A 56,888-nucleotide genomic window follows, 5' to 3' on the forward strand; every position below is an offset into this window, starting at 1 on the left:
GCCGCGCGAATACGCGGTGCTGGAGGCGCTGCTGGCGCGCGCCGGCCGCGTGGTGCCCAAGGACAAGCTGTTCGCCGAAGTCTTCACGCTGGACGACGAGGCCAGCCCGGACGCCATCGAGATCTATATCCACAGGCTGCGCAAGAAGCTCGACACCGTCGAGGAAGGACGGGTCGTCATCACCACGCTGCGCGGACTCGGCTACCTGCTGCAGGAACGGCAATGACGCCCGCGCCGCGGCGGCTGGGCAGCCTGCGCGGGCAGCTGCTGCGCTGGCTGCTCATTCCGCTGGCGGTGCTGGTGGCGATCAACGCGGTGTCCGTCTACCGCAATGCGCTGGACGCCGCCGACCTTGCTTACGACCGCTCGCTGCTGGCCTCGACCCGCGCGCTGGCCGAGCGGGTTTCCATCGTCAACGGCCGGGTCGTGGCCGACGTGCCCTATGTCGCGCTGGACAGCTTCGAGACCGACACGCTGGGCCGCCTGTACTACAAGGTCACCGGCATCAACGGCGAATTCGTGTCCGGCTACGACGACCTGCCGCCGGTGCCGGCGAAGGCGAAACGGTCCGACATCTACCCGGCGCTGGTGCGCTTCTACCATGCCAGCTACCGCGGCACGCCGGTGCGCATCGCCGCGCTGCTGCAGCCGGTCTACGACGATTCGATGCGCGGCATCGCGCTGATCCAGGTCGGCGAGTCGCTCGACGCCCGCTACGACCTGTCCCGCAAGATCCTGCTCGACACGCTGTGGCGGCAGGCGGCGCTGGTGCTGGCGGTGGCCTTCCTGTCCTGGTTCGCGGTGCGCTTCGTGCTGCGGCCGCTGATGCGGCTGACCGAGGATGTCGCCAGCCGCGCGCCGACCGACCTGGCGGGCTTCGACGCGGCGCTGGTGCACCGGGAGGTGCGGCCGCTGGTGCATGCGATGAATGGCTACATGGACAGGCTGCATGCGCTGATCGGCGGCCAGCGCCGCTTCATCGCCGACGCCTCGCACCAGCTGCGCACGCCGCTGACGGTGCTCAAGACCCAGGCCGAGCTGGCGCTGCGGGCCAGCGACCCGGCGGCGATGCGCGAGATCGTCGAAGGCATCGCCCGCACCACCGACGCCACCGTGCACCTGGCCAACCGGCTGCTGACCATGGCGCGCGCCGAGCATGGCGTCGCCGAGGGCCAGCTGGTCAGCGTGTCGCTGAGCGACACCGCGCGCCAGGTCGGCATGGCGCTGGCGATGGCCGCGGTTGGCAAGGACATCGACCTGTCGTTGGAGGCCGAGCAGGACGTGCTGGTGACCGGCAATGCGCTGCTGCTGCACGAGCTGCTGGCCAACCTGCTCGACAATGCGATCCGCTACACGCCGGCAGGCGGGCGGGTGGCGCTGCGGGTGCTGGCGGCCGGCGACGGCGCAGTGCTGGAAGTCGAGGACAGCGGCATCGGCATCGCCGCCGGCGAGCGCGAACGGGTGTTTGCGCCGTTCTACCGGGCGCCCGGCGCGCAGCAGGTCAACGGCACGGGCGCCGGGCTGGGCCTGACCATCGTGCGCGACATCGCCGCGCTGCATGGCGCGCGCATATTGCTTGACGACAACGAACATGGCGGCCTGACGGTTCGCGTATACTTCCCAGCCTGAACCCGGCATCTGGATTCGTGTCAAATTCCGCCAGTGTCCGCCTCACTCCCCTTTCATTTTTGTCCAAGGAACGCCATGGCTACCGCACAACGTATGAATGCCCGTCCCAGCGCATGGCTGGTTTCCCTGCTGACCGTGGCGCTGATTGCCGGATGCGGAGGCGGTGGCGGTGGCGGTAACGACAGCGGAACCGACAGCGCGACCAGCACCGCGCAGTCGGGCAATGGCGCAAGCGACACGACCGCCACGCCGGTCGCCGAGGCCGGCGCGCCGCAGGCCACCGGCAACATGGCGACCGACGGTTTCAACTGGTTCAATTTCCGGCGCCAGCAGATGGGTCTCTCCACCCTCAGCCGCAATGGACAGATCGACACGGCGGCCCTGAACCATTCGAATTACCAGGCGCTGAACAATACGATCACGCATGACGAAATCAATGGACGGCGCGGATTTACCGGCGCGAACGTGCTCGACCGGCTGCGCGCGGCGCAATACTCGGTACCGGAGAGCAATTACGCGTATGGCGAAGTGATCTCGTCCACGCCCGACACCAACGGCGTCAATGCGGCCGAGGACCTGATCGCCGCGATCTACCATCGCTTCGTGATCTTCGAGCCGAAATTCCTGGAAGTGGGCGCGGCCAGCACCACCGCCGGCAGCGGCTATACCTATTTCACGACCAATTTCGCCACCCGCACGCTCAACCGCAACGGCCTGGGGGACGGCAGGCTGGTGATCTATCCGTTCCGCGACCAGCAGAACCTGCCCACCGTGTTCTTTTCCGACCAGGAGCAGCCGGACCCGGTGCCCGACCGCAACGAGGTCGGCTATCCGGTGAGCGTGCATGCGGACATCACGTCCACCCTGACCGTGCAGTCCTTCACCATCAATCCGCGCGGCGGCGCGGCGCTGGCCACCAGGCTGCTGCGTAAGGAGACCGATGCCGAGATCGGCGAACCGTCGGTCGCCGCCATCATCCCGCTGGCCGTGCTGCGGCCGCGGACCGTCTACGACGTCCGTTTCGTCGGCACGGTGGACGACGTGCCGGTCAATCTTTCCTGGTCCTTTACGACCCGCTAGCCGCGGCGCTCATTTGCGCGACACATGGCTGTTGCCTTCGAGGTAGAAGCGCAGCGGCCGCGCCGCCCACTCGCCGGCGTAGTCGACGCCGATGCGCGGCCGATGCACGACCGGCGCCGCATAGCCGTCGGGCCGCGCCAGGATGTGCAGGTCGTCGCTGCAGAAGTCATGGCCGTTGAGCCGGCGGTCTATGCCCATTGCCTTGCATAACAGGCCGGGCCCGCTGGTCTTGCCGGGCAGGTTGCGCACCGGCTCCAGCGCCCGCAGCAGCACCGCGGTGCCCTCGCCCGGCGGCCCGGTGACGACATTGATGCAATGATGCATCCCGTAGATCAGGTAGACATACGCATAGCCGGCCGGCCCGAACATGATGCGGGTGCGCGGCGTGATGCCCTTGGACGAATGCGCGGCCAGGTCCTCGACGCCGAGATAGGCCTCGGTTTCCACGATGCGGCCAATGCGCTCGACGCCGTCGCTGCGGTGCACCAGCAGGCAGCCGAGAAGCTCGCGCGCCACCGTCTCGGTGTCGCGGTCGAAGAACGCATGCGTCAGCCGGGCCGCGTTCGCCAGGAAGGCTGGCTTGTCGTTCATGTCAGTCATGTCGTTCATTCAACGATGGTGCCACAGCGGCGGCGGGCGACGCTTGCCTGAACGCATAGCACGGCGCACCAGAATGTTGCAATTTCGGTATACGCATTAGAATGGCGAACCCCGGTTCAATCCACCACCAGACGATGCCATGATCCAGCGCACCACTTCCGTTTCCCTCGCATCGCTGCTGGTATGCGCAGGCGCCTTCAGCACAGCCGCCCAGGCGCAGCAGACCGAGCCCACGCTGGGCGAGGTGGTCGTCAGCGGCAACCGCAGCGAACAGCGCCGCTTCGACGTGCCGGGCGCCATCGACGCGGTCGAGGTCGACCAGATGCGCCTCGGTTCGCCGCTGGTGAACCTGTCGGAACTGATGTCGGCGGTGCCCGGCGTCCAGGTGCGCAACCGGGAAAACTATGCGCAGGACCTGCAGCTGTCGGTGCGCGGCTTCGGCACCCGCTCCACCTTCGGCGTGCGCGGCGTGCGCATCCTGATCGACGGCATCCCGGCCACCATGCCGGACGGCCAGGGCCAGGTGTCGTCGATCAGCCTGACCTCGGCCAAGCGCATCGAACTGCTGCGCGGCCCGCTGGCCCAGCTCTACGGCAATGCCGCCGGCGGCGTGCTGCAGGTGTTCACCAAGGACCCGCCGGTGTCGTCCACGCCGCAGTTCGGCGTTGCCGCCGGCGTCGGCTCGGACGGCCAGCGCCAGCTCGATCTGTCGGTCGGCGGCGGCAGCGAAACGCTGGGCGCGCTGCTCGACGTGTCCCGCTTCCGCACCGACGGCTACCGCGACCACAGCGCCGCCGAACGCACCCAGCTCAACGCCAAGGTGGTGGCGCGGCCGTCGTCGGCCACCACCATCACCGGCGTACTCAACACCTTCGACCAGCCGCTGTCGCAGGACCCGCTGGGCCTGAACCGCGCCGACTTCCGCAACAACCCGCGCCAGGCATTCGGCGGCGCCTATGCCTTCGACACCAGGAAGACCATCGAGCAGAAGCAGGCCGGCGTGGTCGTCGAGCATGACGTGTCCGCCAGCGACCGCATCAACGCCCGCGTCTACGGCGGCACCCGGCAGGTGTTCCAGACGCTGGCGCTGCAGGCCAACGGCGTGGTCGACCTCGACCGCAGCTTCGGCGGCGTCGGCCTCAACTGGACGCACAAGACCCGCGTCAACGACCTGCCGCTGCAATGGACGATCGGCGTCGAGGCCGACCAGCTGAAGGAAACCCGCAAGGGTTTTGTCAACAATAGCGGCACTCCCGGCGCGCTGGCGCGTAACGAGGACGACACCGCGAAGAACCTGGACTATTTCGGCCAGGTCGACTGGACCTTCGCGCCGCAGTGGCAGGCAACGGCCGGGCTGCGCGTGAGCCGCGTGCGCTTCAGCGTCGACGACAACTTCATCACCGCGACCAATCCCAACGACAGCGGCGGCGTGACCTACCGCAACACCAGCCCGGTGCTGGGCCTGGTGTGGCATGCGAACGACAACCTCAACGTCTACGGCAACCTGGGCACCGGTTTCGAGACGCCGACCCTGGCCGAGAGCGCCTATCGTCCCGCAAACACCGGCTCCGGCCCGAACTTCCTGCTCAAGGCGTCGAAGAGCACGCAGGCCGAACTGGGCATCAAGGCCCGGCAGGGCCGCCACAGCCTGGACCTGGCGCTGTTCCAGAGCCGCAGCCGCGACGAGATCGTGCCGCAGTCCACCCTGGGCGGCCGCACGGTCTTCCAGAATGCCGACCGCGTCGGCCGGCGCGGCATCGAGGCCGGCTGGAAAGCCGACTGGCAGCCTGTCAGCACCCGGCTTGCCTACACGCTGCTGGACGCGCGGTTCAAGTCGTCCTACCAGAGCGGCGCCAACACGGTCGCGGCGGGCAACCAGCTGCCCGGCGCGCCGCGCCACAGCCTGTACGCCGAGACCGAGGCGCGGATCGGCGAAGGCGCCACCGTCGGCCTGGAAATGCGGGCGGAGAGCAAGATTCAGGTCAACGACACCAACACCGACGCCGCGCCCGGCTATGCCGCATTCAACCTGCGCGCCGGCAAGGAGCTCCGCGCCGGGCCGGCCAGGGTGTTCCTGTTCGCCCGCATCGACAACCTGTTCGACCGCCAGTATGCCGGTTCCGTCATCGTCAATGACGGCAACGGCCGCTTCTTCGAGCCCGCGCCCGGACGGCGGCTGTTCGTCGGCGCACGCACCCAGTTCTGATGGCCTGGTTCGCAATCTATCTCGCATCGGGCGCGTTCGTCGGCATCCTGGCCGGACTGCTGGGCATAGGCGGCGGCATGACGCTGGTGCCGGTGCTGGCGGCGCTGTTTACGGCCCAGCATTTCGCGCCCGACCATATCGTCCACCTGGCGCTGGGCACCGCGATGGCGTCCATCGTCTTCACGTCCGCCTCCAGCGTGCGCGAGCACTGGCGGCTGGGCGGCGTCGACCTCGCCATCGTGCGGCGGATGGCGCCGGGCATGGTGACCGGCAGCCTGCTGTCGACGCTGGCGGCAGGCTGGATCGCGCAGCGCCACCTGGCGCTCGCCTTCGCCGTGATCGTCTATGCCGGCGCCACGCAGATGATCCTGAACCGCAAGCCGGCCGCCGCCCGTCCGCTGCCGGGCGCGGCGCCGCTGTTCGGCGCGGGCCTGGTCATCGGCACCATCTGCGGCCTGGTGTCGGCCGGCGGCGCCTTCCTGACCGTGCCCTTCATGCTCTGGTGCGGCGTGCCGCTGCGCACCGCGATCGGCACCGCCGCGCTGCTGGGCATCCCGGTGGCCGTGATCGGCACGGTCGGCTACCTGGTGTCGGGCTGGAGCATCCCGCAGCTGCCCGCATGGTCGGCCGGGTTCATCCTGCTGCCGGCGCTGCTGGGCCTGGTCAGCGGCAGCATCGTCACCGCGCCCTTCGGCGCGCGGCTGGCGCACCGGCTGCCGGTGCTGGCGCTCAAGCGCATCTTCGCGCTGCTGCTTTACCTGCTTGCGACCAAGATGCTGCTGACTTATTGGTAAACGAACTTCTGGCATGGAAACCCGACCGACATGATCCCTACCCTCGCTGAACTCCGCGCGTCCCTCGACGAAGGCCGCGCCACCTCGCTCAGGCTGACCGATGCAGCGCTGGCGCATATCGCCGATCCTGCCGGCGAAGGCGTGCGCGTCTTCACCAAGGTCTATTCCGGCCAGGCGCGCGCCGCCGCGCAGGCCTCGGACCTGCTGCGCGGCGCCGGCCTGGCGCGCTCCGCGATCGAAGGGCTGCCCATCTCGATCAAGGACCTGTTCGACGTCGCCGGCGACACCACGGCGGCCGGCTCGGTGGTGCTGGCCGGTGCGCCGCCGGCGACGCAGCATGCGGCGATCGTGCGGCGGCTGCTGGCGGCCGGCGCGGTCATCGTCGGCCGCACCAACATGACCGAGTTCGCCTACTCGGGCATCGGCATCAACCCGCACTACGGCACGCCGCGCAACCCGTGGGACCGCGAGACCGGGCGCATTCCCGGCGGTTCCTCGTCGGGCGCGGCGGTGTCCGTGTCCGACCACATGGCGGTGGCCGCCATCGGCACGGACACCGGCGGTTCGGTGCGCATCCCGGCGACGCTGTGCGGGCTGACCGGCTTCAAGCCGACCGCGCGCCGGGTGCCGCTGGACGGCGCGCTGCCGCTGGCCACGCGGCTAGACTCCATCGGCCCGATAGCGGCCAGCGTGCGCTGCTGCGCGCTGCTGGATGCGATCCTTTCCGGCGACGATGCGCCGCTGCCGTCCGCGGCCCGGCTGCGCGGCATGCGCCTGGCGCTGCCGGTCACGGTGGTGCAGGACGGCATGGACAGCCAGGTAGCGGCGGCTTTCCAGGGGGCATTGTCGCGGCTGTCCGCGGCCGGCGTGCTGATCGATGAAATCGAGGTGCCCGAGTTCGACGCGCTGGCCGCCATCAATGCGACCGGCGGCCTGAGCGGCGCCGAGTCCTGGGCCTGGCACCGCGCGCTGATCGAGCGGTCCGCCGACGCCTACGACCCGCGCGTGCTGTCGCGCATCCGGCGCGGGCAAAGCATGTCGGCGGCCGACCTGCTGGAGCTGCTGCAGGCGCGCATGCGCTGGATCGCGTCGGTGGAACAGCGCATCGCCGGTTATGACGCGATGATCATGCCCACCGTGCCCATCGTCGCGCCGACGCTGGCCGAGATGGCGGACGACGATGCGTATTACCGGAACAATGCGCTCATCCTGCGCAACCCGACCTTCATCAATTTCCTCGACGGCTGCGCATTGTCGGTGCCCTGCCACGTGCCCGGCTCGGCGCCGGCAGGGCTGATGCTGGCCGCCGCCGGCGGCCGCGACCGCGCTGTGCTGGCGCTCGGCATGGCGGTCGAAGCCTGCCTGCGGCGGGCATGAAAAAGCCGCTGCACGTCCAATGACGGCAGCGGCTTTTTAAATCAGGCGAAACGCCTTACTTCATTGCCTTGGCATCGGCCTTGGCTTTCTCATAGTCGGCCTTGGCCTGCTTCTTCGCGGTGTCCGCCGCAGCGTCCGCGTTCTTCTTGCAGGCGCTTTCGTCGGCGCCAGTCAGCTTCTTGCACGCTTCCTTGGCAGCCTTCTCGTCGCCTTCCGCCTTGGCCTTGGCAGCCTTGTAATCGCCTTCAGCCATTTCCTTGTGGGCCTTGGCATCCTGCTTGGCTGCATCGGCTGCGAAGGCAGGCGCCTGCATGGTTGCTGCAAACGCGCAGGCGGTCAGCATGGTCAGTAATTTGTTCATCGTATTCTCCTCGCTACGGATTGTCGGAGTAAGGAGCTTACGTCGCCCTGCTGCGCCGGTCGGTGCGCTATTTCACACACCGGCTGTACGCATGCCTGGAGTATCAGCCGCCGTGATAGATATTCAGGTTGCCGTTAGGATCGATGACCGGATTCTGGTTGACGCTCGGTCCCTTCGAGCCCATGCCGGAGCCCATGCTGGACATGCCGGAGCCGCCCGACGAATTCATACCCATGCTGGAACAGCCAGCCATTGCAACGACCATCAGGATTGCGGCGATCTTTTTCATCTTATTTCTCCAAGTGATGCGTCAAATAACGCGATACCAAATGGACAAAATGAAACGTGCGCGGTTCCGGTTTGCGCGCTGCACCATGCGCGCCATCAAACTAGGGCATGGTGTCTGTCAGACATCCTGTTACAGCTACTTGCCCAGATGCCTGCCCACTGCCTCGACCGACGTGCCCGCGGCCTGCACCGCCGTGCGCAACTGGTCTTCGGTGACGCCGAAATGTTTGCTCCAGTACTGAAGCTCCCACGGCTCGTTGACGTTGATGCGTGAACGGTCCTGCGGTCCGCGGTCCTCGAGATTGTCAGCCATGATTCCTCCTTGTCTGCGCTTGCGTTATTGGTGAACGGACGAGAAGGGTTGGATGCGGGGAAGCCCGCACAGTTCATTCAATGCGGGCCGGGGGAACACCGGCGCAGGCCGGCCTAGCGGAAGACGAACAGCTTCGAGCTGATGAAATTGACCGACATGCCGGCGATGGAGCCGATGGCCACGCCGATCAGCGGCACCATCGGGCCGGGCGGCAGCATCGCGACCGCAATCGCCGAGCACAGGTAGTTGATGATGCCGCCGCCCAGCATCGCCAGCAGGTAGCGCCACCATTCCTGCCACACGGACATCGAGCCCGATGGCTTGAACGCGTAGTTGCGGTTGATCTGCCATGTCGCAAAGACCGCGCACAGAAAGGAGATGCCGCGTCCCGCGTAGAAATTGGCGCCGGCGGCCATCGCCAGGTAGAGCACGGCGACGTCGACCAGGAAGCCGATGCCGCCGGATATGCCGAAACGCAGGAGTTGGGAAAGAGTGGATTTGGTCATTGTGATGAAGCTGTGGTGAAAGGTATATGCCTGCAATCCGCCGGCCTGAACGCGCGAGGCGCAAAGCCGACATTCTTGCATGACTCGTCGATCACGGTAGATGAAGCGCCATCGCCGATGGCGCAGGAACGTTCCTGCGCAACGTTCCTGCACTACTTCCCGATGCAGAAGCGGCTGAAGATCACGCCCAGCAGATCGTCCGACGTGAACGCGCCGGTGATGCTGTTGAGCCTGTCCTGCGCCAGCCGCAGTTCCTCGGCAAACAGGTCCAGCGCCTGGTCGTTCTGCGCTGCCAGCTCGGCTGCCATGTCCAGGTGTTCGCGCGCGGCCTTCAGCGCCACCAGGTGCCGCTCCCGCGCCAGGTACAGTGATTCGCCGGTCTGCTGCCAGCCGGCGATGCGCAGCAGTTCGGCGCGCAGCAGGTGCAGGCCGGTATGGTCGGTGGCGGACAGGTAGATGTGGGTCGCATCCGGCAGCTGCTCGATGTCGGCGCGGTGCCCGGACAGGTCGATCTTGTTCCACAGCCGGATCACCGGCACGTTCGGCGGAAAGCGCTCGACGATTTTGTCGTCTGCCCTGGTCGGGCCGCGGCTGGCGTCCAGCATGTGCAGGATCACGTCCGCATCGCGCACCGCGCCCCAGGTGCGTTCGATGCCGATGCGCTCGACTTCATCGCTGGCGTCGGCCGCTTCCCGGATGCCGGCCGTGTCGATGATGTTGATCGGTATCCCCTCGATCTGTATGGTCTCGGTGACCTTGTCGCGGGTGGTGCCGGCGATGGCGGTGACGATGGCCACGTCGGACCCGGCCAGCGCATTGAGCAGCGAGGACTTGCCGACATTGGGCTGCCCGGCCAGCACCACGTTGAGGCCGTCGCGCAGCAGCGCGCCCTGCGCCGCCTGCTCGAACACCTGCTGCAGCGATGCGCGGATGCGCGCGAGCTGGCCGCGGGCGTCGGACTTTTCCAGGAAGTCGATCTCCTCCTCCGGGAAGTCCAGCGTCGCCTCGACCAGCATGCGCAGGTGGATCACCTGGTCGACCAGGCCATGGATCACCTTCGAGAACACGCCCGACAGCGACTGCGACGCCGACTTCGCGGCCGCCTCGGTCGACGCCTCGATCAGGTCGGCCACCGCCTCGGCCTGCGCCAGGTCCAGCTTGTCGTTGAGGAAGGCGCGCTGGGTGAATTCGCCGGGCTGGGCCAGGCGCAGGCCCACGCCCTGCCCGGCTTCCAGGCAGCGCTGCAGCAGCATCTGCAGGACCACCGGGCCGCCGTGGCCCTGCAGTTCCAGCACGTCCTCGCCGGTGTAGGAATGCGGCCCCTTGAAAAAGAGGGCCAGGCCCTGGTCGATCACGCTGCCGTCGGCCTGCACGAAGTCGAGATAGGTCGCATGGCGCGGCGTCAGCAGGCGGCCGGGCGGAAGCGCGCATACCGCCTGCATCACCGGTTCCAGGCCGCGCCCTGACAGCCGCACGACGCCGATGCCGCCGCGGCCCGGTGCGGTGGCGATGGCGGCGATGGGAGTGGTGTCGGGATTCATGTTGTGCATTATTTGTCGGTCGATAAAAAAAGGCCCGTGACGCTGCTGCGCGCACGGGCCTTGCTGCTAACGCATGCGGCCGGTCAGGCGGCCTTGGGCGCCTGCAGGTTGCGCGTGATGAACCACTGCTGCGCAATCGACAGGATGTTGTTGACCACCCAGTACAGCACCAGTCCCGACGGGAAGAAGAAGAACATGACCGAGAAGATGATAGGCATGAACATCATCACCTTGGCCTGGACCGGGTCCGGCGGCGTCGGGTTGAGCTTGGTCTGGATGAACATCGACACGGCCATCAGCACCGGCAGGATGTAGAACGGATCGGGCGAGGCCAGGTCATGGATCCAGCCCAGCCACGGCGCATTGCGCATCTCGACGCTGGCCAGCAGCACCCAGTACAGCGCGATGAAGACCGGGATCTGCACGACGATGGGCAGGCAGCCGCCGAGCGGGTTGATCTTCTCGGTCTTGTACAGCTCCATCATTGCCTGGTTCATCTTCTGCGGGTCGCCCTTGTGGCGCTCGCGGATCGCGGTCATCTTCGGCGTGACCAGCTTCATCTTGGCCATGCTGCGGTAGCTTGCGGCCGACAGCGGGAAGAACACCAGCTTGATCAGGATGGTCAGCACGATGATGGTCCAGCCCCAGTTGCCCAGGAAGGTGTGGATCTGCACCATCAGCCAGAAGATGGGCTTGGCGACGATGGTCAGCCAGCCGTAGTCCTTCACGAGGTCAAGGCCGGGCGCGATCTTGAGCAGGGTTTCCGACTCTTGCGGACCCGAGTACAGCCTGGTGTCCATGCTGACCGTGGCGCCCGGCGCCACCGTGCCCAGCGGCAGGATGTTGCCGACCGCGTACAGGTTGTCGACCTTCTTGGTGAAGATCTCGCGCGGCGCCTTTTCGGGCGGCACGAAGGCCGACACGAAGTAATGCTGGATCATCGCGATCCAGCCGTCGTTCGACTTGGTCGCGTGGCTGTCCTTGCCGCTGCCGATCTTGTCGAAGGCCAGCTTCTGGAACTTGTCGGCGTCGGTGTAGACGGCCGGGCCGGTGAAGGTGCTGTAGAACTTCGAGTCGCCGGGCAATGCGCCGCCGTCGCGCAGCAGCTGCACGTACAGCGATGGCGACACCGGCGCGCCGGACACGTTGGTCACGTCATGCTTCACGTCGATCAGGTAATCGCCGCGGCGGAAAGTGTAGGTCTTGACCAGCTTCACGCCGCCCTGCTCCGACGTCATCACCAGCTTGACCTCGTTGCCGCTGTCGAGGCCGCGTGGGCCGGGCTGAACGGTGAACGGCGTGCGGTGGTTGGGGAAGGCGCCGCCGATCAGGCCGGTCTGGGCCAGGTAGGTGCGCTCCGCGCTATGGTCGAACAGCACGACATTCTTGGTCGGGTCCTGCGCGTCCTTGTGCTTGAGCAGCTCCAGGCGGCGCAGCTCGCCGCCGACGCTGTCGATCTCGGCCTTCAGCACGTCGGTGGTGATGATCACGCGCTCGCCCTGCGCAGCCGCCGCGGCGGCCGGGGCGCCGGGCACGGCCGCCGCGCCTGTGGCTGCCGCACCCGGCGTCGCGCTGGCCTGCGGCACCTGGCCTGCCGTGCCGGGCGCCGCGGTTCCAGGCGCTGCGCCGGCAGCCGGATTGGCCTGCTGGGTCGCGCTCGGGAAGAACATCGACGGCTTGCCGGTATAACGCATCCAGTTATCCCAAAGCAACAATATCGACAGTGAGAATACAACCCACAGGACGGTGCGTTTGATATCCATATGTTTATTCATCAGTAATCAGGAATTCAGCGAGTGGCCGGACGATTTCGCGGGGGCTGGAACCGGATCGAGTCCCCCCGGGTGCCAGGGATGGCATTTGCACAGGCGCCGGGCAGCCAGCAGGCTGCCGCGGGCCGGGCCGTGCAGGTCGATAGCCTGTGCGGCGTAGTCGGAACAACTGGGGTAGAAGCGGCAGTTCTGCCCGAGGAACGGGCTGATGGCCAGCTTGTAGCCGCGCAGCAGCAGCAACAGCATACGTTTCATGGCTGCGTCCCGCCTTGCCGCAAGGGCTGGAACAGGCGGACCACCTCCAGGCGCAGCGCGGTTTTCAGCGCCGCCGTGATGGCGGGGCCGCTCTTGGCGTTGACCGGCTTGGACAGGCGCACGATGCAGTCGACCGGCGGCAGCATGCTTTGCCGGAACAGTTCGCGGGTGATGCGCTTGATGGTGTTGCGGGTGACGGCGCGCGGCGCGAAGCGCTTGGCGACGACCACGCCGAGGCGTGCATGGGCGAGTTCATTGGAACGCGTATACAGCACGAAATGCGCTGTACGCTGCACGGGCCGCAAACGAAAAACGGATGAAAACTCATCCGTTTTAACGATGCGCTTGTCGCGTGCGTAATTCTGTGGGCCTTCGCCTGTCACGCCAGCAGCCGGCTTGCGGTGCCGGATTAAGCGGCGAGGCGCTTGCGGCCCTTGGCGCGACGTGCATTGAGCACAGCGCGGCCGCCGCGGGTTGCCATGCGTACGCGAAAGCCATGGGTGCGCTTGCGGCGGACGACGGAAGGTTGGTAAGTACGTTTCATTATGGTTCTCGCTAAATGGCAGAAATACGGAAAAAGAAAATAGGGCGGAATGTTCGCAAGCCGCATAACCCACCTGCCCGGCGCCCGGCACCGAACGAGCCGCCGACCGAACCGCTGATGGCGCTTGCGTTGCCAACAGCCGCCACAACGTCAACGCTGCTGGCAGTGAACCCGTGATTAGACAGCAGATTCGGCTTGTCTGTCAATCACTTAGCCCCATATACGTAGCTAGGGAAACGCCGGGAAGTCGGCCGATAAAGCGCCCGCCTGTGGATAACTTCGGCGGGCGCGGGTAGAATAGCACCAATTCAGTACCCGCATTCCTGCGACAAAACAGACGCTTCAGAGATCATTGCCGTACCGGTCCTGCGCAATTTATTTAGACGATTAATGGAAAATTTCTGGCAGACCTGCTCCGCGCAGCTGGAGCAGGAGCTGACGCCGCAACAGTTCAGCGCATGGATCAAGCCGCTGGCGCCGCTCGACTTCGAGGACGGCCGCCTGCGCATCGCCGCGCCGAACCGTTTCAAGCTGGACTGGGTGAAAACCCAGTTTGCCAGCCGCATCAGCACGCTGGCCGCGCAGTTCTGGGAAGCGCCGATCGAAGTGCAGTTCGTGCTCGACCCGCGCATCGGCAATGCGCGCCGGCAAGCCGCCGAAGCCGGCCCGGGTTCGACCTCGCAGGTGCCGCAGCGGGAAAACGGCGCCGCCAAGGGCGGCATGAACGGCAGCGCCGAGGCGCGCGACCAGGCGGCCGAACTGGCCGACTCGCCCCGCCGCGAACAGAGCAAGATCAACACCGCGCTGACCTTCGAGAGCTTCGTCACCGGCAAGGCCAACCAGCTCGCGCGGGCAGCCGCGATCCAGGTCGCCAACAACCCGGGGATCTCGTACAACCCGCTGTTCCTGTACGGCGGCGTGGGACTGGGCAAGACCCACCTGATCCACGCGATCGGCAACCAGGTGCTGGCGGAAAACGCGAACGTGAAAATCCGCTACATCCACGCGGAGCAGTATGTCCGCGACGTGGTGACGGCTTACCAGCGCAAGGGTTTCGACGACTTCAAGCGCTATTACCATTCGCTCGACCTGCTGCTGATCGACGATATCCAGTTTTTCGGCGGCAAGAGCCGCACCCAGGAAGAATTCTTCTACGCATTCGAGGCGCTGATCGCGGCGAAGAAGCAGATCATCATCACCAGCGATACCTATCCGAAGGAAATCACCGGCATGGACGACCGGCTGATTTCCCGCTTCGACTCCGGCCTGACGGTCGCGGTCGAGCCGCCGGAACTGGAAATGCGGGTCGCCATCCTGCTCAAGAAAGCCGCGTCCGAGGGCGCCGTGCTGTCCGACGACGTCGCCTTCTTCGTCGCCAAGCACCTGCGCTCCAACGTGCGCGAGCTCGAGGGCGCATTGCGCAAGATCCTCGCCTACTCGCGCTTCCACGGCAAGGACATCACGATCGATGTCGTCAAGGACGCGCTGAAGGACCTGCTGTCCGTGCAGAACCGGCAGATTTCGGTGGAGAACATCCAGAAGACGGTGGCCGACTTTTTCAATATCAAGGTCGCCGACATGTATTCGAAGAAGCGGCCGGCGAACATTGCGCGGCCGCGCCAGATCGCGATGTACCTGGCCAAGGAACTGACGCAGAAAAGCCTGCCGGAAATCGGCGAGCTATTTGGCGGACGCGACCACACCACGGTGCTGCATGCCGTGCGCAAGATCGCCGCGGACCGCAACAAGAGCCCCGAATGCAACCACGAGCTGCACGTGCTCGAGCAGACGCTGAAGGGCTGATGCATGCTGCCTGCATGCCTGTGGATAACTGGCGTGCGGGCATGCCGGCAATGCGCCGGAAGAAGTCGGTAATCGTCATGAAAAACAACGCTGATCAACCATAAGGAAAAGCCATGCAATTGGTCAAAACTCACAGGGACACGCTACTTCGACCGCTGCAAGTCGTGAGTGGTATTGTCGAGCGTCGGCATACGCTGCCGATTCTGGCCAATATCCTCATCCGCAAGGACGGCGAGCGGGTGTCCTTCCTGTCGACCGATATCGAAGTGCAGATCACCACCCACGCGAACGTGGGCAGCGGCAGCGAAGTCGCCGCCACCACGGTGGCCGCGCGCAAGCTGCTCGACATCCTGCGCGCGCTGCCGGACGGCGACGACGTCTCGCTGTCGCTGTCGAACAAGCGCATGACGGTACAGTCGGGCAAGTCGCGTTTCGCGCTGCAGACACTGGCCGCCGAGGAGTTTCCGACGGTGGCCCAGGCCGAGCAGTACAACGCGACCGTCACGCTGCCGCAGAAGACGCTGAAGCACCTGTTCAACATGGTCCACTTCTCGATGGCGCAGCAGGACATCCGCTATTACCTGAACGGCCTGCTGCTGGTGGTCGACGGCAAGAACGTGATCGCTGTGGCGACCGACGGCCACCGGCTGGCGTTCTGCCAGGTCGAGACCGACCAGGAATTCCCGCGGCAGGAAGTCATCATCCCGCGCAAGACCATCATCGAGTTGCAGCGCCTGCTGGAGGAAAGCGACGACCCGGTCACGCTCGACATCGCAGGCAACCAGGTCAGGCTGACGTTCGCCGACATCGAGCTGGTGTCCAAGCTGGTCGAAGGCAAGTTCCCGGACTACACCCGGGTCGTGCCCAAGGGCTACAAGAACGACTTCACGATAGACCGCGACCGCCTGCTGCGCTCGCTGCAGCGCGCTGCCATCATGACGTCCGACAAGTTCAAGGGCGTGCGCTGCGTGATCAGCCCGGGCAGCATGAAGATCAGCTCCACCAACGCCGACCAGGAAGAAGCGGTCGACGAGCTCGAAATCGATTACGGCGGCGACAGCGTCGACATCGGCTTCAATGTCAGCTACCTGCTCGACGTCCTGAACAACCTCAAGTGCGAAAGCGTCAACATCGCGCTCGGCGACGCCAATTCGTCCGCGCTGATCACGATACCCGACAATGCCGACTTTAAATATGTCGTCATGCCGATGCGCATTTGATTGATTCCCTGTCCCGCGTCCGCCTGGCGGCGCGGGGACGCCAGTTCTCTCGCGACGAGGCGCAGCAGGTTGTAGCAACAGGTTTTACCTAGTCCGGCACGAAGGTTGACGCAGCAGGCTACCCTGCCCGCCGCGCCAGTCCTGGATTTTTCCGCAGCATCCGTTTTTTAGAAGGCAGCCATGTCCGCGATCCCAACTGAACCCACCAACGAGCCGCAAGCGAACCAGTACGGCGCATCCTCCATCCAGATCCTGGAAGGGCTGGAGGCGGTGCGCAAGCGCCCCGGCATGTATATCGGCGACACGTCCGACGGCACCGGCCTGCATCACCTGGTGTTCGAGGTGCTGGACAACTCCATCGACGAATCGCTGGCCGGCCACTGCACCGAGATCCATGTCACCATCCATGCCGACAACTCGATCTCCGTGACCGACAACGGCCGCGGCATCCCGACCGGCATCAAGTGGGACGACAAGCACGAGCCCAAGCGCAGCGCCGCCGAGATCGTGATGACCGAATTGCACGCGGGCGGCAAGTTCGACCAGAACTCGTACAAGGTCTCTGGCGGCCTGCACGGCGTCGGCGTGTCCTGCGTCAACGGCCTGTCCAAGCTGCTCAAGCTGACCGTGCGCCGCGACGGCAAGCAGCATTACATGGAGTTCGTGCGGGGCGTCCCGCAGAACCGTGACATCGAGACCATCGACGGCATGGTCGTCTCCCCGATCAAGGTCACCGGCGAGACCGACAAGCGCGGCACCGAGGTGCATTTTTGGGCCGACGAGGAAATCTTCAGCCATGTCGAGTTCCACTACGACATCCTGGCCAAGCGCATCCGCGAGCTGTCCTTCCTGAACAATGGCGTGCGCATCCGCCTGTCGGACCAGCGCAGCGGCAAGGAAGAGATCTTCGCGTTCGAGGGCGGCACCCGCGGCTTCGTCGAGTACATCAACAAGGCCAAGAACGTGCTGCACCCGACCATTTTCCAGGCCACCGGCGAACGCATGTCGGACCAGCACACCAACATCACGGTGGACGTGTCGATGCAGTGGAACGACGCGTTCAACGAGCAGGTGCTGTGCTTCACCAACAACATCCCGCAGCGCGACGGCGGCACCCACCTGACCGGCCTGCGGGCCGCGATGACGCGGGTGATCAACAAGTACATCGACGAGCACGACTTCGCCAAGAAGGCCAAGGTCGAGATCGCCGGCGACGACATGCGCGAGGGCCTGACCTGCGTGCTGTCGGTCAAGGTGCCGGAGCCGAAGTTCAGCTCGCAGACCAAGGACAAGCTGGTGTCGTCCGAGGTGCGCGGCCCGGTCGAGGAAATCGTCGCCAAGACGCTGTCGGACTACCTGCAGGAAAAGCCGAACGACGCCAAGATCATCTGCGGCAAGATCGTCGAGGCCGCGCGCGCGCGCGAAGCCGCGCGCAAGGCGCGCGACCTGACCCGCAGGAAAGGCATCATGGACGGCCTGGGCCTGTCGGCCAAGCTGGCCGACTGCCAGGAAAAGGACCCGGCGCTGTGCGAACTGTACGTGGTCGAGGGCGACTCCGCGGGCGGCTCGGCCAAGCAGGGCCGCGACCGCAAGTTCCAGGCGATCCTGCCGCTGCGCGGCAAGGTGCTGAACGTGGAGAAGGCGCGCTTCGAGAAGATGCTGTCGTCCGAGCAGATCACCACGCTGATCGCGACGCTGGGCACCAGCATCGGCGCCGATGAATTCAACATCGACAAGCTGCGTTATCACCGCATCATCATCATGACCGATGCGGACGTCGACGGCGCCCACATCCGCACGCTGCTGCTGACGCTGCTGTACCGGCAGATGCCGCTGCTGGTGGAACGCGGCCATGTCTACATCGCGCAGCCGCCGCTGTACAAGGTCAAGCATGGCCGCGACGAGCGCTACCTGAAGGACGATGTCGAGGAAGCCGCGTACATGATGCAGATCGCGCTGAACGACGCGGCGCTGGTGCCGGCCGAGGGCGCGGAAGCGATCAGCGGCGACGCGCTGGCCGAGCTGGTGCGCCAGTACAACACGGCCAACGCGATCATCATGCGCCTGACCCGCGCAATCGACGCGGCCGCGCTGTCGGCCATCATGACCGGCGTGACGCTGAAGCTCGACAGCGTGGCCGATGCGCAGGCGTCGGCGCAGGCGATGCGCGACGCGATCAAGGACCCGACGGTGGAAGTCATCGTGCGGTCGGACGAACTGTCGGACAAGCACATGCTGCGCATCCAGCGCATGTTCCATGGCAATGTGCGCGTCAGCGTCATCGATGCCGACTTCGTCGACAGCCCCGACTACGCGGTCTTGTCGGCGGCGGCCGCCACCTTCCGCGGCCTGATCGGCCCCGGCGCGCTGGTGCGCCGCGGCACCGGCGAGAAGGTCAGGGAGTACGGCATCGCCGACTTCCACCAGGCGATGGCCTGGCTGCGCGACGAAGCCGAGCGCGGCGTGTCCAAGCAGCGCTACAAGGGACTGGGCGAGATGAACCCGGAGCAGCTGTGGGAGACCACGATGGACCCGAAAGTGCGCCGCCTGCTCAAGGTGCAGATCGAGGACGCGATCGCGGCCGACCAGATCTTCACCACGCTGATGGGCGACGACGTCGAACCGCGCCGCGCGTTCATCGAGCTGAATGCGCTGCAGGCAGGGAATATCGACGTCTGATATCCGGCGGTCGCGGCATGCGCGGCGGCGCCGCGGCGCCGCTCAATGAGAAAGGCCGGCCCTGCGCCGGCCTTTCTCATTGAGCGGCCGGGAAGCGTCCGCTGTCCGCCGCCGGGACGCCGCTCCGGCGGGCCCGTCCCGGCCGGCGATGAAATAACGGTAAGATCTCCTGCGCCGCACTGCGGCCCACAAAGAAAAACACCTATGGAGATCCGATGAAGAGTATGACCCTGTCCCTGATGGCGGCCGCCATGGCAACGCTGCTGGCCTCCTGCAGCAATCCGCCCGCGCGGCAAACCGCCGGCGACGCCGGGGCCGCCCATGTCGCCGCCGCGAACCAGGCCGCCGGCGCCGACCTGCAGGCCCTCACCGTGCTGTGCAAGCCTGCTCCCGCGACCCGCGCGTCGCACGATGAAGTCGAGAAAGGCGTGGCCGGCCAGATCGCGCGGCCGGCGCCGGCGCCTGGCAAGGCATTCGACAACCTGTACTTCGTCGGCGCTGCCTGGGTCAGCGCCTGGGCGCTGAAAACGTCGGACGGCATCATCCTGATCGATGCGCTGAACAATGCGCAGGAAGCGTCGACGCTGATCGAGGGCGGCATGAAGAAGCTGGGACTCAACCCGGCCGACATCAAGTACATCGTCGTCACCCATGCGCATGGCGACCATTACGGCGGCGTCAATCACCTGGTGGAACGCTACCGCCCGCGCGTGGTGATGAGCGAGGCCGACTGGGCCATGACCGAGGGCAAGCTGGAATTCGAGTCCTCGCAGTGGGGGCCGGTGCCGAAGCGCGACATCGTTGTCAAGGATGGCGACGCGATCACGCTGGGCGACACCCGGGTCACGCTCTATGCGACGCCGGGCCATACCGCGGGTACGATCTCGCCGGTGTTCGACGTGACGACCGGCGGGCAGAAGCACAGGGCGATGATCTGGGGCGGCACCGCATTCAACTTTGGCCGCGACATCCCCCGGCTCGACAGCTATATCGGCGCGACCAGCCGCATGATGCAGCTGGCGGGCGAGCAGAACATCGACGTCATGCTGTCCAACCATGCCGGCTACGACGGCACGGTGCCCAAGCTCGCGCAGATGTCCGCCCCCGGCGCGCGCGGCAATCCCTTCGTGCTGGGCACGCCGACGGTCAGGCGCTCGCTGACCGTGATGAACGAATGCGCGCAGGCGACCCGGGACCGCTTCGGGAGCTGAGCGCACGGGCCGGCGGGCTGGCGGGATAACGAACTGGCGGGCTGGCGTGCAGGTGGATCAATCGGCTTCGCGCAGCAGCCGCATGCCGACCAGCGTATAGCGCGTGCCCGGCGCATTCCAGTTGCGGAACGCCGAGCGCGCGTAGAAGGACCAGGTGTGCCACGAGCCGCCGCGGCGCACCCGCACCGCGCCGGTCGCCGGCCCGCGCGGATCGTCGACCGGCGAGACCGCGTAGTAATGGTCGTCATGCCAGTCCGCGGTCCATTCCCAGGCATTGCCATGCATGTCGTACAGGCCGAACGCATTCGGCGCGTAGCTGCCCACCGGCGCGGTGAATGCATGGCCGTCGTGCCCGTCGAGCGCGCGGCTCGCCCACTTTTTCCAGAACGGCGCCGCATCGGCGTCGAACACGTTGGCCACGCCCGGCAGCGACTCGGGATCGTCGCCTGCGTGGTAGCGGGTGCGCGTTCCGGCGCGCGCCGCGTATTCCCATTCCGCTTCGGAAGGCAGCCGGTAGGCATGTCCCTCGGTGCGCGTGAGCCAGTCGGCCATGGCTGCCGCGTCGTTCCAGGTGACGTTGACGACCGGATGGCTGTCGTCCTGCGGAAAGCCCGGATTGCGCCACGAGTATTTCGGATCGCGCCCCTCGAAGGCGTCGCCGCGGGCTGTCGTCGCCGGGTCGTAGTCCGGGTTGTAGCCGTAAGCGCCGGTGCCGTCCGCGACCGACTCCGGGACATGGCCGGACGCCTCGAGGAAACGCCGGAACTGGCCGACGGTGACCTCGGTCTGGCCAAGATAGAACGGCCTGGTGATGCGCACCCGGTGCACCGGGGCCTCGTCGGCGATGTCGGTGAAGCGCTTGCGTTCATACGCGGGCCAGGACTGCGCAAGCGTGTCGGGCGGCTCGTCGCTGCCCATCATGAATTCACCGGCGGGCACCCGTACGAAAGGCATGCCGAGGCTGTTGACCAGCAGCGCCGGCGGCGCCGGCCAGGCGGGGGTGACGGCACAGCAGGTCAGGGCGAGCAAGGCCGCGCGCATAGGCATCATGTTGTCCGGTGAGTTGATGATGGTCCGGCAAGGGCGGTCCGCATGTCCGGCCCTTCATTGCGGGCCGCGTGCAGGCCGACCCGGTTCACGATAATGGCGCTTGCAGGCGCGCCGGTCCAGCGGCGCACTCGCATTCCGGACAATGGTGTGCTGCGCGGGACCTGCGGTCAAGCCGATGCCAGGCCGGTGCGCAGCGCGCAATACGGCGGCGGCGCCTATCGCTACAATGGTTGCCGGCCTCGCCCGCCGCCTTTCCGGCGCATTCTTTCCTTCCATTCCGGCACGACCACCGATGACGAAACATTCACTGGATTTCAGCACCAGGCACGACCTGCCGGTATCCTGCGGCGTCGTCGTGATCAACAGCCGCGGCCAGGTCCTGCTGTGCCATGTCACCGGCCACGACCTGTGGGACCTTCCCAAGGGCATGCAGGAAGCGGGCGAACCGCCCATCCATACCGCCAGGCGCGAGCTGCACGAGGAGACCGGGCTGGAATTTGCCGAAGACCTGTTCGTGGAACTGGGCCGCTTCGATTTCCGGCCCGACAAGCGGCTGCACCTGTTCCGGGTGCGGGCGCCGGCAAGCCTGGCGGACATCTCCCACCTCACCTGCGCGAGCCACTTCATCCACCCGGACACCGGCGAGCCGACGCCCGAGATGGACGGCTTCCGCTGGGCCAGCCGGGACGACGTGAGGCGGCTGTGCGGCCCCAACATGCAGCGGGTGCTGCTGGGCGTCGACTGGTAAGCCGGGAGCGGGCGGCCGGTGTCGGCCGGCTGGCGACATGCCGGGGCCGGATGTCGGGCGCCGGGCGACGCATCGGCTGGCCGGGCGCGGCCCGCTGCCCCTTGCGTTCTCCTTGCGCGGGACGGGCATGATCCATGCAAGGACCTGGGCAGGCGTCGCGAGGCGCCTGAGCCGATTCCAACCCATGCAAGGAGAACGCGATGAGCACGCTGACCATCAAGGATTTGCCGATGAACGAGACGCTGGACCGAGACGCCATGTCGGCGCTGCGCGGCGGCATCGGGAGGACGCCGCAGCAGGTGCTGGCATGGCAGGTCACCGGCCAGCCGGCGACCTGGCAGGGCATGGTGCTGGGCGACGACGGCAAGCTGCACCAGCCGGCGATCTGATGCCGCGGCGCGGCGTCAGACTGCCACCGCCACGCCCCAGAAGTTATAGGCGAACGGCCGCGGACCCGGCAGGTAGCCGGTCTGCAGGTCGACGAAGCGAAAGCCCGCCTGCTGCAGCAGGGCGGGAATGTCGCGGTCGAGATGGCAGCCGCCGGCCATCCTGGACCAGGCCGGCGTCAGCCTGCGCTGCCAGGCCCTGACCGAGGCGTCGCGGGCGAGACCGTGCTCGCAAAAGATCAGCTGGCCGCTCGGCTTGAGCACCCGCCGCATTTCGCGCAGCGCCGCGGCCGGGTCCGGAATCGTGCACAGCGAATACGTGACCAGCACGGTGTCGAATGCGCCGTCCTCGAACGGAATGCGTTCCGCCGACAGCGCGACGAGCTGCACCTCGATGCCGGCGGCGGCAGCGCGCTTGCGCGCCAGCCGGTGCATCTCCACGCCCGGGTCCAGCCCGATCAATTCCGCGACCCGCGACCTGTCGTAATAGGCCAGGTTCAGGCCGGTGCCGATGCCGATCTCCAGCACCCGGCCGGATGCCAGCGGCACGACCTTCCGGCGCTGGCGCGAAAACGGCCCGATGCCGCAGGCGACATCCAGCAGCCAGGGCAGCAGGCGCCGCTCGTACCAGTTGGGCTTGTCCGCGCTCATCGCAGCGCTCCCGTTTCGGCGGGTGCGCTGCCGTGTCCCTGCCCCTGCGTCCGTGCGTGGATGACCGCGGCAATGTGCTGCGCCTGCAGCGCGATCCGGCGCAGCATGCCTTCCGGCGAATGGGTGTCGAAGCCGGCGAAGTACAGCCCGGCATGCATGCCAGCGCCGATCTCCTGCCGCGGCAGGCCGTCGTCGTCGAGCGCCAGCGGCTGGTCGGGAAAGAGCTGCGCCAGCTGCGGCTGGTAGCCGGTGGCGAGGATCACCGCATCGAACGCCGCCTCCCCGCCGTCGGCGAAGACCACGCCGCGCGGCAGGAAGCGCCGGATCGCGGGCCGCACGCCGATGTCGCCGCGCCGTATGCGGGCGACCGTGCCGGTGTCGATCAGCGGCGCGCGGCCCGTATCGCGCACCTGGCGCATCGGCGCCAGCGAGGACGTGATTATGCCCCAGCGCCGCAGGTCGCCTACCGTCATGTCCCGCAGCACGGCCGACACCGCGTCGCCCCACGACGGCGGCAGCCGCGACAGCAGCAGCGCGGTCAGGTGCACCGGCACGCCCAGCACATCGCGATAGACGATGTTCTGCGGCGAGCGCACCGACAGCGTCACCTCCACGCCCTGCTGGGCAAGGTCCAGCGCAATCTCGGCGCCGCTGTTGCCGAGGCCGACGACCAGCACCCGCCGGCCCGAAAACTGCGCCGCATTCCGGTAAACCCGGCTGTGCATGACGGTCCCTGAGAACCGTGCCTGCCCTTCGAACGCCGGCATGCGCGGCGCCCGGTTGGCGCCGGTCGCCACGACCACGTGCCGCGCGCGATAGGACCTGCCGGATGCGGTGGCCGCGGCCCAGCCGCCGTCGCCGGAAGTCACCTTCAGCACCTGCTGGCCGAAGTCGGGGCGAATCCCGAAATGGCGTGCGTAGCCTTCGAGGTAATCGACCATCTGCTGGCGCGACGGATAGCGCGGCGTACCCCGCGGAAACCGCATGCCCGGCATCGCCGACCAGGCCTTGACCGTATGCAGGCGCAGCCGGTCGTAATGGCCGCGCCATGACGCGCCGACATCGGCGGCGGCGTCGACGACCCGCGCCGGCATCCCGCGCTGCGCCAGGCAGCCCGCGCAAGCCAGGCCGGCCGGCCCCGCGCCGATGACGAGTATGTCGTGTTCCATTGCCTGCCTCCTTGCTGCCGCGCCCTGCCCGCTATCTTGCGCCGGAATGCGAGGCCGGGTGCGATCGCCACGCAATGCGCGCATACTCGGCTAGAATCCCGCTAGCCCGTCCCTGTCCGTGTACCTGTTCCCTTGCCTGCCCCTGTCCCATGCGCATACTCCTGGTCGAGGATGATGAAATACTAGCCGATGCACTGTACCGCACGCTGGTGCAGTCCGCCTACGCGGTCGACCTGGCCAACCATGGCGAGCAGGCCGACCGCGCGCTGTCCACCCATACCTATGACCTGGTGGTGCTCGATGTCGGCCTGCCCGGCATCGGCGGCTTCGAGATCCTGCGCCGCCTGCGCGCCCGCAAGTCCCGCGTCCCGGTCCTGCTGCTGACCGCGCTCGACGCGCTGGCGGACCGGGTGCGCGGCCTCGACCTCGGCGCCGACGACTACCTGACCAAGCCCTTCGACCTGCCCGAACTCGAAGCCCGCGTGCGCGCGCTGCTGCGGCGCGGGCATGGCAGCTCCACGCCCGAGCTGCACCATGGCCGGCTGCGGCTCGACACGACCGGGCGGCGCCTGTATTACGACGACCAGCCGGTCGAGCTGTCGGCCCGCGAGCTGGCGCTGTTCGAGCTGCTGCTGATGCGGGAAGGCCGCGTGGTCAGCAAGGAGCACATGGTCAACCACCTGTACGGCTGGGGCGACGAGGTCGGCACCAACGCAATGGAAGTCTACGTCTACCGCGTGCGCAAGAAGCTGGAGTCCTATGGCTGCACCATCCGCACCATACGCGGCATGGGCTACCTGATGGAGCGCTTCGATGGGGAGTCGTAGGCCGACGCTGCAGAAGAAGCTGCTGGCCTGGCTGCTCGGGCCGCTGCTCGGCCTGCTGGCTGTCGACACCGTCGTCACCTGGTCGACCTCGTCCGGTTTTTCCAACCATGCCTACGACCGCTCGCTGGAGGAAATGGCGCGCGAGGTCGTGCTGCACGTGCGGCCCGGCGCGGGCCGCCCGGTGTTCGCGATGCCGGCCGAGGCCGAGCGCATCCTGCGCGTCGACCAGGACGACCGGGTCTATTTCAAGGTGTCGGCCGCCGACGGCGCGCTGATCGGCGGCGACGCGGAACTGGCGGCGCCGCCGTCGCCGGTCACGCCCGGCCAGCCGCTGTTCTACAACGGCATGCTGCACGGCGAACCCGTCCGGGTCGTCGCCGCGCGGGTGCCGGTCGGCGGCCAGGATGCGGCGCAGCCGCTGGCCCAGGTGCAGGTGCAGGTGGCCGAGACCCTGAACCGGCGCAGCAGGCTGACCAGGGATATCCTGGCCAGCGTGTTCCTGCCGCAGCTGCTGCTGATCCTGTGCGCCAGCGCCGCCGTCTACTTCGGCGTGCGCCAGGGCTTGCTGCCGCTGCAGCGGCTGCGGCGCGCCGTGTCCGCCCGCTCCCACCTCGACCTCAGCCCGATCGAGGCGAGCAACGTGCCCGGCGAGGTCATGCCGCTGGTCGACGAGGTCAACGACCTGCTGCGCCGCCTCGGCACCACGCTGAATTTCCAGAACCGCTTCATCGCCGACGCCGCGCACCAGCTGAGGACGCCGGTGGCCGGCATGAAGGCGCAGATCGAGCTGGCGCTGCGCGAGACCGACCGCGCCCGGCTGCAGCATTCGATCGGCCAGCTCTACCACAGCGCCGACCGGCTGTCGCGGCTGGTCAGCCAGCTGCTGTCGCTGGCGCGCAATGAGCCGGGCGCGGTGGAAAGCGTCGCGCTGCACACGCTGGACCTGAATGCGCTGGCGCTGGAAGTGACGATGGAATGGGTGCCCGAGGCGCTGCGGCGCAATGTCGACCTCGGCTTCGAGGGCGCGGACGGCGAGGTCGTCATCGACGGCGACACGCACCGGCTGCGCGAGCTCATCAATAACCTGATCGACAATGCGGTGCGCTACAGCCAGGACATGGGCAGCGTGACGGTGCGGGTGGCCGCCGGCGAGCAGCGGCAGCTGTCGATCAGCGACGACGGGCCGCGCATCCCGGTTGAGGAGCGCGAGCGCATCTTCCAGCGCTTTCACCGGCTGCTGGGCAGCCATGTCGACGGCAGCGGGCTGGGCCTGGCCATCGTCAGTGAAATCGCGGCGCTGCACAACGCGCATATCACGCTGGAGGAAGACCTCGACGGCGTCGGCAATACCTTCACCGTGTTCTTCCCGGCGCCGCGCACGCGCCCGGATGCCGGCGCGCAGCCGGGACACGGCTGATTTCTCCGCACTGTAAGCGTGGCGTAAGGTGTGCGACAGGAAGGCGAAAGCCTGCCTGTTTATCCTTGCGGGCGACGCCGTGCCCATCCGGGCCCGGCCAGCAACCCACAAGGAGACACGTGTGACCATGCTTACAACGCCGGAATTCTGGCTTGCCCTGATGCAGATCATCCTGATCAATATCGTACTGTCCGGCGACAATGCCGTCGTCATCGCGCTCGCCTCGCGCTCGCTGCCACCGGCGCAGCAGAGAAAGGCCATCCTGTTCGGCAGCGTCGGCGCAATCGTGCTGCGTATCGTCCTCACCTTCTTCGCGGTCTACCTGCTGTCCCTGCCCTACCTGAAGTTCGCCGGCGCCGTCCTGCTGCTGTGGATAGGCGTGAACCTGCTGAAGGAAGATGACGACGACGCCGACCTCGAGGGCCATTCCAACCTGGCCGCGGCGATCAAGACCATCATCGTTGCCGACCTGGTCATGAGCCTGGATAACGTGATCGGCGTTGCCGCCGCCGCCAAGGGCAACCTGGTGCTGCTGGTGATCGGCCTGGGCGTGAGCATCCCGCTGATCATCTACGGCAGCACGCTGATCCTGAAACTGATGAACCGCTTTCCCGTCATCATCACCATCGGCGCGGCGCTGCTGGGATGGGTGGCCGGCGAGATGGCGTTCTCCGACCCGTCCATCAACGCCTGGGCCGAAAGCCATCACAACATGCACCTGATCCCGCCGGTGCTGTGCGCGCTGCTGGTGGTCGCCGCCGGGAAATTCCTGCAGGGCCAGAATCGGCAAGCCTCGTAAGGACGCCGGGACGCCGACAGCGTAAGCGCAGGAGGAAGCCGTCGCCGCGCCAGCTTTGCGCGGCGGGAAAAAAAGAGCTGCCGGGTAAGCGGCAGCTCCTGTTACCTGCAGCGATATGCATCGCTGCCTTCAGTCCGGCGATCAGGCCGGCCGGGCGCCCTGCATTCGACCTGCCGCCAGGGCCGCGGCATTTTCCCCATCCAGCATGTTCCTCGACTTCATCACATGCTTTGCAAGGACCGGTCTGAGCACCATGATGGCAAGGAAGGCCGCCGTCAGGTCCATGCAGGCCACGGTGTACAGCACGGTCGACCAGGTGCCGGTCGCTTCCATCAGCAGGTTGCCCATCGGGACCAGGATCGCACCGATACCTTTTGCCGTGTAGAGCACGCCGTAGATCTTGCCGATGTGCTTGGTGCCGAACGCGTCGCCTGCCAGTGCCGAGAACAGCGAATAGACTTCACCCCAGGCCAGGAACACCACGCCCGACAGGATCAGGAAGGCGTAGGGATTGTGGCCGAAGTAGCCCAGCGCGACGATGCCGCAGCCTTCCAGCGTGAACGCGATCACCATCGTCTTTTCACGGCCGATATTGTCCGAGATCCAGCCAAAGAACGGACGCGAGATGCCGTTCATGATCCGGTCCAGCATCAGGGCCAGTGGCAGCGCCGCCATCACGAAGAAGTACAGGTCGACCTGGAATTCCTTCACGCCCAGATCCTTGGCGATGACGCCCAGTTGCGCAACAGCCATCAGGCCGCCGGTCACGACGAGGATGAACATCAGGAACATCAGCCAGAAGAGCTTGGTGTTCAGCGCTTCCTTCAGGGTGTAGTCGCGGGTAGCCTGGACCAGCTTGTGCGAGGCCTTGGTCTCGTTGGCTTTCGGCGAGCGGAGGAACCATGCCGCGACGAATGCGAGCGATCCCTGCAGCAGTCCGAAGAACATGAAGGTTTGCTGGAAGCCGGCCGATTCGATCATGGCTGCAATCGGAAGGATCGTCGCCGCGGAGCCTGCGCCATAACCGCCTGCCGTGAGACCGACTGCCAGGCCGCGGCGATCGGGGAACCACTTCAATGCGTTGTTGATGCAGGTTGCATAGATCGAGCCGACGCCAATGCCGCCCAGCGCAGCGCCGATGTAATAGCCCAGCAGCGTGGTGGCCTGCGAATTCATGATCCATGCAAGGCCGATGAAGATCGCGCCGAAGGCGACCATCCAGCGCGGGCCGAATTTATCGATGAAGTGACCTTCGATCGGCGCGAGCCAGGTCTGTACCAGGACGAAGATGGTGAAGGCAATCTGGATCTCGGCGCGGGCCCAGCCGAATTTGGTCTGGATTTCCGGCACGAACAGGGTCCACGCATACTGGATGTTGGCGGTGGCGATCATGCAGATGACGCCGACGACAAGCTGTATCCAGCGTGTCTTTGAAGAGGTGATTGGTGCCGGGTTCGACATTGACGACGTTACGCTGCTCATTTTGCACTCCTTGCTTGGTGCCCCATGCCGCGGGCTTTTCGATTGGCAGTAATGGACAGACGTGCTGGCCCATTACATGACGTATTGAAAATTACGTTACGCACATTGGTCTCCGTTTTTTTATTTTGATGTTTTGATTAAGTCGCGGCCGTTAAAGGAGGCGGCGCGTTAATCGTCTGTGCTTCAAGCCTTGGAGTGGTCTGCCTTTGCGGGCATGTGCAGCAACGGTGAGGTCGGTGCTTTCTATTGGTCATTGTCTGTCTCCGTTAGTTATATATATGTGATGCTTTACTGCTTATTGAAGCGATTGCTTGCGAATCCGGCGTGCCGGTCAAACGCGGGAAACGAGGAAGACCGGCCTGCCGGTGTGTCCAGTCCATCCAGTCCAGCGCAGTCCAGCTCATTTCAGTTCAGCGGCAGGTAGCGTTGCCGGGAGCCCGGCGTCCCGACCTGCTGCATCGAATGGCAAGGCGGCGCGCAGGGATGCCGGAATGCCGCGCAAAATCAGATTGACATCAACCGGCCAGCCGGATCGGGCGGGGCGCAGTCCAGGCGCCGGCACGGCGGCTCGCGACGGCGAACCGGGGGAAGCGCCTGCAAATTTCAAGTCCACCGATAACCATCGAAGAGTCCCTCCTTGCCTTGACCTGCCTGAAGTCATCGCGCCGGATGCACCTGACAGCCTTTGCAACCTGAGGCCCATTCTCGAAGAACGATAATCCAGTCTCCTTGACCGCGGTTAAGTTTACAAAAATAGGATGATTGGACCTGCAAATGCCCGAACGCCGGCCAGAGCCTTGAAAGGCCGGCCAGCGGGGTCATGGGGGAGAGATGGGAAAGCCGCATGCAAGAAGGGGCATGCGGCGGCCAGGCGGGAGCGGCTGGCGCGGGCGAAGGTGTCCTGCGCCGTCGCTTCAGGTTTTACAGATTCGACGCCAATGCCGCCTGCGGACGGGCCCGGGCGCCACGGCTACTCTTCGACGAAGGTCTCCTGCCGCTTCTTCGAGATCGCCGGGACCGCGATCACCGCCACCAGCGCCACGGCTGCCAGCAGCATCCCCAGCGACAGCGGGCGGGTCAGGAAGACCGTGAAGTCGCCCTGGGACAGCATCAGGCTGCGCCGCAGGTTTTCTTCCATCATCGGGCCCAGGATGAAGCCGAGCAGCAGCGGCGCGGCTTCGCAGCCGAAGCGCACGAAGGCCACGCCCAGCACGCCGAACATCACGGTGATCAGCACGTCGAAGGAATTGTTGTTGACGCTGTAGACGCCGATGCAGCAGAACATCAGGATGGCGGGATACAGCAGCCGGTACGGCACCTTGAGCAGCTGCACCCAGATGCCCACCAGCGGCAGGTTGAGGACGACCAGCATCGCGTTACCCAGCCACATCGACACGATCAGTCCCCAGAACAGCGTCGGGTTGCTGGTCATGACCTGCGGGCCGGGCTGGATGTTATGCACCATCATCGCGCCCACCATCAGCGCCATCACGGCGTTGGGCGGGATGCCCAGGGTCAGCAGGGGGATGAAGGACGTCTGCGCGCCGGCGTTGTTGGCCGACTCCGGGCCGGCGACCCCGCGGATATTGCCTTCGCCGAACGGGACCGCCGGATTGCGCGTGAGCTTCTTTTCCATCGTGTAGGACGCAAAGGAGGCCAGCAGCGCGCCGCCGCCGGGCAGGATGCCCAGCGCCGAGCCGAGGCCGGTGCCGCGCAGGATGGCCGGCAGCGCATCCTTGAATTCGCTCCACGACAGCATCAGCCCGCCTACCTTGCTGGTGAAAACCTCGCGCTTGTCCTTGAGGTCGACATTGACGATGATCTCGACGAAGGCGAACAGCGCCATTGCGATGCCGACGAAGCCGATGCCGTCGGACAGTTCGGGAATGTCGAAGGAAAAGCGGGCGATGCCGGAGTTGATGTCGGTGCCGACCATGCCCAGCAGCAGGCCCAGCACGATCATGCACATGGCCTTGAGCAGCGAGCCGGAGGCCAGCACCACCGCGCCGACCAGGCCCAGGACCATCAGCGAAAAATATTCGGACGGGCCGAATACCAGTGCCATTTCCGCCAGCGGCGCAGCGAAGGCAGCCAGGATCAGCACGCCGAAGCAGCCGGCGATGAAGGAGCCGATCGCCGACACCGCCAGCGCCGCGCCGGCCTTGCCGCGCCGCGCCATCTGGTGGCCGTCGAGCATCGTGACCACCGACGATGCCTCGCCCGGCAGGTTGACCAGGATGGCGGTGGTGGAGCCGCCGTACTGCGCGCCGTAATATATTCCGGACAGCATGATCAGCGCCGACACCGGCGGCAGCACGTAGGTGGCCGGCAGCAGCATCGAGATGGTGGCGATCGGGCCGATGCCGGGCAGCACGCCGATCAGCGTGCCGAGCAGGCAGCCGATCAGGCAATACATCAGGTTGGTCGCGGTGAATGCGGTGTCGAAGCCGATTGCAAGGTTGTTCAGGAGGAGTTCCATGCGGTCTTTCTAGCGCTTCTTCGCTGGGGTAAAGATACTGGACAGTTCTTCCGCATCGGGCCAGACCGGCATCTGCAGGTTCAGGCCGTACAGGAAGACCGCGACGGCGAGCAGCGACAGGGCGACGATGCTTGCCAGGACTTCACGCACCCTGGACTCATGGCTGGCGAATGCCGCGATGACCAGCAGCAGCGTCACGCTCAGCACCAGGCCCAGTCCCTTGACCAGCAGGCCGAACAGGGCGACGGCGCCCAGCAGCAGGCCCATGGTCCGCTCGCCCACCGCAATGGCCAGCAGGCAGCCGCCAAGCACGCCTGTCGCCACGGCGGCGCGGCTGGACAGGCCCAGCAGCTGCGCGATCACGGCCATGCCTATGATGGCGAGGAAGATCAGGAAGGGAGCGACGCTGACCAGGGCCGGGTTGCCGCCCCGCACGCGCAGGGCGCTGGCGCTCAGCACCGCGCCCATCAGCGCAAGCAGGCCGCCCAGGTAGTAGGGAAAAAATCCCGGGCCCATTTCGGCCGCCGCGCCGATGTCCAGCGTGCGGCGCGAGAGCACCATGGCAGCGATGCCGAACAGGACGAACATCAGGCCCGCGTAGAAATTCTGGCGATTCTGTATTTTCAAGAGTCTCTCCGATGCGCGACAGCCGCGAGCGCGGATGGCGGCGGATGATGCGGGTCATTGCGCGCCCGCCCGGACGGGCGGCGCAGGGCCGGGCGGCCGCGAACGCCGCTGGCGTCGCGTCCGCCCGGCAGGGGACGTTTCAGGTCTTGGCTTGCAGGCCCAGGCTGGTGATGGTCTCGCGCTCGGCTTCGAAGGTCTCGCGCGCGAATTTCGTGTAGCCGGCGCTGTCCAGGTAGATCACGGGCTGGTCGTACTTGTCGAGCACCGCGATCACCGCCGGATCCTGCAGGGACTTGCTGAACGCATCCTGCAGGCGCTTGGTCAGGGCCGGGTCCATGCCGGCTGGCGCGCCGATGCCGAACGGCGAATCCGACACTGTCTGGTAGCCGAGCTCGAGCAGCGTCGGCACGCTCGCCCAGCGCTTGGTGCGCTTGCTGCCGTAGGTGGCGAGCAGCCGGCAGCGGCCGGCGTCCACGTGCGGCCCCCAGCCGGTGGCGTCGCTGTGCGCCATCACGTGGCCGCCCAGCACTGCCTGCATGCCGTCCGCATTGCCCTTGAACGGAATGTGCTGGAGCTTGATGCCGGCGCGCCGGGCGAACTGCTCGACCACCAGGTGCGGCGTGGTGCCGGCGCCGGTCGAACCGTAGCTCAGCTTGCCGGGATTGGCCTTGGCGTAGTCCACGAACTCCTGCATGGTCTTGATCGGCGAATCGGCGCGCACCACCATGCCGAAGGTATAGCCGGTCAGGCAGGCGACATAGGTCAGGTCCTTCATCGGATCGAACTGCACCTTCTGCATGTGCGGCAGGCGGAATATGCCCAGCGGCAACTGCGACAGGGTATAGCCGTCGGGCTTGGCATTGACCAGCTCCACGGCGCCCAGCGTCCCGCCCGCGCCCGGCTTGTTTTCCACGATCATCTGTCCGCCCAGCGCCTTGCCGGCGCTTTCGGCGAAGGCGCGCATCACGATGTCGGTCGAACCGCCCGCCGGCCATGGGCAGATCAGCTTGATCGGGCGCGACGGGAAGGCTTGCGCCTGGGCGATGCCGGGGAAGGCAACCGTGGCAGCCGCGGCCGCCGTGGTCTTCAGGAAATCGCGGCGCGTAGGAATACTCTTGCTCATGTGTCGTCTCCGTTTAGCGGGTCATGGCAGTCTTCGTTTGACGATGCCACCCATTGTTATGAATACGCTGCGATGCCTGACCGGCCTGCAGAACGACATCAGTTCTGCACTGCGGTATCAAGTTCTGCCGCGCCGCATGAGTGTATCGGCTACTCGGTTTCCTGTAAATCCGATCCCTGGAGCGGCAACCGACATCTACCATGCTTCACAAACCAGCCCTTACAGGCAGTCCATTCAGCCGGGTTTCCTGCCAACAAGATAATGCACGCCTTCCGCGCCGCAGGATTCGGAATGCGGCGTATGTGCCGCCAGGTGGAACTGGTCGCCAACCCGGCACAGCTGTTCGTCTTCGCCGGTGACCAGGCGCAGCTCGCCCAGCGTGATCAGCGCCCTGGCTTCGAACGGATGCGTATGCACGCCGAGCACGTTATGCGGCTCGCGTTCCACCGTGACGATTTCCCGGAAGCCTTCCCTCTCCAGCATAGCGACGAATTCTGCACGGTCCATGTTGTCTCCTTGGGTTTGGATTTTCCGATAGTCGCATGGCTTGGCCTGTAAGCGCCACAAGTTGCAAGCCACCAGCCGCGGCTGGAAGCGCAAGGGCTGCGGATCAGTCCACCTGGCTGTCCGGCAAGCCCAGCCGCGCATGGGTCCGGCCCTGGTGCGGCGCGCCGAGCGGTTCGCCGAGGCGCACCGGGCGGGTGGCTTCCCACTCGTCGTGAAAACCGAGGGTGTCTTTCGGGAACAGCAGGACCACCGTGGAGCCCAGCAGGAAGCGGCCCATTTCCTCGCCTTTTTTCAGGCTGACCTGGCCGGGCGCGTAGGTCCATTCGCGGACCTCGCGGGTGCGCGGCGGATTGACCACGCCGTGCCAGACCGTCGCCATGCTGCCGACGATGGTGGCGCCGACCAGCGTCAGCACGAACGGGCCGTGATCCGATTCGAAGACGCAGACCACCCGTTCGTTGCGGGCGAACAGGCCGGGCACGCCGCGGGCGGTGGTCGGGTTGACCGAGAACAGCGTGCCCGGCACGTAGATCATCCGGGTCAGCCTGCCGTCGCAGGGCATGTGGATGCGATGGTAGTCGCGCGGGCTGAGGTAGATGGTGGCGAAGCTGCCGTTGCGGAACTGCGCGGCCAGGGTCGCGTCGCCGCCGACCAGCGCGGTGGTCGAATAGTAATGGCCCTTGGCCTGGAATATCTGGTCCTGTTCGATCCCGCCGAACTGGCTGATCGCGCCGTCGACCGGGCAGACGTAGTCGGCGTCGGCCAGCGGCCGCGCGCCTTCGCGCAGCGCGCGGGTGAAGAACGCGTTGAAACTCGCATAGCTGGCGATGTCGGGATTGGCGGCTTCCTGCATGTTCACCTTGTACTTGCGCACGAAGCGGCGAATGATGCCCGTGGTGATGCTGCCCGCCTCCGCATTGGCCACCAGGCCGGCGAACACGGTCATTGCATATTTGGGAAAGAGATATTGCGGAAGGACGGCGGTGCGATCGGACACGATGGTGAGCCCTAGTCAAAAGTTTAGGAATTATAACGTTGGCAATACGGATACAGGCGGCAAAGACGCAAGCCTGTCTACTGTCAAATTCTGTCTATTTGACACCTGGCGCTGCTGTCTTTGGACGGCTTTACTTGACTGTCCGCGCTGTTTGGGCGACATTCGCGGCTTGGTCTCAGGAGGATTTCATGGCGGTGGTATCGATATCGGAAGCGTCCCGGCTGGTCGGCAAGACCCGCCAGACCCTGTATAACGACCGGGACAGCGGCAAGCTGTCCTGGACGACGCTTGAGACAGGCAAGCCGGGCATCGATACATCGGAGTTACAGCGGGTGTACGGCCAGCTCAGACTCGGCCCGGTCGGCCAGGCGGTGCGCAATGTCAATTTCGACGGCGAGACAGGCAGCGCCGACGGTTCCGGCCGGACCGGCGCGGCTGTCGATTCGGCTGTCGACCCGACTGTACACGCGGTGCTGGAGACTGAACTGAAGGGCGCGCAGCAGCGCATCGAGCTGCTGGAAAGGATGCTGGCGCTGGAAGCCGCGGCGCGGCGCCAGCAGCTGGAATCGCAGCGTTCCGAGCTGGTCGCCAAGGACCAGATCATCAATGTGCTGCAAAGCCAGATGAAATTGCTGGAGTACATCGCCCCTGTCAAGCCGGACAGCCGGGAGCAGGAGCGGACGGTGGAGATGCAGACAGCCCGTCCAGGCGATGGACAGGCGCCGCTACAGCCGAATGGACAGGGGAATGGACATGCGCCGCTGCCGGCCGGCGGGCGCGGCTGGCTTTCCAGGCTGTGGCGGCGGGCCGCCTAGGACCGGATCGGGTACCGGCCAGGCCACAGTCCCGCCCGGGACGGTCAGGCGCGGTCGCGCGCCAGCGCCCGTTCCCGGGTTTCCGCGAAGTCGGCCGGCGGCGCGTGGCGCCGGTCCGACTTGCCGGCCTTGACCACCTGCCCGCTGAGCTCGTGCCCGATCAGGCCGGGCAACTGCGCCGCGCAGTCGAGCAGCGCATCCAGGTCCACCCCGGTGTCGCAGCCCATGGCCTGCAGCATGTGCACCAGGTCCTCGGTGCAGACATTGCCGGTCGCGCCGGGCGCATACGGGCAGCCGCCCAGCCCGCCCAGCGACGCGTCGTAGCGGACGATGCCGGCGTTCAGGCCGGCCAGCGCATTGGCCAGTCCCATGCCGCGGGTGTTATGGAAGTGCAGCGTCAGTTCCAGTCCCTTCCAGCGTTCCGCCAGGCCGTCGCACAGGGCTTCCACCTGCAGCGGATTGGCCATGCCGGTGGTGTCGCACAGCGTGATGCCGGTGGCGCCTTCGCCGGCGAACCAGTCGCCGATTTCCAGCACGTCGTCCACGCCCACCGCGCCTTCCATCGGGCAGCCGAAGGCGGTGGAGATCGAGATGTTGACCGCGGTCGCGGCGCCGCGTGCGGCCCGGACGATCTCGGTCAGCCCGTGTCGCGACTGGGCGCGCGTCATGCGCAGGTTGGCCAGGTTGTGGGTCTCGCTGGCCGACATCACCAGGTTCAACTCGTCCACCCGGCATTCCAGCGCCCGCTCTGCGCCGCGCAGGTTGGGCACCAGCGCCACGTAGGCGACGCCCGGCACGCGCTCGATCTGCTTCATCACCGCCTCGGCGTCCCGCAGCGCCGGGATCGCCTTGGGCGAGGTGAACGAGGTCACCTCGATCTTGGCCAGGCCGGTGCGCGACAGCGCATTGACCAGCGCGATCTTGTCCTCGGTCGGCACGAACACCGGCTCGATCTGCAGGCCGTCGCGCATCGCGACATCGTTGATGTAGAGCCGGCGGCCCTGGAATCCATGGAAAGGCAAGGCCGCCATCAGATCACTCCCTTTTCTTTCAGTTGCGCCAGTTGCGATTCGTCCAGGCCCAGCCCGGCCAGCACCGACTCGGTATGCTCGCCCAGCGCCGGCCCGCCGCCTTCCAGCCGGCCCGGCGTGGCCGACAGCTTGGGCACCACGCCCGGCACTTTCAGGCGCGAGCCGTCGTCCAGCGTGATGTCCTGCAGCATGCCGCGCGCCTGGTAATGCTCGTCCTCGACGATGTCCTTGACCGTATACACCTTGCCGGCCGGCACGCCGGCCTGGCCCAGCAGCGCCAGGCAGTCGTTGAGCGAGCGGGCCGCGGTCCAGGCGGCGATCGCCTGGTCGATGCGGTCCATGTGGGTCACGCGGCCCGGGTTGCGCGCCAGCGCCGGGTCGTTGCCCAGGTCGTCGCGGCCGATGGCGCTCATCAGCCGGCGAAAGATGCCGTCGCCGTTGCCGGCGATGAGCACGTAGAGGCCGTCGCTGGTCGGGTAGGCATTGGTCGGGGCGATGCCCTGGATCGCGCTGCCGGCCGGCTCGCGGATCACGCCGTTGCGGTCGTATTCCGGCACCGCGCCTTCCATCATGTTGAAGACCGACTCATACAGCGCCACGTCGATCATCTGGCCGCGGCCGCCGTTCTTCACGCGGTGGTACAGCGCCAGCAGCACGCCGATCACCCCGTGCAGCGCCGACAGCGAGTCGCCGATGCTGATGCCCGGACGCACCGGGGCCTCGCCCGGCACGCCGGTGATGTAGCGGAAGCCGCCCATCGCCTCGGCCACCACGCCGAAGCCGGCCAGGTCGCGCATCGGCCCGGTCTGGCCGTAGCCGGAAATGCGCAGCATGATCAGCTGCGGGTTCTTCGCCGACAGCGTGTCGTAGTCCAGCCCCCACTGCTCCAGCGTGCCGGGGCGGAAGTTCTCGATCACGACGTCGGCTTCCAGCGCAAGCCGGCGCACCAGGTCCTGGCCCTCCGGCTTGCGCAGGTCGATCGCGACCGACTTCTTGTGCCGCGCCTGCACGTGCCACCAGACCGAGGTCACGCCCTCGGCCGTGCGCCAGCTGCGCAGCGGGTCGCCGACGCCGGGCGGCTCGATCTTGATGACCTCGGCGCCGAAGTCGCCCAGGGTCTTGGCGGCGAACGGCCCGGCGATCAGGCTGCCCATTTCCAGCACCTTCAGGCCGGCCAGCGGGAGTTGGGGAAGTGAACTCATGGCGGTCATGCTCCTTTGCCGGGCGGCTTACAGCGCATCCGGGTTGAAGTTGGTTTCCTTGTAGATCGATTGCAGCAGGTCGCGCCCGACCATGCCTTCCATCTGCTTGTGGGTCTTCACCATCGCCTTCTTCCACGCGTTGCGCTCGTCCTTGCTAAGCTCGATGATCTGGGTCTTGCCCGACTTGCGGATCGCTTCCAGCGCATCGTCGTTTTCCTTCTTGGCGATGTCGTTGAAGTAGTTGGTGGTGTCCTTCATCGCGCCGTCCAGCGTGGCCCGCAGGTCGGCCGGCAGGCCGTCGACGAAGCGCTTGTTCATGATGACCGCATAGCCGTGGTAGCCATGGTCGGACAGCGTCATGTACTTCTGCACCTCGTGCATCTTCTGCGTATAGATATTGGACGTCGGGTTTTCCTGGCCGTCGACCACGCCGGTCTGCAGCGCCTGGTACAGCTCGGAAAAGCCCATCATCTGCGGCAGCGCGCCGACCGAGCGCATCTGCGCGTCGAGCACCTTGGACGACTGGATGCGCATCTTCACGCCCTTGAAGTCGTCCGGCATGCGCAGCGGCTTGTTGGCCGTCATTTCCTTGAAGCCGTTGTTCCAGAAGGCCATGCCGGTGATGCCCTTGCTCTCCAGCTTCTTCATCATGCCCTGCCCGATCGGCCCCTCGGTGACCCGGCGCGCCTCGGCGACATTGTCGAACAGGTAAGGCAGGTCCAGCACCTCGAATTCGCGCACGCCCATCGGGCCGAACTTGCCCGGCGCGGGCGCCAGCATCTGCACCGCGCCCATCTGCAGCGCCTCGACTTCTTCCTTGTCCTTGTACAGCGTGCCGTTCGGGAACAGCTCGACCTTGACCCGGCCCTTGCTGCGCTCCTCCATGATCTTCTTGAAGAATTCGCCGGCCTTGCCCTTGGGCGTGTCGGTGGTGGTGACGTGGCTGAACTTGATGACGATGGGCTGCTGCGCGAAGGCGGCGTTCATGGCGAAGGCGGCGGCGAGGCCGGCGATCAGGATGCGGACTTTCATGTTTGTCTCCGTGGTTTTTGTGCTGTGGGCCCATGGTATGCGCCGCGCTCCCGGCGGAAAACCAGTATTTGGCGAATGCGCCTTCGCGAAATACGATGGCAGGACGCTACTCCGCCTGGCGCAGGTGCGCCACCAGCAGCTGCGCGGCCACCGGCAGCGCCGCCAGCGAGCGCACGCAGATCTTCAGCTGCCTGCGCGCCCACGGTTCATCCAGCGACAGCACCGCGATGCCCAGCGTGCGCCGGTACGGCTCGGCCACCGCGCGCGGCATGATGCCGATGCCCAGGCCGGTCTCGACCATGAAGCACAGCGCGTCGTAGCTGGTGACATGGATGGTGGTGCGCATGGTCTTGCCGAGGTCGTTGGCGGCCTTGATCAGCTGCAGGTTGATCGCGCTGTCCGCATGCAGGCCGACGAACGCATAGTCCAGCGTGCTGGCGAAGGCCACCGACGACTGCCGCGCCAGCGCATGGCCGAAAGGCGCGATCAGCACCAGTTCGTCGTCCCGGTAGGGAAACACTTCCAGGCTGTGCCCGTGCGACATCATGGTGAAGATGCCGATGTCGGCGACGTTCTCCGCGACGCCCTTGGTGATCGCGGTGCTGATGTCTTCCTGCAGGTGGATCTGCACTTCCGGATGCTGCGCGAGGAAGCTCTTGATGGCACGCGGCAGGAACTGGGTAATCGCCGAGATGTTGGCCATGATGCGCACATGGCCGCGCACGCCGGTCGCGTACTCGCTCATCTGCGCGACGATCTCGTCCATTTCATGCAGCACGCTGCGCGCCATGTTGGCCAGCGCGATGCCGGCGGCGGTGGCTTCCACGCCCTTGTTGGTGCGGGCCAGCAGCTGCGTCTTCAGGATGGCCTCGAGGTCGCTGATGCGCTTGCTCACCGCCGACGCGGCCGTGTGCGAACGCTCGGCGGCAGCGCTGATGGAGCCGGTCTCGACGATGTCGACGAACAGGCGCAGGGAGACGGGGTCCAGCTTCATGGGCGGCGCGGGTTGGAAATGGAGGACTGGGATTATAAAGAGGATGCGGCAACCTCCTTGTCCGCACGCAAAATACCGGAGCGCAGGCCACCGCAGGCGATTGACGCCGGCAATGGCCGGGCCTAATGTTAATTCGTCAAATAATATGAATCCGTCACGATGAAATCCTCCGACCTGACCCCGATGCGCCGCCTTCGCGCATATGTCGCGCTGCCCGCCCTGCTGCTGCTGTCGGCCTGCGCCGGCCTTGGCGGGCCGCCGCTCGCGCCCGGCGCCACCGAAGCCGATGTCCTCGCCCGGCTCGGGCGTCCGACCCATGTCTACCCTGATGGCGGCGGCCGCGTCCTTGAATACATGCATGGCCCGATGGGCCAGACCACCGACATGGCCCGCATCGGGCCGGACGGCCGGCTGCAGTCGATCGAGCAGGTGCTGACCATGGAAAAATTTGCCCGCATCGTTCCCGGCCAGACCCGCCAGGACGAGGTGCTGCGCACGGTCGGCGCGCCGAGCGAGATCCGGTTCTACCGGAACGTGGGCATGAACGGCTGGAATTACCCGTTCAAGGAAAGCAATACCTGGGATTCGATGATGACGATCTACATCGACGACACCGGCCTGGTGCGCCGCCTGGAAAACGGCCCCGACCCGCGCCGCATGCCGTCCGATTCCAACCGCAGCTAGGCGCTCTCCCGGCAGCGACCAAAGCGGCCCGACCGCGCTGCCCGCAGCCGCGGATGACCGCTTGCCCCTGCCGCCCGCGGCGTCCGGGAAGACGGCGCCTGCCTGCCTTGCATCGCCGCAATGCTGCCGCCCGTCACTGGGCCGGCCCCCGACCCTCCCGCCGGGTGAACTTTGGATTCCCATGCCAGTCCATGCGACGGACCGATGTTGCCAGCCGGCGATTTCTGTCCGTCATTCAACGACCCATGGAGTTTATCTTTTGAACATCAAACTGCCCTTCCTTCTCGCCACCGTTTCCATCGCCCTGACTGCCTGCGGCGGCGGCAATGCGGATGAAGGCGGCACGCGCACGCTGGCTGCCTCCGCCGTGTCGGACGAGGCGACGCCGGCCAGCCAGCAGCTGGCCCGCCGCAGGGTCGTCACCACCCCGCCGGCCACGACCACGCCGACGACGCCGACCACCACCGCCCAGCTCGATCCGCGCCTCACCTGCGGCCTGCCCAATTTCCAGCAGGAGATCCTCGACCGGGTCAATCAGGCCCGCGCCGCCGGCCGCACCTGCGGCAGCACCAGCTACGGCCCGGCGCCGGCGCTGCGCTGGAACGGCGTGCTGTTCAATGCCGCCGGCGCGCATTCGACCGACATGGCCGCCAACAATTACTTTTCCCATTCGAGCCAGGACGGCCGCAACCCGGGCCAGCGCATCACCGGCGCCGGCTACGCATGGAGCGCCTACGGCGAGAACATCGCCGCCGGCCAGGCCAGCGCGCAAGCGGTGGTCGACGGCTGGCTGGCCAGCCCCGGGCATTGCGCCAACATCATGAATGCGAGATACGCCGACATGGCCACCGCCTGCGTCGCCAGCAGCACATCCACCTACCGCACTTACTGGACCATGGACCTCGCACGGCCCTATTGATACCGCCGGTCAATTTTTTTCACGCACGCATTAAAGATTGTAAAGTTTCCGTACGTTAATATAACGCGGGCCTTCCGGGTTTGTATCGATGTAACCGAGACGCCGACCGCACACTGCGGCGGCATAACAAAAAACCAATCTTTGAGCGTGCAACAATGTCATTGTCAAATTTCAAAGTAAGCACCCGCCTGGCCGCCGGCTTCGGCATCGTCATCCTGCTGCTGGTCGGCATCATGGCGCTGGGAATCAACCGGCTGTCCGTCGTCAATGAGGCCACCGAAGTCATCAGCAAGCAGCGCTATCCGGTGATCCGCCTGGCCTTCATGGTCAACAGCGACATCAGCGCCATCGCCATTTCGATGCGCAACACCGTGCTGACCGAAAACGAGGACGTGGTCAAGCGCGAGGTGGAAAGCATCAAGGCGGCGTCGGCCCGCATCACCGCCAACCTTGACACGATAGGCAAGGGCCTCAGCACCGAAAAAGGCAAGGCGCTGTTCAAGACCATCGTCGACGCCCGCGCGCCCTACCAGGCGCACCAGAAGGAATTCATCGCGATGGTCACCGAGGGCCGCAGCGCGATGGCCACCAACCTGCTGATGATGACGATGCAGAAGGAGCAGGCCGCCTACATGGCCTCGGTGCAGAGCCTGGTCACGCTGGGCGACAAGCTGGTGGACCAGGCCAGCCAGGATTCGGTCGCCGTCTACGAGAGCGGCCGGATGGTGATGATGGCGCTCGCCGCGGCGGCCATCGTGTTCGCCGCCGTCTTCGCCTGGATGCTCAGCCGCAGCATCACCCGTCCGCTGCAGCGCGCCGTCGAGATTGCGCGCACCGTCGCCAGCGGCGACCTGTCGCAGAAATCCGGGGCGACCAGCCGCGACGAGACCGGCCAGCTGATGCTGGCGCTGCAGGAAATGACGGCCAGCCTGGTCGGCATCGTCAACAACGTCCGGCGCGGCACCGACAGCATCGCCGTCTCGTCGCGCGAGATCGCGGCAGGCAACATGGACCTGTCCTCGCGCACCGAACAGCAGGCCAGCTCGCTGGAAGAAACCGCGTCGGCAATGGAAGAACTCACCGCGACCGTGAAGCAGAACGCCGACAATGCGCGCCAGGCCAACCAGCTCGCGCTGACCGCGTCCGGCGTGGCCAGCGAGGGCGGCCAGGTGGTCGACCGGGTGGTCGACACCATGGTCGCGATCGACGCGTCGTCGCGCAAGATCGTCGACATCATCAGCGTCATCGACGGCATTGCCTTCCAGACCAATATCCTGGCGCTGAACGCGGCGGTCGAAGCCGCCCGCGCCGGCGAACAGGGCCGCGGTTTCGCGGTGGTCGCGGCGGAAGTGCGCAGCCTCGCGCAGCGCTCGGCCGCGGCGGCCCGCGAGATCAAGGGGCTGATCGGCGACTCGGTGGAAAAGGTCGAAACCGGCGGCAAGCTGGTCCGTCAGGCCGGCGCGACCATCCGCGAGGTCGTCGTCAGCGTGCAGCGGGTGACCGACATCATGGCCGAGATCACCGCGGCCAGCAACGAGCAGAGCGCCGGCATCGAGCAGGTCAATTACGCGATTTCGCAGATGGACCAGGTCACGCAGCAGAATGCCGCGCTGGTGGAGGAAGCGGCGGCGGCGGCCGGCTCGATGCAGGAGCAGGCGGCGACGCTGGCCGGCGTGGTCGGCGCATTCCGGCTGGATGCGGCGGACCGGCAGGCTTTGATGCCCGCGATGATTTCGCCGGCGGATGCACCGGCCCCGGCATCAGCCCCGGCCCGCGCGCCGGCAACGGCAGCGCCCCGGCCCGCGCGGCCTGCCGCCGTGGTCCCGGCGGCGCCCCGGCCTGCCGCAGCCGCCACGCACGGCGGCGACTGGGAAGAGTTCTGAGAGTTTTGCCGCACCGCGGCAAAAATCCGGGAACCCGGCGCCGCCGCGCCGCTCTGACTCCGACAGCGGCGGCCCCCTGCGCCGGGCATCATGCCTGGCGCCGCACCGCCTGCCATCGAGGAGGCGGCGCCATGAAAAATCCCTGGGGCAAGAAGAATCCCTTTCTCAGCATGTGGCTGTCCGGCGCCAACGCCATTGCCAGCGCGGCGCGAGGCCGCGCCACCGCCGAAGCGAAGCGGCAGGCCTCGGCCGCCGTGACCCGCGGCGCCAAAGAGGCGACCAGGCAGATGACCGACGCGCTCACCGGCAAGCCGCCGGCGAAAAAACGCCGCAAGCGCTAGGCCGGCATTACTGGAACGCCACTTCCGCGAAGCTGCGCAGCTTCCTGCTGTGCAGGCTGTCGAGGCCATTTTCCCTGAGCAGTTCCGCCGCCCGGATGCCGATGCGCAGGTGCTGGTCCACCCGCTGCCGGTAGAACTGGTTGGCCATGCCGGGCAGCTTGATCTCGCCGTGCAGCGGCTTGTCGGACACGCACAGCAGCGTGCCGTAGGGCACCCGGAAGCGGAAGCCGTTGGCGGCGATGGTCGCGCTTTCCATGTCCAGCGCCACGGCCCGGCTCTGGCTGAAGCGGCGTTCGGGCGTGCGGTGCGGCAGCAGTTCCCAGTTGCGGTTGTCGGTGCTGGCCACGGTGCCGGTGCGCATGATGCGCTTGAGGTCGGGGCCGGACAGGCGGGTCACTTCGGCCACCGCCTTTTCCAGCGCCAGCTGGATCTCGGCCAGCGCCGGTATCGGCACCCACAGCGGCAGGTCTTCGTCCAGCACATGGTCTTCCCGCACATAGCCGTGCGCCAGCACGTAGTCGCCCAGCTGCTGGGTGTTGCGCAGGCCCGCGCAGTGGCCCAGCATCAGCCACGCATGCGGCCGCAGAACCGCCACGTGGTCGGTGATGGTCTTCGCATTGGCCGGGCCGACGCCGATGTTGATCATGGTGATGCCGCTGCCGTCGGCCCGCACCAGGTGGTAGCCCGGCATCTGCGGCAGCCGCGGCGGCGCCATGCCGCGCTCGTCGTTCGGCTGCGCCGGCTGGCCGGCGCGGCGCGTGACCAGGTTGCCCGGCTCGACGAAGGCGATGTAGCCGTCGTCGCCCTCCATTGCGCTGCACATGATTTCCTGGCCGAGCTTGATGAATTCGTCGATGTAGAACTGGTAGTTCGTGAACAGCACGAAGTTCTGGAAATGTTCGGGCGCGGTGCCGGTGTAATGGCGCAGCCGCTGCAGCGAGTAGTCGACGCGCGGCGCGGTAAACAGCGACAGCGGATGCGGCTGGCCGGGCGGAATGTCGTCGGTGCCGTTGGCGATGCCGTCGTCCATCGTCGACAGGTCGGGCAGGTCGAACAGGTCGCGCATGCGCTGCAGCCGGTCGGCCGCCATGTCGGCCTCGACATGGTCGTGCTCGGCGAACGAAAAATGCACCGGGATGGGCTGCGCGCTGGTGCCGACCTCCAGCTGCACGTCCTGCCCGCCATGGTTCTTCAGCAGCAGCCTGAACTGCTGCAGGTAATAGTTGCCGAACAGGTCGGGCCGGGTCAGCGTGGTCTCGTAGGTGCCCGGGCCGGCGACGAAGCCGTAGGACAGCCGCGAGTCGGCCGGCCGGCTGGTCAGCGTATGCACCCGCACGAACGGATAGCAGGCACGCACCGGGGTCGTCAGGTTTTCGCCGCGGATGAATTCCTGCAGGTGGCGGCGCAGGTGCCGTATGCCGTTGTCGTAAATGGCGCGGACCTGTTCGAGCGCGGCGGCCGGATCGTCGAAGCGGGTGGTGGCGATGAATTGCGGTGTCAGCATGCTGGGCTCCGGTGTCGGTTTGGCGGGATGATGGACCTGCCGTTGCAAGAAGCGTTCCCTGCCATTGTAAGGCGAGCGCAGGGACGCGATTTTTACGCCATTTTTATATGCGCCCCCGTATCGTGTCTATCCGGCAAGCGCAATGCGCGGCCGGCCAACTTCGACCGGGGCCAGCCTTGACCACGCAATCCAGCAGCAGCGCCAGCAGCATCCGCACCCTCACCATCGCCGCCATCGGCATCGTCTACGGCGACATCGGCACCAGCCCGCTGTACACCATGAAGGAAGTGTTCTCCGCCGAGCACGGCATCGCGCTCAACCAGGCCAACCTGCTCGGCGTGGTGTCCCTGATCGTCTGGGGGCTGACCATCATCGTATCCCTGAAATATGTCACGCTGATTTTGCGGGCAGACAATCGCGGCGAAGGCGGCGTCATGTCGCTGATGGCGCTGGCGCTGGAGTCGGTCACAGCAAAGTCGCGCTGGACCACGCCGCTGATGCTGGTCGGCCTGGCGGGCGCCGCGCTGTTCTACGGCGACGGCGTGATCACGCCGGCGATCTCGGTGCTGTCGGCCATCGAGGGCCTCGAGGTGGCGACGCCGGCGATGAAGCCCTACGTGGTGCCGCTGACCGTGGCGGTGCTGGTCGGGCTCTACCTGCTGCAGAGCAAGGGCACCGGCGGCATCGGCAGGTGGTTCGGGCCTGTCATCATCGTGTGGTTCGCCGCGCTGGCCGGCATGGGCGTGGTCAACATCGCGCAGCGGCCCGACATCCTGGCCGCGCTCAACCCGTGGCATGCGATCGACTTCCTGCTGCGCAACCGCTGGCTGGCCTTCGTGTCGCTGGGCGCGGTGGTGCTGGCCTTCACCGGCGCCGAGGCGCTGTATGCCGACATGGGCCACTTCGGCAAGCGGCCGATACGGCTGGCCTGGTTCATGGTGGTGTTCCCGGCGCTGGCGCTCAATTACCTGGGCCAGGGCGCGCTGCTGCTGGCGCGGCCGGAAGCGATCGCCAACCCGTTCTACGCGCAGCTGGGCGCGTGGAGCATCTACCCGCTGGTGGCGCTGTCCACGGTGGCCACCGTGATCGCATCGCAGGCCACCATCTCGGGCACGTTCTCGGTGACCCAGCAGGCCATCGCGTTGGGCTTCCTGCCGCGCATGCGGGTGCTGTACACCTCGCAGCAGGAGATGGGCCAGATCTACATCCCGGTGGTGAACTGGCTGCAGCTCATCGTCGTGATCCTGGTCGTGGTCGGCTTCGGCTCCTCCTCCGGCATCGCCTCGGCCTACGGCATCGCGGTCACCGCGACCATGATGACCACCACCGTGCTGACCTTCTTCGTCATCCGCTACCGCTGGAAGTACAACCTGTTCCTGTGCTGGGCCGCCACCGGCTTCTTCCTGCTGATCGACGTCGCCTTCTTTTCCGCCAATACCCTCAAGATCCTGCATGGCGGCTGGTTCCCGCTGCTGCTGGGCGGCTGCATGATGACCGTGATGCTGACCTGGAAGCGCGGCCGCGCGCTGCTGTTCGGCAGCCTGCAGCGGCACGCGATCCCGCTGGGCGACTTCCTGCAGTCGCTGTTCGTGGCGCCGCCGGCGCGGGTCGAGGGCACGGCCGTGTTCTTCCGCGCCGAAGGCGACGGCGTGCCGCATGCGATGCTGCACAACCTGGCCCACAACAAGGTGCTGCACGAGCGCACGCTGTTCCTGACCGTCTACAATCGCGACGTGCCCCGGGTGCCGCTGGCCGAGCGCGTCACCGTGACGCCGCTCGGGCACCAGTGCTTCCAGGTCGACGTGCGCTACGGCTTCAATGACGAGCGCGACATACCGCAGGCGCTGGCGCTGTGCGCCGAACAGGGACTGGAAACGGAAATCATGGCAACCTCCTTCTTCATCGCGCGCCAGAATATCCTGTCCACCGCCGCCGGCGGCATGGCGCGCTGGCGCGAGTCGCTGTTCGCCGCGATGTCGCGCAATGCGCGCGATGCGGCGGATTACTACCGGGTGCCCGCCAACCGCGTGATCGAACTCGGCACCCAGGTGGAAATCTGACCATCCCGCAACCCTAAAAACCCGCCTGGCTGACAGGCTAACGAGCAGGACCGATGAACCGACCCGCGCAATCCGCACTCGACCTGGCCGACCGGCAGCCGCCGCGCATCGGCCCCTGGCTATGGACCGCGGCGGGCTGCGCCGCGGCCACCCTGCTGGCGATGGCGCTGCGCCCGTGGCTGGCGCCGGAAAACCTGGTGATGCTGTACCTGATGGAAGTGGTGCTGGTGGCCGTGCGGCTGGACCGCATGCAGGCCGTGGCCGCGTCCTTCCTGGCGGTGGCGGCATTCGACCTGTTCGTGGTGCCGCCCTACTATTCGCTCGGCGTCGAGGACAGCCAGTACCTGCTGACCTTCGCCATCATGCTGACCGTGGCGCTGATCATCAGCGGTCTCACCAGCAGCCTCAAGATGCAGGCCAGCCTGGCGGAATACCGGGCGCGGCGCGCCGCGGCGCTGTTCGAGCTGTCGGGCGCGCTGTCGGCCGCGCTGACCCGCTCCCAGGTGGTGGAAGCCGGCTGCAGCCACCTGCAGGCGCTGTTCGACGCGCCCGCGCTGCTGCTGCTGGCCGACCGCGACGGCCGCCTGCAGGCGCCGGAAGGCGCGGCGCCGCCCTCGCCCGCCGTGCTGGCCGCGGCCGCGAAAATGATGGAGGACGACGGCGCGCCGCCGCCAGGCAGCGACGCCATCTACCTGCCGCTGCGCGCGCCGATGCGGCTGCGCGGCGTGCTGCTGCTGCAGCAGGCCGCCGCGCAGGTGCAGCCCGAGATGCTGCAGCTGCTGCAGACCTGCGCCGCGCAGATCGCGCTGGCGGTCGAGCGCGTGCATTACGTCGATGTCGCCCATGCCACGCAGGTCGAGATGGCGTCCGAGCGGCTGCGCAATTCGCTGTTGAGCGCGATCTCGCATGACGTGCGCACGCCGCTGACCGCCATCGTCGGCCTGTCCGGCACGCTGGCCGGCAGCCCGGCGCTGCCGCCCGAATCGCGCCAGGAGCTGGCCGAAGCCATCGAGGAGGAGGCGCTGCGCATGGAGCAGCTGGTGACCAACCTGCTCGACATGGCGCGGCTGCAGGCCGGCCCGGTGCAGCTGAACCGGCAGTGGCAGATGCTGGAGGAAGTGGTGGGCAGCGCGCTGAGCCTGCAGGCGCGCAGCCTGGCCGGCCGCCGCGTCGACCTGCGGCTTGCGCCCGCGCTGCCGCCGCTGGCGCTGGACGCGGTGCTGATCGAGCGCGTGCTGTGCAACCTGCTGGCCAACGCCAGCCGGATGGCGCCCGACGGCAGCCCGCTGGCAATCGAGGCTCGCCTCGACGGCGACATGGTGGAAGTCGCGCTCGAGGACCGCGGGCCGGGCGTCGCGCCGGCCGACCGCGAGCGCATCTTCGACAAGTTCAGCCGCGGCCACCCGGAAAGCACGGGCTCCGGCATGGGCCTGGGCCTGTCGATCTGCCGCGCCATCGTCGAGGCCCACGGCGGCCGCATCCGGGTCGAGCCGGGCGCGGACGGCGGCGCGCGTTTCCTGTTCACGCTGCCGGTCGGAAGCCCGCCGGACGAACGCCTGCTCGACGAAGCCGCGACGCCATGAACCTGCCCGATGCCGACAGCGCGCCGCCGGCGCACATCCTGCTGATCGAGGACGAGCGGCAGATACGCCGCTTCGTGCGCCTGACCCTGCAGGCCGCGCAGATGCGCGTGTCCGAGGCCGAGACCGGGCGCGAGGGCCTGGCGCTGGCCCGCCGCCAGCCCGACCTGATCCTGCTCGACCTGGGCCTGCCCGACATGGACGGGGTGGACCTGATACGCCAGCTGCGCAGCTGGAGCACGGTGCCGGTCATCGTGCTCTCCGCCCGCAGCGCCGAGGCGAAGAAGGTCGAGGCCCTCGACGCCGGCGCCGACGACTACCTGACCAAGCCCTTCGGCAATCCCGAACTGCTGGCCCGCATCCGCGTCCACCTGCGCAAGCGCCATGCGCCCGTCGGCGCGGACCTGCCGGTGCTCGCCTTCGGCGCGGTGGTCGTGGACCTGGCGCAGCGCAGCGTCACCCGCGACGGCCAGCCCCTGCACCTGACCCCGATCGAATTCAGGCTGCTGGCGACGCTCGCCCGCCATGCCGGACGGGTGCTGACGCATACCCAGCTGCTGCGGGAAGTCTGGGGGCCGGGACACGCGGAGCGCAGCCATTACCTGCGGGTCTACATGGGCCACCTGCGGCAGAAGATCGAAGCCGATCCGGCGCGGCCGGTGCACATCATCACCGAGACGGGCGTGGGTTACCGGCTGATGACAGGTTGAACGGGGGAGTGGCGGAGGGCCGGGTGTCGCGGGCGGGCCGGGTTGACCGGCTTGACGCAGTCGAGGCCACGGATCGTGGCCTCGAGGATGTACAGCAGTCGCTGCATCTGCCCCGGAGACAGCCGGCGGCGGACGCGCAAGGATCGTTGCAGGCGACCGGCATGACCGATCGCCCGCTCGCCTGCTGGTCTTTTACTTCAACTGCCCCCGCGACACATCCATCACCATCCGCGCCGCCAGGTACAGCCGCGGCTCGATGCTGTCGAGCAGGATGTATTCGGCGTCGGCGGTGTGCGCGCCGAAGCCCTGGAGCCCGAAGCGCTCGACCACGGCATTCCGGTTGCCCTGCGCGGCGAACGCCGCGTCGGTCCCGCCGCCCTCGGCGACCGGGTCGACCACCAGTTCACGCCCCAGCTCGCGATAGACCGACTGCGCATGGCGCGCCAGCGCCTGCGAGGCGTCGGAGGCTTCCAGCGGTGGACGGCGGCGTTCGAACACGGCGGTGACCTTGGATTCCGGCAGCAGCTTCTGTGCGCTGCGTTCCTGCACCTGCCGCTCGATGCCGTCGTAGTCGGCCGCACGCAATACGCGCACGTCGGCCTGCGCCTGCGCGTCGGCCGGGATCACGTTGCGGTTGGAGCCGGCGCTGGCCAGGGTCCAGTTCATCTTCACGCCGGTGGACGCATCCGACAGCTTGCTCATCTGCGTGACCTGGTGCGCCATTTCATACAGCGCGTTGACGCCCTTCTCCGGCGCCGAACCGGCATGCGATGCGCGGCCCTGCACCTTCAGCGTGACCGCGCCGATGCCGGCCGTGGCCAGCGACAGCTTGTCGGAATTGGCGCGCGAGGACTCGAACGACATCGTCACGTCATGCTCGGCACCCAGCTTCGCGATCAGCTTGCGCGAACCCGGCGAGCTGATCTCCTCGTCGGCATTGATCAGCACGGTCAGGGTGCCGTAGTCCTTGAAGCCCATGTCCTTCAGCATCGCGATCGTGTGCAGTATGGTGGCGATGCCCTGCTTGTCGTCGGCGATGGCCAGGCCGTAGGCCTTGTCGCCGTCGATGCGGAACGGCTGCTTCTCCAGCATGCCCTTCAGGTACACGGTGTCCATGTGGGCCAGCATCATGATGTTCTTGCTGCCGTTGCCCTTGAAGGTTGCGCGCACCACGCGGCCGACCTTCTCCGGCGTGTCTTCCATCCGGTAGACGTCATTGTTGACATCGACCAGCTGCACGTCGCCGCCCAGCGTCTTGAGGCGCGCGGCCACCAGCTCGGCGACCTTGTCCAGGCCTTCCAGGTCGCGGCTGCCGGACTCGATATTGCAGAGCGACTTCAGCGTCTCGAGCAGGGGCGCCTTGTGTTTCCTGGCCTCGGCCAGCACCGGCTCGACCGGCTGGCCGGCGGCGAAGGCCGGCGCGGCGAGCGCGGCGGCGAGGATCAGCGGAAGGATGCGCAATTTGCAGGCAGGGATCATCGTGGAATCCATAAAGAAAAAAGGTGGCAAGAATGCCATAGTAAAGACACAATTTCCAGAAAACCCCATCCCAATCGCCCTCACCCTGGAACCCGCCATGAATTTCTGCCCGATCTGCGCCACGCCCCTCGAAACCCGCCTGATGGAAAACGTGCCGCGGCTGGCATGCAGCGACGCATCCTGCGCCTACGTGCATTGGGACAACCCGGTGCCCGTGGTCGCCGCGCTGGTCCAGTACCGGGGCGGCGTGCTGCTGGCCCGCAATGTTGCCTGGCCCGAGGGACGCTTCTCGGTCATCACCGGTTTCCTGGAAAAAGGCGAAGACCCGGAGCAGGCAGTGCTGCGGGAAGTCGAGGAAGAACTCGGCCTGCGGGGACGACTCAAAGGCTTCATCGGCTATTACCCGTTCTACCCGCAGAACCAGCTCATCCTGGCGTTCGACGTGGAAGCCGAAGGCGACGTCGCGCTCAATCACGAACTGGCGGAATACCGGGTGGTCGCCATCGACAAGCTGCGTCCCTGGGATTTCGGGACCGGCCTGGCCGTGCGCGACTGGCTGGCCGGCCGGCAGGCCTGACCGCCGCCTGCCGGAATTGCATGCCAGAAAGTTATCGCAGGGGATTTGAACCTTCTACTGAAAGTAACTGTCAAGAGTAACTGTAGGGCAAGATGCTTTTTGGTATCGTAAACCTTGTCTAGCGTTGAACCTGGCGTACACGCGCGTGCTGCAGCCGATGGAAAAATGGCTGCGCGGCAAACAACAAGTCAAGCTCGATGAGCACGCACTGGAAGAATCAAATCGACATCCTGATCAGTCCGCAGGACGGTGGCAACATGGCAGAACGGGTGCGCCGCCACGACTGGGCCTCTACCAGACTGGGCCCGGCGGACGCGTGGCCGGACAATCTCCGCGTGGCCGTCGGCATGCTGCTCGCGCTGCCGCTGCCGGGGATGCTGCTGTGGGGCGCGGAACAGGTCATGTTCCATAACGAAGCGTTTGCCCGGCTGCTCGGCGGGCGCTTTCCCGACCTGCTGGGCGCCTCCTACCCGCGTCACTGGCCGCCCGACTGCCCGCTGGCGGCGCCGCTGCATGCGCTGCTGATGAACCGCCAGGCCGGCGTCTTTCCCCAACAACTGCTGCCCGTGATGCGCGCGGGCCGGGAGGAGTTGCGGCTGCACAGCATCAGCTGCAGCCCGGTCCCGGAACACAAGGGCGCGCCGGGCGGCATGCTGCTGCTGCTGCAGGATGTCGGCCCGGGCGACGCCGGCCAGCATGCGCGGCCGGACGCAGTCCTGCAGGCGGAGCGCATGCACCTGCTGGACGAAGTGTTCCGCCGCTCGCCGTCGTTCGTGCATGTGCTGGGCGGCCCCGACTACCGGGTCGAGTTTGCCAATGACGCGTATTGCACGCTGCTTGGCGGGCGCGCGCTGCTGGGCCGCCCGCTGCTCGAGGCCGCGCCCGAGCTGGCGGCGGCCGGTTATGACGCGATCCTGGCCGAGGTGCGCGCCAGCGGCGAGCCGTATGTCGGGCGCGAGCAGCCGGTGCTGCTGGCGCGTGCGCCGGGCGCGCCGCCCGAGGAACGCATACTCGACATCGTCTATTCGCCGCTGCCCGACAGCGCCGGCCGCCATGCCTGGCTGCTCGGCTATGGCGTCGACGTGACCGAGAAATCCCGCGCGCGGCGCCTGGCGGAACAGCGGCTGCGCGACAGCGAGGCGCGGCTGGCGGCGATTTTTTCGAGGGCGGCCGCGGGCCTGTCCGAAGTGTCGGTGGACGGCCGTTTCCTGCGCATCAACGACACCCTGTGCCGGATGCTGGGGCGGCCGCGCGAGGCATTGCTGGGCGCCAGCATTACCGAGGTGACGCACCCGGACGACATCCCGCCCAGTCTCGAGGCGGTACAGCGCCTGCTCGCCACCGGCGAGCCGGTGGCGCTCGACAAGCGCTACCTGAGGCAGGACGGGAGCGTCGTCTTCTGCAACAGCGCGCTGACCCGCCTGGACGATGCGTCGGGGCAGCCGCGCGCGCTGCTGGTCGTCACCGTCGACCTGACCGCGCGGCGGCTCGCCGAGGCGGCGCTGCGCGAAAGCGAGGCATTCCACCGCTACGCGGCGGAAGCCGGCGGCATCGGCAAGTGGGAAATGGACCTGGCGACGGGCGAGATCGAGGTGTCGCCGCAGATGGCCGCGCTGCTCGGCTACCCGAATGTGCAGAAACGATTTTCCAGGATGGAATGGACCGGCATGGTGCTCCCCGAGGACCTGCCGCGGCTGCTGGAGGCGATGGAGGCAGCCGCCAGCGCCGACGCCCAGCTGGAACTGGAGATGCGCGTCGCCGTGCGCGAGAGCAGCGAGATCCGCTGGCTGCACGTGCGCGGCGGCATGATCAGGAACGGCGGCGGCAGCGCCAGGCTGCATGGCGTCTCGCTCGACATCACCGAGCGCAAGGCGACCGAGGCGGCGCTGCGCGCCAGCGAGGAGCGCTACCGGATGCTGACCGAGATGAGCCCGGACGCCGCGCTGGTCAGCGTCGACGGCTGCATCGTCTATGCGAACCCGGCCGCGGCCGCGATGCTGGGCGCGCCCGGCGCCGGCGTGCTGACCGGCCGCGCGCTGCTGATCTTCATCGAGCCGGAGTTCCACGAAGCCGTGCGCCGGAGCATGGGCGCGGCCGCGCACGACGGCGGCTCGCCGCTGGCGCAGCAGCGCTGGCGCCGGCTGGACGGCGGCCAGGTCGCGGTCGAGGTGTCGGCCGGCGCGATCACCTGGGAAGGCCGGCCGGCGACCCAGCTGCTGCTGCGCGACGTCACCGGGCAGCACCGGATACAGGAGGCGCTGCGCATCAGCAACGAGCGCCTGAAGCTGGCCATCGAAGGCTCGGGCGAAGGCATCTGGGACTGGGACATCAGCAACGACAGCTACCACTTCTCCGAGAACCTGAAGCGCATGATGGCCTGGGACCCGGAAAGCGAGTCGCCGGGCGGCATCAAGGAGGCGATGCGCAAGCGCATCCACCCGGACGACCTGCCGCGCATCCGGGCGGCGCTGCAGGCCTATGTCGAAGGCCGCGAAAGCGCGTACAGCTGCGAATTCCGGGTGCAGCGCGCCGACGGCGTGTGGCTATGGATGCTGTCGCGCGGCATCATCGTGGCGCGCGACGACAATGGCATGCCGCTGCTCATGACCGGCACCACGTCCGACATATCGGCCAAGAAGCAGGCGGACGAACGGATCTGGCATCACGCCAACTTCGACGCGCTGACCGGCCTGCCCAACCGCCGCCTGTTCCGCGACCGGCTCGACCAGGAGGTGCGCAAGGCCGCGCGCGGCAGCAAGCAGGTGGCGCTGCTGTTCATCGACCTCGACCGTTTCAAGCAGGTCAACGACCTGCTGGGCCACGATGCCGGCGACCTGCTGCTGGCGCAATGCGCCAGCCGCATCAAGGGCTGCGTGCGCGAATCCGACACGGTGGCGCGGCTCGGCGGCGACGAGTTCACCGTGATCCTGACCGCGCCCGAGTCGCCGGCGCGGGTCGAGCATGTCTGCCAGAAGATCCTGCACACGCTGGAAAGCCCTTTCCTGATCGGCAAGGAAGTCGCCTACATGTCGGGCAGCATAGGCGTGACCCTGTATCCGAATGACGCGACGACATCGGAAGAGCTGATCCGCAAGGCCGACCAGGCGATGTACGCGGCCAAGAACGCCGGCAAGAACCAGTTCAGCTACTTCACGTATGCGATGGATGAAAAGGCGCACCTGCGGCTGCGGCTGGCGAGCGAGCTGCGCAGCGCGCTGCCGGCCGGCCAGCTCGAGGTGTTTTACCAGCCGGTGCTGGACCTGGCCAGCGGCCGGCTGGTCAAGGCCGAGGCGCTGCTGCGCTGGCATCATCCGCGGCTGGGGCTGGTGGAGCCGACCAGCTTCATCCCGCTGGCCGAGGAAACCGGGCAGATCAACCAGATCGGCGCCTGGGTGTTCAAGGAAGCGGCGTCGCGCTCGCTGCAGTGGCAGGAGCAGCTGGGCGAAGGCTTCCAGATCAGCGTCAACAAGTCGCCCATCCAGTTCCTGTCCCACAATGACGACAACGACTGGCTGCAGCACCTGCGGCAGCTGGGGCTGCCCGGCAGCAGCATCGCCATCGAGCTGACCGAAGGCATGCTGCTGCATGCGTCGACCAGCGTCACCGACAAGCTGCTGGAATACCGGGACGCCGGCATACAGGTGGCCATCGACGACTTCGGCACCGGCTATTCGTCGATGGCCTACCTGAAGCGGTTCGACATCGACTACCTGAAGATCGACCAGTCCTTCGTGGCCGAGATCGCGACCGACGAAGGCAGCCGCACCATCGCCGAATCCATCATCGTGATGGCGCACAAGCTGGGGCTGAAGGTGATCGCGGAAGGCATAGAAACCGGGGCGCAGCTGGCGATGCTGAAGCAGGCCGGCTGCGACTACGGGCAGGGCTTCCTGTTTTCGGCCGCGCTGCCGGCGCACGGCTTCGAGGCGATGCTCGCGGCCGACCGCGCCGGCCGGGCCGGCTGGCGCGGCCTGTTCCAGGACTAGCGCGGCGCGCGATCACGCAAACTTCAGCGCCCTCGCCCGTCCCGTCATCAGCAGCGCCGCCAGCGTCAGCAGGGCCGCGATGCTCAGGTAGTAGCCCACATAGGCAAGGCCGTAATTGCTGGCCAGCCAGGTCGCAATATACGGCGCCAGCGATGCGCCGAGGATGCCGGCGAAATTGAACGTCAGCGACGAACCGGTGTAGCGCACCTCGGCCGGAAACAGCTCGGACAGCATGGTGCCGAGCGGGCCATAGGTCATGCCCATCAGCGCCAGTCCCAGCGACATGAAGAGCGTGACTTCGACCGTGCTGCCCGAGCCGAACATCGGCGCCAGCACCAGGCCGAACAGCACGATGGCGATGGACACCACGATCATCGTCGCGCGCCGGCCGTAGCGGTCGGCCAGCACTGCCGACAGCGGGATGGTCAGCGCGAAGAACAGCACCGAAAACAGCTGCAGCTGCAGGAAGCGCGGCCGGCTGTAGCCCAGCGCGGCGGTGCCCCAGCTGAGCGCGAACACGGTCATCAGGTAGAACAGCACGAAGGTCGCCAGCGCGATGATGGTTCCCAGGAACAGCATGCGGCCATGCTCGCGGAACACGGTCACCACCGGCACCTTGACCCGCTCGTTCTTTTCCAGCACTTTCTGGAAGGCCGGGGTCTCGGTGATGCGCAGCCGCACGAACAGCCCGACCAGCACCAGCAGCGCGCTGGCCAGGAAAGGGATGCGCCAGCCGTAGCTGAAGAACTGCGCATCGCTCATCGTCTCGCTCAGCAGCAGGAAGATGCCGCCGGACAGGAAGAAGCCGATCGGCGCGCCCAGCTGCGGGAACATGCCGTACCAGGCGCGCTTGCCGGGAGGCGCGTTTTCCGTCGCCAGCAACACGGCGCCGCCCCATTCGCCGCCCAGCCCCAGTCCCTGGCCGAAGCGGCACAGCGCCAGCAGCAGCGGCGCGGTGGTGCCTATGCTGGCGTAGGTCGGCAGCAGGCCGATCGCCACGGTCGAGATGCCCATCGTCAGCAGCGCCGCCACCAGCGTCGCCTTGCGGCCGATGCGGTCGCCGTAATGGCCGAACACGGCCGAGCCGACCGGCCGCGCGAAGAAGGCGATGGCGAAGGTGGCCAGCGACTGCAGCGTCGCCGCGGTGGCATCGCCGGGCGGGAAGAACAGCTTGGGAAAGACCAGCACGGCGGCTGTCGCGTAGATATAGAAATCGAAGAACTCGATGGTGGTGCCGATCAGGCTGGCGAACAGCACCGTGCCCTTGGAATTGAGCCTGGGCTGGTCGCCGGTCGCGGCGGAATGACTGCGCATGATGCTACTTCCTTGTTTCAGTGGGTTGGGTGGAGGGGGTGGAGGTAATGGACGGCATGGACGGGATGGGTGGACCGGCGTTTGCGGCCGGCTGCTCCCAGCCGCCGCCCAGGGCCATGAACAGCGCGACCTGGTCGGCTGCGACCTGGGCGTCGCTGGCGGTCAATGCGCTTTCGGCCGAGGCCAGCGAGCGCTGCGCGTCCAGCGTGGTCAGGAAGTCGGTGCGGCCATAGCGGTACAGCGTGCCGGCCTGCTGCGCGGCCAGCGCACTCTGGTCGCGCGCCGCCTGCAGCGCGGCATTGCGGTCGAGTTCGCGGGCATAGACGGTCAGCGCGG

The 56,888-nt window shown here is 66.8% G+C and carries 52 protein-coding genes (2 of these 52 only partly in view); 25 read left to right on the top strand and 27 right to left on the bottom strand.

Going from position 1 to position 56,888, the window contains the following annotated elements:
- The 3 genes from QOL82_RS14295 to QOL82_RS14305 all read left to right on the top strand — a co-directional run.
- Nucleotides 1–226 carry the 3' portion of a response regulator gene (locus QOL82_RS14295; protein ID WP_283443033.1) on the top strand. The gene continues 452 nt to the left of window position 1, outside the view, so 226 of the gene's 678 nt are visible here — the last part of the coding sequence; the start codon falls outside the window, past its left edge; the stop codon is at nt 224–226.
- On the top strand, nt 223–1,629 hold the full coding sequence (locus tag QOL82_RS14300; protein ID WP_283442956.1) for a sensor histidine kinase: 1,407 nt from the start codon (nt 223–225) through the stop codon (nt 1,627–1,629). Before QOL82_RS14295 ends, QOL82_RS14300 begins: the two co-directional genes overlap by 4 nt.
- A gap of 75 nt (nt 1,630–1,704) precedes the next feature.
- On the top strand, nt 1,705–2,709 hold the full coding sequence (locus tag QOL82_RS14305) for a CAP domain-containing protein (protein WP_283442957.1): 1,005 nt from the start codon (nt 1,705–1,707) through the stop codon (nt 2,707–2,709).
- Between the two features lie 9 nt (nt 2,710–2,718).
- Here QOL82_RS14305 and QOL82_RS14310 read toward each other — a convergent pair whose 3' ends face one another.
- On the bottom strand, nt 2,719–3,318 hold the full coding sequence (locus QOL82_RS14310) for a DNA-3-methyladenine glycosylase (protein WP_283442958.1): 600 nt from the start codon (nt 3,316–3,318) through the stop codon (nt 2,719–2,721).
- Nucleotides 3,319–3,448: 130 nt separating this feature from the next.
- Here QOL82_RS14310 and QOL82_RS14315 point away from each other — a divergent pair, with 130 nt between their 5' ends.
- Genes QOL82_RS14315 through QOL82_RS14325 form a run of 3 tightly spaced genes read left to right on the top strand, consistent with a single transcriptional unit; the run spans nt 3,449 to nt 7,686 of the window.
- Nucleotides 3,449–5,515: a TonB-dependent receptor family protein gene (locus QOL82_RS14315; RefSeq protein WP_283442959.1), complete on the top strand. Its 2,067-nt coding sequence runs from the start codon at nt 3,449–3,451 to the stop codon at nt 5,513–5,515.
- Complete coding sequence (locus tag QOL82_RS14320) at nt 5,515–6,309, top strand: sulfite exporter TauE/SafE family protein (protein WP_283442960.1); 795 nt, start codon at nt 5,515–5,517, stop codon at nt 6,307–6,309. Before QOL82_RS14315 ends, QOL82_RS14320 begins: the two co-directional genes overlap by 1 nt.
- Nucleotides 6,310–6,339: 30 nt before the next feature.
- A complete protein-coding gene (locus QOL82_RS14325) occupies nt 6,340–7,686 on the top strand; it encodes an amidase (protein ID WP_283442961.1) in 1,347 nt (448 codons plus the stop codon).
- Between the two features lie 55 nt (nt 7,687–7,741).
- Here the strand turns inward: QOL82_RS14325 and QOL82_RS14330 are convergent, their stop codons facing one another.
- The 9 genes from QOL82_RS14330 to rpmH all read right to left on the bottom strand — a co-directional run bounded on the left by QOL82_RS14330 (nt 7,742) and on the right by rpmH (nt 13,266).
- A complete protein-coding gene (locus QOL82_RS14330; protein ID WP_283442962.1) occupies nt 7,742–8,047 on the bottom strand; it encodes a cell envelope biogenesis protein TolA in 306 nt (101 codons plus the stop codon).
- A 103-nt stretch (nt 8,048–8,150) separates the two neighbouring features.
- Nucleotides 8,151–8,336 carry a hypothetical protein gene (locus QOL82_RS14335; protein WP_283442963.1) on the bottom strand — a complete coding sequence of 62 codons (186 nt, stop codon included), beginning with the start codon at nt 8,334–8,336 and terminating at the stop codon, nt 8,151–8,153.
- 135 nt (nt 8,337–8,471) lie between these two features.
- Entirely contained in the window at nt 8,472–8,648 is a 177-nt protein-coding gene (locus QOL82_RS14340; protein ID WP_283442964.1) for a DUF3606 domain-containing protein, read from the bottom strand.
- Between the two features lie 113 nt (nt 8,649–8,761).
- Nucleotides 8,762–9,154 carry a GtrA family protein gene (locus QOL82_RS14345; protein ID WP_283442965.1) on the bottom strand — a complete coding sequence of 131 codons (393 nt, stop codon included), beginning with the start codon at nt 9,152–9,154 and terminating at the stop codon, nt 8,762–8,764.
- 152 nt (nt 9,155–9,306) lie between these two features.
- Nucleotides 9,307–10,695: a tRNA uridine-5-carboxymethylaminomethyl(34) synthesis GTPase MnmE gene (gene mnmE, locus QOL82_RS14350; protein WP_283443034.1), complete on the bottom strand. Its 1,389-nt coding sequence runs from the start codon at nt 10,693–10,695 to the stop codon at nt 9,307–9,309.
- Nucleotides 10,696–10,778: 83 nt separating this feature from the next.
- Nucleotides 10,779–12,458 (bottom strand): membrane protein insertase YidC, encoded by a 1,680-nt coding sequence (gene yidC / locus QOL82_RS14355; protein WP_283442966.1) that lies wholly within the window; start codon nt 12,456–12,458, stop codon nt 10,779–10,781.
- 18 nt (nt 12,459–12,476) lie between these two features.
- On the bottom strand, nt 12,477–12,722 hold the full coding sequence (gene yidD / locus QOL82_RS14360) for a membrane protein insertion efficiency factor YidD (protein WP_283442967.1): 246 nt from the start codon (nt 12,720–12,722) through the stop codon (nt 12,477–12,479).
- Nucleotides 12,719–13,105 carry a ribonuclease P protein component gene (rnpA, locus tag QOL82_RS14365; RefSeq protein ID WP_283442968.1) on the bottom strand — a complete coding sequence of 129 codons (387 nt, stop codon included), beginning with the start codon at nt 13,103–13,105 and terminating at the stop codon, nt 12,719–12,721. Before rnpA ends, yidD begins: the two co-directional genes overlap by 4 nt.
- A gap of 26 nt (nt 13,106–13,131) precedes the next feature.
- Nucleotides 13,132–13,266, bottom strand: coding sequence for a 50S ribosomal protein L34 (gene rpmH / locus QOL82_RS14370; RefSeq protein WP_011872825.1), 135 nt, complete (start codon nt 13,264–13,266; stop codon nt 13,132–13,134).
- 390 nt (nt 13,267–13,656) lie between these two features.
- Between rpmH and dnaA the strand changes: the two genes are divergently transcribed.
- The 4 genes from dnaA (at nt 13,657) to QOL82_RS14390 (ending at nt 20,179) form a co-directional block, all read left to right on the top strand.
- On the top strand, nt 13,657–15,069 hold the full coding sequence (gene dnaA, locus QOL82_RS14375; protein ID WP_283442969.1) for a chromosomal replication initiator protein DnaA: 1,413 nt from the start codon (nt 13,657–13,659) through the stop codon (nt 15,067–15,069).
- Nucleotides 15,070–15,182: 113 nt separating this feature from the next.
- Nucleotides 15,183–16,289, top strand: coding sequence for a DNA polymerase III subunit beta (gene dnaN / locus QOL82_RS14380; RefSeq protein WP_283442970.1), 1,107 nt, complete (start codon nt 15,183–15,185; stop codon nt 16,287–16,289).
- A 180-nt stretch (nt 16,290–16,469) separates the two neighbouring features.
- On the top strand, nt 16,470–18,968 hold the full coding sequence (gyrB, locus tag QOL82_RS14385) for a DNA topoisomerase (ATP-hydrolyzing) subunit B (RefSeq protein WP_283442971.1): 2,499 nt from the start codon (nt 16,470–16,472) through the stop codon (nt 18,966–18,968).
- Between the two features lie 215 nt (nt 18,969–19,183).
- The gene (locus QOL82_RS14390) at nt 19,184–20,179 is read left to right on the top strand and encodes an MBL fold metallo-hydrolase (protein ID WP_283442972.1); all 996 of its coding nucleotides are present in this window, start codon (nt 19,184–19,186) and stop codon (nt 20,177–20,179) included.
- 57 nt (nt 20,180–20,236) lie between these two features.
- Here the strand turns inward: QOL82_RS14390 and QOL82_RS14395 are convergent, their stop codons facing one another.
- Nucleotides 20,237–21,226, bottom strand: coding sequence for a formylglycine-generating enzyme family protein (locus QOL82_RS14395; RefSeq protein ID WP_283443035.1), 990 nt, complete (start codon nt 21,224–21,226; stop codon nt 20,237–20,239).
- A 295-nt stretch (nt 21,227–21,521) separates the two neighbouring features.
- Between QOL82_RS14395 and QOL82_RS14400 the strand changes: the two genes are divergently transcribed.
- A complete protein-coding gene (locus tag QOL82_RS14400) occupies nt 21,522–21,977 on the top strand; it encodes an NUDIX hydrolase (RefSeq protein WP_283442973.1) in 456 nt (151 codons plus the stop codon).
- Nucleotides 21,978–22,177: 200 nt separating this feature from the next.
- On the top strand, nt 22,178–22,366 hold the full coding sequence (locus QOL82_RS14405; protein ID WP_283442974.1) for a hypothetical protein: 189 nt from the start codon (nt 22,178–22,180) through the stop codon (nt 22,364–22,366).
- Between the two features lie 15 nt (nt 22,367–22,381).
- On the opposite strand, the gene QOL82_RS14410 is transcribed toward QOL82_RS14405, so the two are convergent.
- Entirely contained in the window at nt 22,382–23,014 is a 633-nt protein-coding gene (locus QOL82_RS14410; protein ID WP_283442975.1) for a class I SAM-dependent methyltransferase, read from the bottom strand.
- On the bottom strand, nt 23,011–24,183 hold the full coding sequence (locus QOL82_RS14415) for a flavin-containing monooxygenase (RefSeq protein ID WP_283442976.1): 1,173 nt from the start codon (nt 24,181–24,183) through the stop codon (nt 23,011–23,013). The genes QOL82_RS14410 and QOL82_RS14415 overlap by 4 nt, the downstream gene beginning before the upstream one ends.
- Nucleotides 24,184–24,332: 149 nt before the next feature.
- Between QOL82_RS14415 and QOL82_RS14420 the strand changes: the two genes are divergently transcribed.
- The 3 genes from QOL82_RS14420 (at nt 24,333) to QOL82_RS14430 (ending at nt 27,226) form a co-directional block, all read left to right on the top strand.
- Nucleotides 24,333–25,010, top strand: a complete 678-nt coding sequence (locus QOL82_RS14420; RefSeq protein WP_283442977.1) for a response regulator — start codon at nt 24,333–24,335, stop codon at nt 25,008–25,010.
- The gene (locus QOL82_RS14425; RefSeq protein WP_283442978.1) at nt 24,997–26,427 is read left to right on the top strand and encodes a sensor histidine kinase; all 1,431 of its coding nucleotides are present in this window, start codon (nt 24,997–24,999) and stop codon (nt 26,425–26,427) included. The genes QOL82_RS14420 and QOL82_RS14425 overlap by 14 nt, the downstream gene beginning before the upstream one ends.
- Before the next feature lie 121 nt (nt 26,428–26,548).
- The gene (locus QOL82_RS14430) at nt 26,549–27,226 is read left to right on the top strand and encodes a TerC family protein (protein WP_283442979.1); all 678 of its coding nucleotides are present in this window, start codon (nt 26,549–26,551) and stop codon (nt 27,224–27,226) included.
- Between the two features lie 141 nt (nt 27,227–27,367).
- Here QOL82_RS14430 and oxlT read toward each other — a convergent pair whose 3' ends face one another.
- The 6 genes from oxlT to asd form a co-directional block, all read right to left on the bottom strand.
- Nucleotides 27,368–28,687: an oxalate/formate MFS antiporter gene (oxlT, locus tag QOL82_RS14435; protein WP_430438487.1), complete on the bottom strand. Its 1,320-nt coding sequence runs from the start codon at nt 28,685–28,687 to the stop codon at nt 27,368–27,370.
- Nucleotides 28,688–29,678: 991 nt separating this feature from the next.
- Nucleotides 29,679–31,187: a tripartite tricarboxylate transporter permease gene (locus QOL82_RS14440; protein ID WP_283442981.1), complete on the bottom strand. Its 1,509-nt coding sequence runs from the start codon at nt 31,185–31,187 to the stop codon at nt 29,679–29,681.
- 9 nt (nt 31,188–31,196) lie between these two features.
- Nucleotides 31,197–31,814 (bottom strand): tripartite tricarboxylate transporter TctB family protein, encoded by a 618-nt coding sequence (locus tag QOL82_RS14445; protein WP_283442982.1) that lies wholly within the window; start codon nt 31,812–31,814, stop codon nt 31,197–31,199.
- A gap of 139 nt (nt 31,815–31,953) precedes the next feature.
- Nucleotides 31,954–32,937 (bottom strand): tripartite tricarboxylate transporter substrate binding protein, encoded by a 984-nt coding sequence (locus tag QOL82_RS14450; protein ID WP_283442983.1) that lies wholly within the window; start codon nt 32,935–32,937, stop codon nt 31,954–31,956.
- 234 nt (nt 32,938–33,171) lie between these two features.
- Nucleotides 33,172–33,444: a cupin domain-containing protein gene (locus tag QOL82_RS14455; RefSeq protein ID WP_283442984.1), complete on the bottom strand. Its 273-nt coding sequence runs from the start codon at nt 33,442–33,444 to the stop codon at nt 33,172–33,174.
- A 103-nt stretch (nt 33,445–33,547) separates the two neighbouring features.
- The gene (gene asd, locus QOL82_RS14460) at nt 33,548–34,441 is read right to left on the bottom strand and encodes an archaetidylserine decarboxylase (protein ID WP_283442985.1); all 894 of its coding nucleotides are present in this window, start codon (nt 34,439–34,441) and stop codon (nt 33,548–33,550) included.
- A gap of 188 nt (nt 34,442–34,629) precedes the next feature.
- On the opposite strand from asd, the gene QOL82_RS14465 reads away from it, so the two are divergent.
- The gene (locus QOL82_RS14465) at nt 34,630–35,256 is read left to right on the top strand and encodes a hypothetical protein (RefSeq protein ID WP_283442986.1); all 627 of its coding nucleotides are present in this window, start codon (nt 34,630–34,632) and stop codon (nt 35,254–35,256) included.
- Between the two features lie 44 nt (nt 35,257–35,300).
- Here the strand turns inward: QOL82_RS14465 and QOL82_RS14470 are convergent, their stop codons facing one another.
- From QOL82_RS14470 to QOL82_RS14485, 4 genes are all read right to left on the bottom strand, one after another.
- Nucleotides 35,301–36,287: a hydroxymethylglutaryl-CoA lyase gene (locus tag QOL82_RS14470; protein ID WP_283442987.1), complete on the bottom strand. Its 987-nt coding sequence runs from the start codon at nt 36,285–36,287 to the stop codon at nt 35,301–35,303.
- On the bottom strand, nt 36,287–37,498 hold the full coding sequence (locus QOL82_RS14475) for a CaiB/BaiF CoA transferase family protein (RefSeq protein ID WP_283442988.1): 1,212 nt from the start codon (nt 37,496–37,498) through the stop codon (nt 36,287–36,289). Before QOL82_RS14475 ends, QOL82_RS14470 begins: the two co-directional genes overlap by 1 nt.
- An 18-nt stretch (nt 37,499–37,516) precedes the next feature.
- Nucleotides 37,517–38,521: a TRAP transporter substrate-binding protein gene (locus QOL82_RS14480; RefSeq protein WP_283442989.1), complete on the bottom strand. Its 1,005-nt coding sequence runs from the start codon at nt 38,519–38,521 to the stop codon at nt 37,517–37,519.
- 106 nt (nt 38,522–38,627) lie between these two features.
- Nucleotides 38,628–39,515 (bottom strand): LysR family transcriptional regulator, encoded by an 888-nt coding sequence (locus QOL82_RS14485; protein ID WP_283442990.1) that lies wholly within the window; start codon nt 39,513–39,515, stop codon nt 38,628–38,630.
- A 159-nt stretch (nt 39,516–39,674) separates the two neighbouring features.
- On the opposite strand from QOL82_RS14485, the gene QOL82_RS14490 reads away from it, so the two are divergent.
- The 4 genes from QOL82_RS14490 to QOL82_RS14505 all read left to right on the top strand — a co-directional run bounded on the left by QOL82_RS14490 (nt 39,675) and on the right by QOL82_RS14505 (nt 43,342).
- Complete coding sequence (locus QOL82_RS14490; RefSeq protein WP_283442991.1) at nt 39,675–40,199, top strand: hypothetical protein; 525 nt, start codon at nt 39,675–39,677, stop codon at nt 40,197–40,199.
- 259 nt (nt 40,200–40,458) lie between these two features.
- On the top strand, nt 40,459–41,118 hold the full coding sequence (locus tag QOL82_RS14495) for a CAP domain-containing protein (RefSeq protein ID WP_283442992.1): 660 nt from the start codon (nt 40,459–40,461) through the stop codon (nt 41,116–41,118).
- Between the two features lie 155 nt (nt 41,119–41,273).
- The gene (locus tag QOL82_RS14500; protein ID WP_283442993.1) at nt 41,274–43,001 is read left to right on the top strand and encodes a methyl-accepting chemotaxis protein; all 1,728 of its coding nucleotides are present in this window, start codon (nt 41,274–41,276) and stop codon (nt 42,999–43,001) included.
- A 131-nt stretch (nt 43,002–43,132) separates the two neighbouring features.
- A complete protein-coding gene (locus QOL82_RS14505; protein WP_283442994.1) occupies nt 43,133–43,342 on the top strand; it encodes a hypothetical protein in 210 nt (69 codons plus the stop codon).
- A 7-nt stretch (nt 43,343–43,349) separates the two neighbouring features.
- On the opposite strand, the gene QOL82_RS14510 is transcribed toward QOL82_RS14505, so the two are convergent.
- Nucleotides 43,350–44,846 carry an AMP nucleosidase gene (locus QOL82_RS14510; RefSeq protein WP_283442995.1) on the bottom strand — a complete coding sequence of 499 codons (1,497 nt, stop codon included), beginning with the start codon at nt 44,844–44,846 and terminating at the stop codon, nt 43,350–43,352.
- Between the two features lie 176 nt (nt 44,847–45,022).
- Here QOL82_RS14510 and QOL82_RS14515 point away from each other — a divergent pair, with 176 nt between their 5' ends.
- Genes QOL82_RS14515 through QOL82_RS14525 form a run of 3 tightly spaced genes read left to right on the top strand, consistent with a single transcriptional unit; the run spans nt 45,023 to nt 49,196 of the window.
- A complete protein-coding gene (locus QOL82_RS14515) occupies nt 45,023–46,906 on the top strand; it encodes a potassium transporter Kup (RefSeq protein ID WP_283442996.1) in 1,884 nt (627 codons plus the stop codon).
- A 53-nt stretch (nt 46,907–46,959) separates the two neighbouring features.
- On the top strand, nt 46,960–48,489 hold the full coding sequence (locus QOL82_RS14520; RefSeq protein ID WP_283442997.1) for a DUF4118 domain-containing protein: 1,530 nt from the start codon (nt 46,960–46,962) through the stop codon (nt 48,487–48,489).
- Nucleotides 48,486–49,196, top strand: coding sequence for a response regulator (locus QOL82_RS14525; RefSeq protein WP_283442998.1), 711 nt, complete (start codon nt 48,486–48,488; stop codon nt 49,194–49,196). Before QOL82_RS14520 ends, QOL82_RS14525 begins: the two co-directional genes overlap by 4 nt.
- 192 nt (nt 49,197–49,388) lie before the next feature.
- Here the strand turns inward: QOL82_RS14525 and QOL82_RS14530 are convergent, their stop codons facing one another.
- Entirely contained in the window at nt 49,389–50,675 is a 1,287-nt protein-coding gene (locus QOL82_RS14530) for a M20/M25/M40 family metallo-hydrolase (RefSeq protein ID WP_283442999.1), read from the bottom strand.
- Nucleotides 50,676–50,772: 97 nt separating this feature from the next.
- On the opposite strand from QOL82_RS14530, the gene QOL82_RS14535 reads away from it, so the two are divergent.
- Together QOL82_RS14535 and QOL82_RS14540 are read left to right on the top strand one after the other, a co-directional pair.
- On the top strand, nt 50,773–51,252 hold the full coding sequence (locus tag QOL82_RS14535) for an NUDIX domain-containing protein (protein ID WP_283443000.1): 480 nt from the start codon (nt 50,773–50,775) through the stop codon (nt 51,250–51,252).
- Nucleotides 51,253–51,449: 197 nt separating this feature from the next.
- Complete coding sequence (locus QOL82_RS14540; protein ID WP_283443001.1) at nt 51,450–55,238, top strand: bifunctional diguanylate cyclase/phosphodiesterase; 3,789 nt, start codon at nt 51,450–51,452, stop codon at nt 55,236–55,238.
- A 12-nt stretch (nt 55,239–55,250) separates the two neighbouring features.
- Here QOL82_RS14540 and QOL82_RS14545 read toward each other — a convergent pair whose 3' ends face one another.
- Nucleotides 55,251–56,552 (bottom strand): MFS transporter, encoded by a 1,302-nt coding sequence (locus QOL82_RS14545; RefSeq protein ID WP_283443002.1) that lies wholly within the window; start codon nt 56,550–56,552, stop codon nt 55,251–55,253.
- Nucleotides 56,553–56,556: 4 nt separating this feature from the next.
- Nucleotides 56,557–56,888, bottom strand: the 3' portion of a protein-coding gene (locus QOL82_RS14550) for an efflux transporter outer membrane subunit (RefSeq protein ID WP_283443036.1). 1,171 nt of this gene lie beyond the right edge of the window; 332 of the gene's 1,503 nt are visible here — the last part of the coding sequence; its start codon lies beyond the right edge, outside the window — the gene reads right to left on this strand; its stop codon occupies nt 56,557–56,559.

The sequence above is a fragment of the Noviherbaspirillum suwonense genome (genome assembly GCF_900182955.1).
GTDB lineage: Bacteria > Pseudomonadota > Gammaproteobacteria > Burkholderiales > Burkholderiaceae_D > Noviherbaspirillum_A > Noviherbaspirillum_A suwonense.

Coding starts and splice junctions, on each gene's coding strand:
- QOL82_RS14300 (WP_283442956.1), top strand. CDS start 223: ATGACGCCCGCGCCGCGGCGGCTGGGCAGCCTGCGCGGGCAGCTGCTG.
- QOL82_RS14305 (WP_283442957.1), top strand. CDS start 1,705: ATGGCTACCGCACAACGTATGAATGCCCGTCCCAGCGCATGGCTGGTT.
- QOL82_RS14310 (WP_283442958.1), bottom strand. CDS start 3,318: ATGAACGACATGACTGACATGAACGACAAGCCAGCCTTCCTGGCGAAC.
- QOL82_RS14315 (WP_283442959.1), top strand. CDS start 3,449: ATGATCCAGCGCACCACTTCCGTTTCCCTCGCATCGCTGCTGGTATGC.
- QOL82_RS14320 (WP_283442960.1), top strand. CDS start 5,515: ATGGCCTGGTTCGCAATCTATCTCGCATCGGGCGCGTTCGTCGGCATC.
- QOL82_RS14325 (WP_283442961.1), top strand. CDS start 6,340: ATGATCCCTACCCTCGCTGAACTCCGCGCGTCCCTCGACGAAGGCCGC.
- QOL82_RS14330 (WP_283442962.1), bottom strand. CDS start 8,047: ATGAACAAATTACTGACCATGCTGACCGCCTGCGCGTTTGCAGCAACC.
- QOL82_RS14335 (WP_283442963.1), bottom strand. CDS start 8,336: ATGAAAAAGATCGCCGCAATCCTGATGGTCGTTGCAATGGCTGGCTGT.
- QOL82_RS14340 (WP_283442964.1), bottom strand. CDS start 8,648: ATGGCTGACAATCTCGAGGACCGCGGACCGCAGGACCGTTCACGCATC.
- QOL82_RS14345 (WP_283442965.1), bottom strand. CDS start 9,154: ATGACCAAATCCACTCTTTCCCAACTCCTGCGTTTCGGCATATCCGGC.
- mnmE (WP_283443034.1), bottom strand. CDS start 10,695: ATGAATCCCGACACCACTCCCATCGCCGCCATCGCCACCGCACCGGGC.
- yidC (WP_283442966.1), bottom strand. CDS start 12,458: ATGGATATCAAACGCACCGTCCTGTGGGTTGTATTCTCACTGTCGATA.
- yidD (WP_283442967.1), bottom strand. CDS start 12,722: ATGAAACGTATGCTGTTGCTGCTGCTGCGCGGCTACAAGCTGGCCATC.
- rpmH (WP_011872825.1), bottom strand. CDS start 13,266: ATGAAACGTACTTACCAACCTTCCGTCGTCCGCCGCAAGCGCACCCAT.
- dnaA (WP_283442969.1), top strand. CDS start 13,657: ATGGAAAATTTCTGGCAGACCTGCTCCGCGCAGCTGGAGCAGGAGCTG.
- dnaN (WP_283442970.1), top strand. CDS start 15,183: ATGCAATTGGTCAAAACTCACAGGGACACGCTACTTCGACCGCTGCAA.
- gyrB (WP_283442971.1), top strand. CDS start 16,470: ATGTCCGCGATCCCAACTGAACCCACCAACGAGCCGCAAGCGAACCAG.
- QOL82_RS14390 (WP_283442972.1), top strand. CDS start 19,184: ATGAAGAGTATGACCCTGTCCCTGATGGCGGCCGCCATGGCAACGCTG.
- QOL82_RS14395 (WP_283443035.1), bottom strand. CDS start 21,226: ATGCCTATGCGCGCGGCCTTGCTCGCCCTGACCTGCTGTGCCGTCACC.
- QOL82_RS14400 (WP_283442973.1), top strand. CDS start 21,522: ATGACGAAACATTCACTGGATTTCAGCACCAGGCACGACCTGCCGGTA.
- QOL82_RS14405 (WP_283442974.1), top strand. CDS start 22,178: ATGAGCACGCTGACCATCAAGGATTTGCCGATGAACGAGACGCTGGAC.
- QOL82_RS14410 (WP_283442975.1), bottom strand. CDS start 23,014: ATGAGCGCGGACAAGCCCAACTGGTACGAGCGGCGCCTGCTGCCCTGG.
- QOL82_RS14415 (WP_283442976.1), bottom strand. CDS start 24,183: ATGGAACACGACATACTCGTCATCGGCGCGGGGCCGGCCGGCCTGGCT.
- QOL82_RS14420 (WP_283442977.1), top strand. CDS start 24,333: ATGCGCATACTCCTGGTCGAGGATGATGAAATACTAGCCGATGCACTG.
- QOL82_RS14425 (WP_283442978.1), top strand. CDS start 24,997: ATGGGGAGTCGTAGGCCGACGCTGCAGAAGAAGCTGCTGGCCTGGCTG.
- oxlT (WP_430438487.1), bottom strand. CDS start 28,687: ATGTCGAACCCGGCACCAATCACCTCTTCAAAGACACGCTGGATACAG.
- QOL82_RS14440 (WP_283442981.1), bottom strand. CDS start 31,187: ATGGAACTCCTCCTGAACAACCTTGCAATCGGCTTCGACACCGCATTC.
- QOL82_RS14450 (WP_283442983.1), bottom strand. CDS start 32,937: ATGAGCAAGAGTATTCCTACGCGCCGCGATTTCCTGAAGACCACGGCG.
- QOL82_RS14455 (WP_283442984.1), bottom strand. CDS start 33,444: ATGGACCGTGCAGAATTCGTCGCTATGCTGGAGAGGGAAGGCTTCCGG.
- QOL82_RS14465 (WP_283442986.1), top strand. CDS start 34,630: ATGGCGGTGGTATCGATATCGGAAGCGTCCCGGCTGGTCGGCAAGACC.
- QOL82_RS14470 (WP_283442987.1), bottom strand. CDS start 36,287: ATGGCGGCCTTGCCTTTCCATGGATTCCAGGGCCGCCGGCTCTACATC.
- QOL82_RS14475 (WP_283442988.1), bottom strand. CDS start 37,498: ATGACCGCCATGAGTTCACTTCCCCAACTCCCGCTGGCCGGCCTGAAG.
- QOL82_RS14480 (WP_283442989.1), bottom strand. CDS start 38,521: ATGAAAGTCCGCATCCTGATCGCCGGCCTCGCCGCCGCCTTCGCCATG.
- QOL82_RS14485 (WP_283442990.1), bottom strand. CDS start 39,515: ATGAAGCTGGACCCCGTCTCCCTGCGCCTGTTCGTCGACATCGTCGAG.
- QOL82_RS14490 (WP_283442991.1), top strand. CDS start 39,675: ATGAAATCCTCCGACCTGACCCCGATGCGCCGCCTTCGCGCATATGTC.
- QOL82_RS14500 (WP_283442993.1), top strand. CDS start 41,274: ATGTCATTGTCAAATTTCAAAGTAAGCACCCGCCTGGCCGCCGGCTTC.
- QOL82_RS14505 (WP_283442994.1), top strand. CDS start 43,133: ATGAAAAATCCCTGGGGCAAGAAGAATCCCTTTCTCAGCATGTGGCTG.
- QOL82_RS14510 (WP_283442995.1), bottom strand. CDS start 44,846: ATGCTGACACCGCAATTCATCGCCACCACCCGCTTCGACGATCCGGCC.
- QOL82_RS14520 (WP_283442997.1), top strand. CDS start 46,960: ATGAACCGACCCGCGCAATCCGCACTCGACCTGGCCGACCGGCAGCCG.
- QOL82_RS14525 (WP_283442998.1), top strand. CDS start 48,486: ATGAACCTGCCCGATGCCGACAGCGCGCCGCCGGCGCACATCCTGCTG.
- QOL82_RS14530 (WP_283442999.1), bottom strand. CDS start 50,675: ATGATCCCTGCCTGCAAATTGCGCATCCTTCCGCTGATCCTCGCCGCC.
- QOL82_RS14535 (WP_283443000.1), top strand. CDS start 50,773: ATGAATTTCTGCCCGATCTGCGCCACGCCCCTCGAAACCCGCCTGATG.
- QOL82_RS14540 (WP_283443001.1), top strand. CDS start 51,450: ATGAGCACGCACTGGAAGAATCAAATCGACATCCTGATCAGTCCGCAG.
- QOL82_RS14545 (WP_283443002.1), bottom strand. CDS start 56,552: ATGCGCAGTCATTCCGCCGCGACCGGCGACCAGCCCAGGCTCAATTCC.